This window comes from Micrococcus sp. PSi08, assembly GCF_054960655.1.
The window spans coordinates 1-55,372 of the sequence record NZ_JBHNYP010000008.1 but is presented as its reverse complement, the minus strand read 5'-3'; the positions used below and the strand labels follow the sequence as shown (position 1 = coordinate 55,372).

The following is a 55,372-nucleotide window of genomic DNA, read 5'->3' as shown; positions in this document are numbered from 1 at the left end:
TCTCCTCACCGTCCTCCGAGAGGATGCGCGACGGGACGGACACCGGCTCCGCGGGCAGCTCGTCCGGCAGCTCGTCCAGCATCTCCCGACCCGACGCGGCGGCGACACCGGCCAGGCCCGCGACGGGCAGCAGGAGGGCCGCCACGAGCAGGCCAGCCAGCGCCGACAGGCCCACGAAGGCGAGGAGGCGGCCGGGGGCGCTCGAGGGCGCGGGGAAGCGGGTCGTGCGGGAGGCCATGGGCGCGAGTGTAGCGCGGGCACCTGGGACCTCTTCCGGGGTCCGCGCCGGTGGCTAGGGTGGGTCCCATGACTCAGCAGACGCAGTGGGAGTACGCCACGATCCCCCTCCTCATCCACGCGACCAAGCAGATCCTCGACCAGTGGGGTGAGGACGGCTGGGAGCTCGTCACGGTGATCCCGGGCCCCGAGGGGAACAACCCCGTGGCCTACCTCAAGCGTCCGAAGGCGGCGTGAACGTGACGGCGCAGTCCTCGGCCCCCGCCTGGGGCGACGGCGCAGTCGCGGCCCGCCTCGCGGAGCTCGGCATCGACCGACCCGCCGTCGCGGCGCCGGTCGGCTCCTATGTCCCGGCCCTGCGGGACGGCGACCTCGTGCTGACCTCCGGCCAGCTCCCCTTCGTGGCCGGCGCCCTGCCCGCCACTGGCAAGGTGGGCGCGGAGGTCACCCCGGAACGCGCCCAGGAGCTCGCGCGGGTGTGCGCCGTGAACGCGGTGGCCGCGGTGCACGAGCTGTTGGGCGACCTGGACCGGGTCGCCCAGGTCGTCAAGGTCGTCGGTTTCGTGGCCTCCGACCCCGCGTTCACCGGTCAGCCCGGCGTGGTGAACGGCGCCTCGGACGTGCTGGCCGAGATCTTCGGCGAGGTCGGCCGCCACGCGCGCTCCGCCGTCGGCGTGGCCGTGCTGCCCATGGATGCTCCCGTCGAGGTGGAGATCACCGTCCGTGTCCGCTGATCCGGCCGGCCTGCTGCTGCCGGTCCCGGAGCAGGAGGAGGACCTCACCCGCCAGTGGCTGGACCGGCGCTTCCGCCAGGTGCGCCCGGCCCGGCCCGGGTCGGCCGTGGTGCTCGTACGCGACGGCGACGACGGCCCGGAGGTCTTCCTCCGTCACCGCGCGGGACGCACCCCGCTCGGCCGCGTGGGTCTGCCCGGCGGCGCGCTCATCGAGTCCGACGCCGACCTGTGCCCGTGGTACGGGCCCGAGCCCTCCCAGTGGGCCCACACGTTCGGGACCACGGATCGGCGGCGTGCGCGGCAGCACGTGGTGGCCGCCGTCCGTCAGCTCCACGACGAGGCCGGAGTGCTCCTCGCCGGTCGCTCCGACACGGACGTCGTGTCCACGGCGCGCGTCGAGACCTGGGGCGGGGGCCGCAGCTCCCTCGAGGAGGGCTCGGAGAGTCTGCCCCATCTGCTGGCCTCGCGCGGCCTCGGACTGCGCGCCGACCTGCTGCGCCCCGTCATGCGCTGGCATTCCGCGCCCCACGTCCACCGACGTTTCGACACGGCCGTGTTCGCCACGACGACCCCACCGGTGCAGTCCGCGCCGGCATCCGAGGAACCCGGTCCCGAACTCCAGGCGTGGGTGCCCGCGTGTCGCGCGCTGGCCGGCCCGCTGCGGCTGCCCGGACCCGCCGGGGCGGAGGGCACGGCACCCTTCGACCAGGTGGCGACCCCGCTGACGCAGGTGATCGTGCGTCGGGTCGCGGCGCACCGGACGGCCGCCGCCTTCCTGCTCTCCGTCACGCCCTGTGCCCGGCGTGGCCCCGTGCCGGAATACCACCTGGTCACCGAGGCCGGCGACGACGGCACCCCCCGGATGCGGGTGGAGCGGGCCACCCGGGACTGACCGGGGTGGCCCGCTCCAGGGCGGGGAGCGTCAGCGCGAACGCTGGCGCAGACGCTGCAGGTCCAGGATGACCACGGCGCGGTTCTCCAGGCGGATCCAGCCGCGCTGGACGAACTCGGCCAGGGCCTTGTTCACGGTCTCGCGGGACGCGCCCACCAGCTGGGCGAGTTCCTCCTGCGTGAGGTCGTGCGCCACCAGCAGGCCGTCCGCGGCCGGGCGGCCGAAGCGGTCCGCGAGGTCCAGGAGCGCCTTGGCCACGCGGCCCGGCACGTCCGAGAACACCAGGTCCGCCAGGGACTCGTTGGTCTTGGACAGACGCTGGGCCAGGGCCTGGAGCAGCTGGACCGACACGTCCGGCGACGAGGCGATGGCGCGGCGCAGGTTCTCGTGGCGCAGACCGGCCAGGCGCGTGGCGGACACCGCGGTGGCGGTGGCGTTGCGCGGGGCGGGGTTGAACAGGGCCATTTCGCCGAAGATCTCGCCGGGGCCGAGCACGGCCACGAGGTTCTCGCGGCCGTCCGAGGCGGTGCGGCCGAGCTTGATCTTGCCGGACATGATCACGTACAGCTGATCGCCCTGGTCGCCCTCGTGGAACGCGGACGCGCCGCGGGAGAGCTCGACCTCGGTCAGCTCCGAGGTGAGGATGGCGAACACCTCGTCGTCCAGGTTGGTGAACAGCGGAGCCTTCCGCAGAACCTCGAGATCCATGTGTGCGTGTCCTCTCTGTGGCCAGTTCCTCACACCGCGGCGGAGGAGCCGCCCGGTTCACTGGCGTCCATTGTGCCCCATACCCCAGTGCGGGCCGATACCCTGGATCCTCCACCGGGTGCGCGGGCCGTCCCCGTGCGTGGCCGGTGCCGTCACATCCGAAGGAGGTCGCCCATGCCGCTGGGTCTGACGTGGCTGGACGTCCTGCTCATCGTCGCGCTCGCGATGCTCCTGGTCCAGGGTCACCGTCGCGGCCTGTGGGTGGTGCTGGGCAACCTCGTCGGCCTGGTCGGCGGCGCCGCGATCGCGTTCTACGCCCTGCCTGAGGTGGCGAAGTTCGTCACCGCGCCGCAGTGGCGGTGGGCCGCGCTGATCGCCACCCTCGTCGTGCTCGTGGCGGCGGGCCAGTACGTGGGCGCCGCCATCGGCGAGGCGATCCGGTTGCGCGTGAACCTGCCGGCGCTGCGACTCGTCGACCGCCTGCTCGGCGCGCTCGCCACCGGTCTCGCGGGCGCCCTCGTCCTCTGGCTCGTGGCGTTCTCCATCGCGGCCTCCGGCTCCACCGCGGTCACCCGTGAGGTGACCCGCTCGCGGGTGATCGCAGCGCTGGACACCGTGATGCCCGACTCGCTCCTGGCCTGGGCCGCCCGCTCGCGTTCCGCCGTCGCCGACCTGGACGTGCTGCCGGAGCTCGAGCTGCCCGCCCCCGTCCCGGAGACCGACGACGGCGTCCGCGCCGCTCCGGCCCCGGCCGCGACGCCGGGTCTGCCCTCGGCCGCCTCCTCCCCGTCCGCCCCGCCCGCGACGTCCGCCGCGGCGACCCCCGAGGAGCCCGACGACGCCGCCGCGGCCTCGTCGTCCACGTCCGCCGCGCCGTCGGCCACGACGACCGCCCCCGCCTCGTCGACGTCGACGGCCGCCCCCTCGACTCCCGCCGCCTCCTCGGCGTCGGCCGCCGTCGTCCGGCTGACCGGGACGGCCGCGCAGTGCAACCAGGTGCAGAGCGGCTCGGGCGTGGCCGTGGCCCCGGACCGCGTGCTCACGAACGCGCACGTGGTCCTCGGCGTGGACGCCCCCACCGTGACGGACCGCGCCCGCGGCGTGCACGCGGCGCGGATCGTCCACCTGGACACGGCGCACGACCTCGCCGTCCTGGCGGTCGACGACGCGGACCTGCCCGTCATGCCGGTCGGGGCCGAGCTGACGGGCGGCGCGTCGGCCTCCGTCCTGGGGTACCCCGACGGCGGCCCGTTCGCCTCCACCCCCGCGACCGTGCAGGCTGTCGGCGAGGTGCCGCTCGGCGACGTCCTGACCGGGGCCGCGAGCATGGTGGACGTCTACACCCTCGCGGCGGACATCCGCCACGGCTACTCGGGCGGCCCGGTGGTGGACGCCGCCGGGAACCTGGCCGGTCTGGTGTTCGCCCGGGCCCCGGGCTCGGACGCCGTCGGCTACGCCCTGACGGCGGACACCATCGCCCCCGTCGTCGCCGCGGCCCCGGGGATGACAGCCACGGTCCCCTCGGGGGACTGCGTCCCGGGCGGCTGAGCCGGCGCCGCGCCACGCGCCTGACGCCCGCATTCCGGACCGGACTGTCCGGTAACGGCCCGCGTCGACTATTGTGGCATCCGTCACACTCGAGTTTCCCCGACCCTCGGAGGTCCTGCATGTCCAGCACCGTCTCCGCGCCCGCCACGGCGCCGAAGCGCACCCGGGAGGAGTTCACCGGCCGGTGGGCCTTCATCCTGGCGGCCATCGGCTCCGCCGTGGGCCTCGGCAACATCTGGCGCTTCCCCTACGTCGCCTATGAGAACGGCGGTGGCGCGTTCGTCATCCCCTACCTGATCGCGCTGCTCACGGCGGGCATCCCGCTGCTGTTCTTCGACTACGCGATCGGCCACCGCTTCCGCGGCTCCGCGCCTCTGGCGTTCCGGCGCCTGTCCCGGTGGACCGAGACCGTCGGCTGGTGGCAGGTGCTCATCTGCGTCGTCATCGGGATCTACTACGCCGCGATCATCGGCTGGGCGATCATGTACACCTGGTTCTCCGTGGACCAGCGGTGGGGCGAGGACCCGGAGACCTTCCTCATGGGCGACTACCTGCGGGTCGCCGACGACCCGTCCCCGTCCTTCGACTTCGTCTCGGGCGTCTTCTGGCCCATGCTCGCCGTCTGGGTGATCACGCTGCTCATCATGGGCTTCGGCGTGCGCCGGGGCGTGGCCCTGGCCTCGATGGTCGGCATCCCGCTGCTCATCGTGATGTTCCTGATCCTCGTCGGCATCGCCCTCACCCTGCCGGGCGCCGCCCAGGGCCTGGACGCCCTGTTCACGCCGAACTGGGCCGCGCTCGCTGACCCCGGCGTCTGGATCGCCGCCTACGGCCAGATCTTCTTCTCGCTGTCCGTCGGTTTCGGCATCATGATCACCTACGCCTCCTACCTCAACCGCCGGACGAACCTTACCGGCTCCGGCCTGGTCGTCGGCTTCTCCAACTCGGGCTTCGAGATCCTAGCCGGCATCGGCGTGTTCTCCGCCCTGGGCTTCATGGCGCAGGCCTCCGGCGTGTCCGTGTCCGAGGTGGCCGGCAGCGGCATCGGCCTGGCGTTCATCGCCTTCCCCACCCTGATCTCGCAGGCCCCGCTCGGCGCCCTGATCGGCGTGCTGTTCTTCGGCTCGCTCGTGGTCGCCGGCTTCACCTCGCTGATCTCGATCCTCGAGGTCGTCATCTCCGCCGTGAAGGACAAGCTCGGCTGGGGCCGCTGGACGGCCACGATCGTCGTGATCGGCCTGTCCGGGGTGGTCTCCCTCGCCCTGTTCTCCACCACCACGGGCCTGCAGATGCTCGACACCATGGACGCGTTCGCCAACAACTTCGGCATCGTGGGCGCGGCGCTCCTGTCGGTGCTCCTGGTCACCGGCGCACTGGGCTCGGCCCGCCGCATCACGGCGCACCTCAACGCCGTCTCCTCCTTCAAGGTCGGCCGCGGGTACGTGCTGCTGATCGGCGTGCTCATGCCGATCGTGCTCGCCTACATCTGGCTCTCCTGGATCATGAAGGTGATCGCGGAGGGCTATGAGGGCTACCCGGGCGACTTCCTCGGCGTCTTCGGCTGGGGCATCGCGCTCGGCTCCGTCGCCCTGGCCGTCCTGCTCTCCCTGATCCCGTGGTCCCGCAAGTCCAACCTCTACGCGGAGGACCTGGACAGCGAGATCCACGGCGACCTCATCCCGCACAACGCCGTGCCCGAGGGCACCGTCCCCACCGGCGCCCTGCCGGTGGTGCCCGCGGCCACCACCCGGAAGGAGCTCTGACCGATGAGCACCGCAGCGATCGTCATGATGTCCCTGGCCATCCTCCTGGTGTGGGGCGGCCTCGCGGTCTCCGCCATCCACCTGCTCCGCCACCCGGACGACTCCTCGGGCGACCTCGCCATCGAGGACGAGCTGGCCCCCGCCGTGCGGGAGCGCGAGGATGGCCGTCTCGACGCGCGGCACCGGTGAGTCGATGAGGCTCCCCGGTCCGTTCGCGGCGGCCCCGGTCGCCGACGGGGCCGCGGGCGTGGTCTCCGCCTCCCTGCCGGTCGTGGCGGTGGACGCGAGCCTGCCGGCCCCGCCCTACCGGCAGATCGTGGACGCGGTCCTGGCCGGCGTCGCCTCCGGATCCCTGGCCCGCGGGGACCGACTGCCGCCCGTGCGCGTGCTCGCCGCCGAGCTCGGCGTGGCACCGGGCACCGTGGCCCGGGCCTACAAGGAGCTCGAGGCGCACGGCACCATCCGCACCCGGGGTCGCGCGGGCACGTTCGTGGCCGCCTCGGCGGACGCCCGCGCCGACGCCGCGCACCAGGCCGTGCGGCGCTGTCTGGACACCCTGCTCGAGCGCCTCGGGTACACGCCCGACGAGGCCGTGGAGCTGGTCCGCCGGGACGCGGCCGCCCGCGCCTGAGGCGGGCCCGCCCACCGACGACGCCGCCCCGGACCGCACGCAGCGTGCGGTCCGGGGCGGCGTCGTCGTGCCGGCTCAGGCCTTCGGGGCGAGCGTCTCCACGATGCGCTGCATGACCGTGGGGTCGGCCAGCGTGGTGGAGTCGCCCGGGTCGCGGCCCTCGGCCACGTCCTTGAGCAGACGGCGCATGATCTTGCCGGAGCGCGTCTTGGGCAGCTCGGGGACCACGAGCACGCGCTTGGGCTTGGCGATGGGGCCGATGTCCTTGCCCACGTGCTGCCGCAGCTCCTCCTCGACCTCGGCGACGTCGCGGTCGGCCGCGACGGCGACCGCGGTGAGCAGGACGAACGCGACGACCGCCTCACCCGTGGTCTCGTCCTTCGCACCGACCACCGCGGACTCGGCCACGGACGGGTGCGCCACGAGGGAGGACTCGATCTCGGTGGTGGACAGGCGGTGGCCGGAGACGTTCATGACGTCGTCCACGCGGCCCAGCAGCCAGATGTCGCCGTCCTCGTCGTAGCGGGCGCCGTCGCCGGCGAAGTACATGCCGGGGAAGCGGGACCAGTAGGTCTCCTTGAAGCGCTCCCGGTCGCCCCAGATGCCCCGCAGCATGGACGGCCACGGCTCGCGCACCACGAGGAAGCCCGCGCTCGTGTCCGTCATGGGTTCGCCGAGCTCGTCCACGACCTCCAGCACGACGCCGGGCACCGGCCTCTGGGCGGAACCGGGCTTGAGGGTGGTCACGCCGGGCAGCGGGGTGAGCATGTGGGCGCCCGTCTCGGTCTGCCACCAGGTGTCCACGATGGGGCAGCGGCCGGCGCCGATGACCTCGTGGTACCAGCGCCAGGCCTCCGGGTTGATGGCCTCGCCCACGGAGCCGAGCACGCGCAGGCTGGAGAGGTCGTACTCGTCCGGGATGTGCCGGCCCCACTTCATGAACGTGCGGATCGCCGTCGGCGCCGTGTAGAGGATGCTCACGCCGTACTTCTGCACGATCTCCCACCAGCGGCCCTGGTGCGGGGAGTCCGGGGTGCCCTCGTAGATCACCTGGGTGGCGCCGTTGACCAGCGGTGCGTAGGCGACGTAGGAGTGCCCGGTGACCCAGCCGACGTCGGCGGTGCACCAGAAGACGTCCGACTCCGGGTGCAGGTCGAAGGTGTCGTGGTGGGTGACCGCGGCCTGCACGAGGTAGCCGCCGGTGGTGTGCAGGATGCCCTTCGGCTTCCCGGTGGTGCCGGAGGTGTACAGGATGTAGAGCGGGTGCTCGGCGTCGTGCCACACGAGCTCGTGCTCGTCGGACTGGCCGTCCACGACGTCGTGCCACCACAGGTCGCGGCCCTCGGTCATCTCGACCTCGGCCTCGTTGCGGCGGACCACGAGCACGTGCTCGGCGGTGTGGCCGGGCGCGGAGAGGGCCTGGTCCACGGCGGGCTTGAGCATGGAGGGCTTGCCGCGGCGGAAGGAGCCGTCCGCCGTGACGACGAGCTTGGCCTCGGCGTCGTCCACGCGGGAGCGCAGGGCGTCGGAGGAGAAGCCGCCGAACACCACGGAGTGGACCGCGCCGATGCGCGCGCACGCGAGCATCGTGATGACGGCCTCGGGGATCATCGGCAGGTAGACGGCCACGCGGTCGCCCTTGGTCACGCCGAGGGACTCGAACGCGTTGGCGGCGCGCCGGACCTCGGCGGCCAGGTCGGCGTAGGTGTAGGTCCGGGTGTCGCCGGGCTCGCCCTCGAAGTGGATGGCCACGCGGTCGCCGTGGCCGGCCTCGACGTGGCGGTCCAGGGCGTTGTACGCGGCGTTGGTGGTGCCGCCGACGAACCACTTCGCGAAGGGTGCGTCGGACCAGTCCAGGACGTCGGTGAAGTCCTGCTCCCAGTGCAGGACCTCGCGGGCGCGGCGGGCCCAGTAGGCCAGGCGGTCCTCGGCGGCCTCCTCGTACAGGTCGGCTCCGGCCACCGCCTGGGCGGCGAACTCGGCCGGGGGCGGGAACGTGGGGATCTGCTCGTCCATCGACGGGGTCCTTTCGGGGTGGTGCGGTCAGTGCGCAGCGCGGATGTGACGCGCCCCACACTAGTCTCCCGCCTCAGCATGCCGCGCGCGGCGTCGTCGCCACAAATCCTCGGGTCCTGTGTGTCGCATCGTGCCCGGAAGCGGGGGCCGGACGCGGTGCGGACGTCGGCACGCGCCCCGCTCCCTAGGATGGTCGGACCTGAGCGGATCGCACGAGGGCGGGAGGACGCGCGGATGGAGACGGAGTCGACGGGCACGCCGACCGGGGAGACCCAGCTGGCACTGGTGCGCCGGGCGCGGCGGATCAACCGGATCCTGGCCGAGACGTACCCGTACGCCGTCGCCGAGCTGGACTTCGAGACGCCGTTCGAGCTGCTCGTGGCCACGGTGCTGTCCGCCCAGACCACCGACGTGCGGGTCAACGCGGCCACGCCGGCGCTGTTCGCCCGCTTCCCGGACGCCCACGCGATGGCCGCGGCCACCGAGCCCGAGCTGCAGGAGCTCGTGCGCTCCACGGGGTTCTACCGGAACAAGGCCTCCGCGATCCTGCGGCTGTCCCAGGAGCTCGTGGCCCGGCACGACGGCGAGGTCCCCGCCCGTCTCGAGGACCTCGTGGCGCTGCCCGGGGTGGGCCGCAAGACCGCGTTCGTGGTGCTCGGCAACGCCTTCGGCCAGCCCGGGATCACCGTGGACACGCACTTCGGCCGGCTCGCCCGGCGCCTGGGGTTCACGGACGAGACCGACCCGGTGAAGGTCGAGCACGCCGTGGGCGCCCTGTTCCCGCGCCGGGACTGGACGATGCTCTCCCACCGGCTGATCTTCCACGGCCGCCGCGTGTGCCACGCGCGCCGCCCGGCGTGCGGGGCGTGCCCGATCGCCCGCTGGTGCCCGTCCTACGGCGAGGGGGAGACCGACCCCGAGCGGGCGCGCGCCCTGCTGGCCTACGAGCTCAAGCCCGGCCGGGAGGAGCTGCTCGAGCTCCTGCGCGCGGGGCGGACGCGCCGGGAGCTGCGCGCCCTCGGCCACGGGCTGGAGGCCTGAGCGCCCGGCCTGCCCGCTCAGCCTTCGGTGAGACCCGCGAGGATCGCGGCGACCGCCCGGCGCGCGTGAGCCCCCACGCCCGCGAGCGTGGCCGAGGCGGCCCCGCACCAGTCGTCGTAGCCGAGCAGGTGCAGCCCCGGCACGTCCACCGAGGCGGTCGGCAGTGCACGCTCCGTCGCCGGCGCCCCGGAGGGGTGGCGGGTCAGCTCGAGGCCCCGCAGATGGCGCAGGTCCGCCCGGAAGCCCGTGCACCAGACGATGTCGTCCACCGGGTGCTCGGCGCCGCGCACCCGGGCCGCGGCGCGGTTGGCGGCGGGCCAGCCGTGGCTCGCGCCGGCGTCGTGGTCCCAGCGGACGCCGTCCGGCGTGAGCGCGGTGGGCGCGGGGACCGCGTGGAGCCCGGCCCCGTCGCGGGCGCGGATCACCGAGGGCACCATGACGATGTCCCCGAGGTCGCCCACGCGCGCCTCGGAGCGGCCCAGCACGCGCGCCGAGGCCCGATCGAAGAGCACCCGCCCGTCCACGTCGTCCGGCATGAACCGGGGCGGACGCCGGGTGGCCCACGTGGTGGCGACACCCGCCAGCAGCAGGTCCGCCGCGATCTGGGCGCCCGAGTTGCCGCCGCCCACCACGAGGACGTGCCGCCCGGTGAACGCGTCGGGGGAGCGGTACGCGGCGGAGTGCCGCTGCGTGCCGCCGAAGTGGTCGACGCCCGGGAGGGCCGGCAAGAACGGGCGGGTGAACGAGCCGGTGGCGGAGACCACCGCGCGGGCGCTCAGGGCCGTGCCGTCCTCGAGCCGCAGGGTGAACGGAGGGGACGCGGCGGCGTCGTGCGTCACCTCCGCGACACGCACGCCCCGGCGCACCGGCAGCCCGTAGCGGTCCTCGTAGTCGGCCAGGTAGGCGACGACGTGCCCGGCGTCCGGGGTGCCGGGGCCGGGCGACGGCGGCATGGGTCGGCCCGGCAGGGAGGAGTGCTCGGCGGGGGAGAACAGGCGCAGGGAGTCCCAGTGGTGCGGCCACGCGCCGCCGGGCTGGGCGGAGGCGTCGAGCAGGACGAACGACGGCGGCGGGCCCGGCCGGCGCCCGCGGCCGACGTCCCGCGCGGCCCGCGCCAGGAAGTAGCCGGCCGCCAGTCCGGCCTGGCCGACGCCGATCACCGCGACGTCCACCGGATCCGAGGACGCGGTGGCCGCTGGGGGCGAGGTCAGGGGAGCCGTCATGCCCCGAGGCTACGACCGGCGGCTAGCGTGGGGGCCATGCCTGAGACCCCCGCGAGCCCCCGCCCGACCTCCCGCGACGCCGCCGGGACGTCCGAGGCGTCGCTGACGGGTGCGCGGGACCAGCTGGCGGACCTCGTGGCCCGGTGGGGCACGGCCCCTGCGGACGCGTCCGGTCACCACGACCCGGCCTCGCTCACCACAATCCCGCCCGAGGCCGTGCCGATGTGGGGCTTCGACTGGCCCCGGTCCGGCGATCCGCGCCCCTCCGCCGTGCTGATCCTGTTCGGCGCCCTCGACGACGTCCCCGCCCGTCACGACGCCGAGCGCGTGCACCCGCACGTGGACGTGCTGCTGACCCAGCGCGCCGCCACCCTGCGCCAGCACGCCGGGCAGATCGCGTTCCCCGGCGGTCGCGTCGACCCCGAGGACGCCGACGTCGTGGCCACGGCCCTGCGCGAGGCGCAGGAGGAGACCGGCTTGGACCCGGCCGGCGTGGAGGTCCTGGGCGTGCTGCCGGCGGTGCCGGTGGTGGTCTCGGGGCACGTGGTGCACCCGGTGCTCGGGTGGTGGCGGGACCCCAGTCGCGTGGCGGTGGTCGACCAGGCCGAGGCCGCGGCCGTGTTCCGGATGCCGGTCGCGGACCTGGTGGACCCCGCGAACCGGTGCCGCGTGGCCCGGCCCGGCGGCCGCCGCGGCGAGACGCCGGGCTTCCTCGTGGGCGAGCGCCTGGTGTGGGGGTTCACGGCGGCGCTGCTGGACCGTGTGCTGGCACTGCTGGGCTGGGACGTGCCGTGGGACGACTCCCGCGTGCGTGACGCGCGGACCCACCGGATCCTGCGCGGCTGACGGCTGCGCGCCGCCGCCCGCTCCTGCACAGGCGCCGGTGGGCGGGCCCGTGTCCCCAGCGGCGGGGCCGGGGGCGCAGGCGCCCGGGCGGGACGGTGGACTGGACGGGCCGGCGGCCGCGGACCGCGGCCGCCGCCCCGACCCGCAGGAGGCCCGCCATGCGCCCGTTCGTCCCCGCCGCCCCGGCCCGCCCGCCCCGGGGCCGCCGCCGCCGCCCCGCCCCGCCCGAGGGCAGCCGACGGTTCCCGTGGCCCCGCACTGACCCGGCCGAGCCGGAACGCACGCAGGTCGCCGCGCCGCCGCTGGCCGCACCCGCAGCGGGCCCCGGCGGGCTGGACGCCGCCGTCGTGCGCCTGCGCGTGGCCGAGGCCCGTGCGTCGGCCGCAGACGGGGCGGAGCCGCCGCTGGCCCCGCTGATCGCCGAGGCCCTCGACGCGCCGATCGACGACCCGCGCGTGGCGGCGCTGGTCGATGAGCTCGACGGCTTCGGCCCGCTCGCACCCTGGGTGCGCACCCCGGGCGTGACCGACGTGCTCGTGGACGGCGCGGGCGCGGTGTGGACCGACGGGGACGAGGGCCTCGTCCGCCGCCCCGGTCGGCTCGACCCCGAGACCGCCCGGGCGCTCGCGGTGCGGCTGCTGCACCGGGCCGGCCGCCGCCTCGACGCGGCGGTGCCGCTGGCCGACGCCCGCGTGGGCGGCGTGCGCGTCCACGCGGTCCTGCCCCCGGTCAGTGGCGATGGCACCCTGCTGAGCCTGCGGATCCCGGCCGCGACGACGCCGTCGCTGACCGCGCTGGCCGACGGCTGGCCGGACGGCGCCCTCTGGGCCGACGCCCTCGAGGCGCTCGTGCGCGACCGTGCCACCGTCCTGGTCAGCGGCGCGACCGGGGCGGGCAAGACCACGCTGCTCTCCGCGGCCCTCGGCCGGGTGCCGGGGGACGAACGGATCGTCGTCGTGGAGGACACGGCCGAGGCCGCGCCCGATCACCCGCACGTGGTCGCACTGCAGTGCCGCGCCGCCAACGCGGAGGGCGCCGGCGAGGTCGGACTGGCCGAGCTCGTCCGCCACGCGCTGCGGATGCGGCCGGACCGGCTCGTGGTCGGCGAGTGCCGCGGCGCCGAGGTGGCCGACGTCCTCACCGCCCTGAACACGGGACATCAGGGTGCGTGGGGCACCCTGCACGCCAACGCCGCCGCCGAGGTGCCCGCCCGGCTGACGGCCATGGCCTCCCTGGCCGGCTGGCGGCCCGAGACGGTGGCCGCGCAGGCCCGCGCCGGCGTGGACGCCGTGCTGCACATCGCCCGCGACGGCCACGGGCGGCATCCAGTCGAACTCGCCGTCTCGGACCCGCGCGCCGACGGGTTCGCCCTGCTGCCCGCCCTCACGTGGCGGCCCGGAACGGAGGCGGCGGGTGGGCGGACCGTCGAGGGACCCGGCGTGCCCGCGCTCGCGGCCCGGCTGGCGGGGCGGTGCGGCCGGTGAGCACGACGACGGCGGCCGGGCAGGCACGACGGTCGCGCGCTGGGCGTGCCGTGGCGCTGCTGCCCTGGCGGGCGGGGCGGGCGAGGCCGGAGGAGGAGACGGAGGTGCTTGTCGGCGTGCTGCGCCGCTGGGCCGCCCTCGTCGCGGCCGGCCTGACCGAGGAGCAGGCCTGGCGGGAGACCGCGTGCACCCTGCCCGCCTGCGGGTCGGAGCCGGGTGAGGCGGGGGCCGCGTGCTGCGCCCATCACCACGCCCGACGCCGGGCCGAGGCGCTGGCCTGGGATGTGCCGGCGTCGCATGCGGCGACCGGGGAGGCGGCGCGCCGCGGTGGGACCCTGCCCTGGCGGACCCCCGCACGGGACCCGGGCTGGGCGCTGGTCGATGCGGCGCTCGCGGCCGGGGCCCGGGCGGGTGCCGCTCCCGCAGCCGTGGCCCGGCAGCTGGCCCATAGCCTCGAGGCGGACGTGGACGCGGCCCGAGCCCGCCGCTCGGCCGCGGCGGGGCCGGGCGCGACGTCCCGGCTGCTGCAGTGGCTGCCCCTGGGCGGCCTCGGCCTCGCGTGGCTGCTCGGCACCTCCCCGGGGGACCTGGTCCGCTCGCCCTTCGGTGCCGTGGTCGCCGCGGTGGGTCTGCTGTTCTGGCTGGCCGGGCGGTCCTGGACGCGCCTGCTGCTGCGTGCGGCCGCGCGCGAGCCGGCGGCGGTGGGGGCCGCCGTCGTGCTGGACGTGCTGGCGGCGCTGCTCAGCGCCGGCCGATCCCTGCCCGCCGCGCTGGACGACCTCGGCCGGACCCTGCCGGGCGCCCGCGGCCTGCGGGCCACGGCGGCGCTGCTGCTCTGGGGTCGGGACTGGGACGAGGCATGGGTGGGCCTCGATACGGACCCGGTGTGGGCCGAGACCGCCGCCCGACTGCGTCCGCTGCACCGGTCCGGAATGGCCGGCGCCCGCACGCTGGCCGAGACCGCCGCCGCCGTCCGTCAGCAGACCCGGCGGGCGGACGAACGGGCGGCCGAGGAGCTCGCAGTGCGCCTGGTGATGCCGCTGGGGCTGTGCCTGCTGCCCGCCTTCGTGTGCTGGGGCGTGGTGCCCGTCGTCATGGCCCTGCTCGGGGCGGGACCGGGCTGAGGCCGTGGCGACGCCAGGGCGTCCGGTCCTGCACAGGGCCCCGATCGCCCCGGCCCATCCCCGGATCCGCATCGCCCCCGGCGCGCGGGCCCCGGAGCGGGCCAGCCTGGGACCAGCGGCCCGGCCGGGCCGTCACCACCGCCCCGCACCGCGGGGCCCACTCCAGGAGGACCACCATGACCCACCGCTCCCACTCCGCCCAGCCCGCCGTCACCCGCCCGAGCGAGCGCGACCGCCTCGCCCGCGTCGTCGACGCCGCGGGCGAGGAGACCGGCGCGATCACGGCCGAGTACGGCATCCTCACGCTCGCCGCCGTGGGCTTCGCGGGCGTGCTGGCCGTCGTGCTCACCAGCCCGGACGTGCAGTCGCTGCTCGTGGACCTCGTCACCGGGGCGCTCCAGCGTGACTGAGCACCCGACCTCCGCCCCGCCGTCCGCGCGCCGTACGGGCGCCCGGACGGCGGGGCGGCCCCGGGGGCTCCGGGGCGGCGAGACCGGGGCCGTCACGGCCGAGTACGCGGTGCTGCTGCCCGTGATCGCGTTCGTGCTCGTGTCCGTCCTGCTGGCCGGCGCCGCCGCGGTGCAGCAGGTGCGGGGTCAGGACGCGGCGGCGTCGGCCGCCCGCATCCTCGCCCGGGGCGACGACGAGGCGGCGGCCCGCGACGCGGTGGCGCGCATGGCCGGCGACGACGCCTCGCTCTCGCACACCGTCGAGGGCGGCTGGGTGACCGTCGAGGTCGTCCAGCCCGGCCCCGGGCCGCTCGCCTGGGCCGAGGCCCTCACCCTCACCGCGCACGCCGCCGCCCCCGAGCAGCGGCCCGGAACGCCCGCCGCTTCGCCGGAGGACCGGTCATGACCCGCGGGAGGGCGCCCGTGCGGGGCGAACGCGGTTCGGGCACCGTGTCCGTCCTGGGCACGGCCGCCCTGGGGGCGGGGCTGCTGCTGGCCGTCGCGGCGCTGGGGCAGGCCTCGGTCACCGGCGCCCGGGCGGCCGGGGCCGCCGACCTGGCGGCGCTCGCCGCCTCCGACGCCCGGCGCGGGCTCTCCGACCACGAGCCGTGCGTCCTGGCCGGGCGGACCGCCGAACGCAACGGGGCCGCCGTCGTGGCGTGCGAGGTGCGCGAGGACGGGACGGTGCGCGTCGCGGTCGAACTCGCTCGCGCCCCGCTGCCGGCGGCCACGGCCGATGCCGTCGCGGGTCCGCCGCGGTCTCAGGCCCCGGGCGCCGCGTCCGCGGACCCGCCGGAGGCGCCGCCGCCCGAGCCGTCGGTCGAGGCGTCCGCCGGGACGAGGTGATCGGCGTGGTCCATCAGGAACCGCAGGACGGTCAGCGCGCCGGCCTTGTCCAGGGGGCTGTTGCGGTTGCCGCACTTGGGGGACTGCACGCAGGACGGGCAGCCCTCCGCGCACTCGCAGGCCGCGATGGCCCCCGCCGTCGCCTCGACCCAGCGTCGCGCCTGCTCGAAGCCGCGTTCGGCGAAGCCCGCCCCGCCGGGCCGGCCGTCGTAGACGAACACGGCGGGGGAGCCGGTGTCCGGGTGCAGGACCATCGAGACGCCGCCGATGTCCCAGCGGTCGTTCGAGGCGACGAGCGGCATCATGCCGATCATCGCGTGCTCGGCCGCGTGCAGGGCGCCGGGCAGGCGATCCGTGGTCAGTCCCGCGGCGATGAGCTCGTCCGAGGCCGCCTGGAACCACACCGCGGAGGTGAACAGGTCCCGCGCCGGCAGGTCGAGGGGCTCCTCGCCGAGCACCTCCCCGGAGACCAGGGCCTTGCGCTGGAAGGACACCACCTGGGTGCGGACCTGCACGTCCCCGAGGCACCAGCGCAGGGTGCCCTCCCGCGCGTCCAGGCGGCGGTGCACCGCCACGATCTCGATCTCCGTGACGTCCCGGGCCTGCGTGGTGAAGTCCGGCCAGGCGCGCGTGACGACCACCGCGTGCGCGTCCTCGTCCAGCTCCTCCACGAGGTACGTGCGGTCCTGGTGCACGTACACCGCGCCGGGATGCGCCTGGTAGTGGGTCTGGGGCGAGTCCATCGTGCCCAGCAGGGCGCCGGACTCGGCGTCGATGATGTCCATGGGCCCGCCGCCGTCGTCCCGCAGGGAGACCATGCCGGCGGCGTGCTCGGGGTGCGTCCAGAACCAGCCGGCCGGCCGACGGCGCAGCAGCCCCTGCTCGACCAGCACGTCCAGCAGGGCGCGCACCCGCTCCGGCTCCCCGAACCAGCCGAACGCCTCGGGCGTGATCGGCAGCTCGGCGGCGGCCGCGCACAGCTGCGGGCCGAGCAGGTGCGGGTTCTCCGGGTCCACCACGGTGTCCTCCACGCCCAGGTCGAACACGGCCTCCGGGTGGTCCACCACGAACGTGTCCAGGGGGTCGTCCGATGCCACGAAGAACGCGAGCGCGTCCTGGCCGCCGCGCCCGGCGCGGCCGATCTGCTGGAAGAACGACGCGCGGGTGCCCGGCCAGCCGGCCACCACCACGGCGTCCAGCCCCGCGACGTCGATGCCCATCTCCAGCGCCGGCGTCGAGGCCATGCCCAGCAGCCGACCCGAGCGCAGGTCCGCCTCCAGCTCCCGCCGCTCCTCGGGCAGGTAGCCCGAGCGGTAGGCCGCGACCCGGGCGCCGAGCCCCGGCTCGACCTCCTCGAGCTGCCGCTTGGCCGCGCTCGCGATGGCCTCGGCACCGCGCCGAGAGCGGATGAACGCCAGCGTGCGCACCTGCTGCAGGGCCAGGTCCGTGACCAGGTCGGCGGCGGCGGCCATCGCCGAGCGGCGGACGGGCGCGCCGTTCTCGCCCCGGCGGTCCGTCAGCTCCGGCTCCCAGAACGCCACCGTGACCGCCCCGTGCGGGGACGCGTCCTCGGTGACGGCTGTGGCCGGCGCCCCGATCAGTCGGGCGAAGTGCCCGGCCGGATCCGCCGACGTCGCCGACGCCCCGATGAACACGGTCTCCGGACGGTCCCCGCGGTAGTGGGTGGCGATGCGCCGCAGTCGACGCAGCAGGATCCCCACCTGCGAGCCGAAGACGCCCCGGTACGTGTGCGACTCGTCCACCACCACGAACGTCAGATTCCGGAAGAACGCGGCCCACCGCTCGTGGTGCGGCAGGATCCCCACGTGGAGCATGTCCGGGTTGGTCATGAGCACGGTGGCGTGCTCGCGGGCCCAGATCCGATCCTGCGGTGCGGTGTCGCCGTCGTAGGGGGCCGCGCGCAGCCCCGGGGCACCGTCCCGCTCGAGGGCGCGCCAGGAGGTCAGCTGGTCCGCCGCGAGGGCCTTGGTGGGGGCGAGGTAGAGCGCGGTGGCCCGGGGGTCGGCGGCCAGCCGGGTGCCGACCGCCAGCTGGTAGCCCAGCGACTTGCCCGACGCCGTGCCCGTGGCGAGCACGGTGTGCGTCCCCGCGCCGGCCAGGGCCGCCGCCCGTACCTGGTGCAGCCACGGCCGCTCGACGCCGCGCGCCGCGAAGGCCCTGACTAGGCCCTCCGGAGCGTCCGCGGGCCAGTCCGTGTGCCGGGCCTGCCGTGCGGGCAGCTCGGTGACGTGGCGGATCTGCTCGGGCAGCCCGGTCCGGCCCAGCGCCGCACGGAGTCCGGCCCCCGCCGGCGTGTCCGGGCGCAGGTCGCCGGGCGCCGTGACGGACAGCCCGGCCACGACGTCGGCCACCACCGCACCGACGGGCTGCGGCTCCGGTCCGGAGAAGTCCGGGGCGGCGTCGTCGACGGGCGGCGCGGAATCCGCCGTGCCGGGCGGCCCCCAGCCGCCCGCGGGATCCGCCCAGGGATCGTGCTCCGGGAGGTGGCCGGTCACGCCCCCATGGTGCCGGTGTGCTCGGCGGCGGGGTTGTCCTCGGCCAGGCCGCGACCCCAGATGGACACGGGGCCGAGGTCGGTCCAGGCCAGGTGGCGGTACAGCTTCTGGCCGTCCGGGGACGCGACGAGCAGGCCGCGGCTGATCTCACCCTCGCTCATGACCTCGGAGGTGAGGTAGCGCATCACGAGGGAGCCGAGGCCGCGGCGACGGTGGTTCGGGGACGTCCAGATCCGGTCGTAGACGGCGGTGCCGCCCTCCTCGGTGACCCAGCCGAGGGCGGCGAGCTCCTCCTCGCCCTCGGGCACGGTCGAGGCGCCGACGGCCAGGATGCGCAGGCGACGGCTGCCCTCCATCGGTTGGTCCACGCGGGCCTCATAGCCCTCGGGCAGCAGCGGGGGCTCCACGTCCTGCAGCTCGGGGTCCATGTCCATGGTCATGAAGCGCTCCGGCTCGGCCTGGGCCTTCAGACCCATGGCCTTCGGGTCCTCGCCGGCGTCGCCGAACACTGTGAGCAGGATCTGCTCCTGGTCCCGCACCGCCTCGCGCAGGTCCTCCAGCTCCCCGCGGGAGGGGTTCACCACCACGTGCTCCCACGTGGCCGGCACGTCCACCGTGGCGCGACCGGAGCCGCCGGGGATCATGCGGGCGGGGCGAGGGGTGCGCAGGGCCGCGCGTCGCCCCGCCTCCTGGCTCGTACGGTAGCCGCGCGATCGCGACCAGGCCGCGAACCAGATGTCGACCAGTGCCGGATCCAGATGCTCAGTCATGTCTGAAGGGTAAGGCGTGTGGCCGGTGCGGGCCAGGCCCCGCCCGCCCTCACGGCCGTGGCGTCCGGGGTCGCGCACTAGCCTGGACCTTGATGAGCACCGCCCCCCTCTCGCGCATCGCGCTGTACTACCGGTTCACCCCGCTCGCCGACCCCGAGGCGGTGCGGCTGTGGCAGCGCACGCTCGCCGCGTCCCTCGGCCTGACCGGCCGGATCATCGTGTCGCCGCAGGGGATCAACGGGACCGTCGGCGGACCGGTCGACGCCGTCAAGCGCTACATGCGCGGCACGCGGGAGCATCCGGCGTTCCGGGACCTCGAAGTGAAGTGGTCGGACGGCTCGGCGGCGGACTTCCCCCGCCTCTCGGTCAAGGTCAAGCCCGAGCTCGTCGCGTTCGGGGCCCCCGAGCGCGTCACCGTGGACGCGGACGGGATCGTCGGCACGGGGGAGCGGCTCACGCCCGTCCAGGTGGACGCGCTGGTCGCCGAGCGCGCCGGCACCGCGAACCCCGTGCGCTTCCTCGACGGCCGCAACACGGTGGAGGCGGCCATCGGCCGCTTCGACGGGGCCGTGGTCCCGGACGCGCACACCACCCGCGACCTGCTCGCCGCCGTCGACTCCGGGGCCCTGGACCACCTCAAGGACGCGCCGCTGATCACCTACTGCACGGGCGGCGTGCGCTGCGAGGTCCTCTCCGCCCTGCTCAAGGACCGCGGCTTCGCCGAGGTCTACCAGCTCGACGGCGGCATCGTCCGCTACGGCGAGGCCCGCGGCGACGCCGGACTGTGGCGGGGCGAGCTGGCCGTGTTCGACCGACGCCTGTCCACCCGCTTCACCGCCGATGCCGAGACCATCGGCCGGTGCGTCACGTGCGAGGCCCCGACCTCGGCGCTGCGCAACTGCGCCGACCCGGCCTGCACCACGCTCGAGGTCCGCTGCGCGGCCTGCGCCGCCGACGACCCCGAGCACCGCTGCCCCTTCTGCGCCCACCGCCCCCACCCCGCCGAGAGGACCGAGGCATGAGTCCCGTCCCGACACCCCCGTCGCCCCCCGCCCCGCGGCTGACCCCGGCCACGGCCGCGGCCCTCGCCGCGGACCTGGCGGCCCTGCCGTTCACCACCGCCGCCGTCGAGGGGCTGCTCGGAGCCGTGGCCACGCTCGCCCTGGACCGCGAGCACGCCGAGGCCGCCCGCCGCGTCGTCGCCGGTCACCTGGCGGGCCCCGGCCGGCACGACGACGCAGCCGGCCCCGGCGACCGGCACGGCACGCGGGGCCTCGCCGCCGCCGTCGGGGCCTGGCTGCTCGGCGACCCCGTCCCCGCCGCCGACCTCGACGCCGCGCTGCCCAGCCTCGGTCTGGCCGGGGCCGTGGCGGCCGGGCTCGTCGTCGAGGGGCCGGACGGGCGCGTGCGCGGCGCGGTGGACCTCTCGCCGTACGACGCGGACGAGCCGGGCCGGATGTGGATCGCCTCGGACCTGACGGCCCTGCAGCGGCGCGGCCCGCTGCCTCCCGAGCACGTGCTCGGCATCGGTCGGGCCTCCCTCACGCTCGCCGGCGCCACGCAGCGCCGTCCCGTGGCCCGCGCCCTGGACGTGGGGGTGGGCTGCGGGATCCAGACCCTGCACCTGCTCGCCCACGCCGACCACGTGACCGCCACGGACCTCTCCGAGCGCGCCCTCGCCTTCACCCGGTTCAACCTGCTGCTCAACGCGGACGTGCTCGGCCTCGACCGGGAGCGGCTCGAGGACCGGGTCCGGCTGGCGGCCGGCGATCTGCTGGCGCCGGTGGCGGGGGAGCGGTTCGACCTCGTGGTCTCGAACCCGCCGTTCGTGATCACCCCGCGCACGGACCCGGACGCGCCCGTGCTGACCTACCGCGACGGCGGCCGTGAGGGCGACCGGATCGTCGCGGAGCTGATCGCGGCCCTGCCGGACGTGCTCGCCGAGGGCGGCACCGCGCAGCTGCTCGCCAACTGGGAGATCCCGGCGGGGGACACCACCGACGCCGACACCGCACCGTGGAACGCGCGCCCGCGTTCGTGGGTGGCGCCGGGGATGCAGGCCTGGTTGCTCCAGCGCGACCGGCAGGACCCCGCGGGCTACGCGGAGACGTGGCTGCAGGACTCCTCGCTCGAGCTCGACCCGCCCGCCTATGAGGCCGCCTACCGCGGGTACCTGGAGGACTTCGACGCCCGCGGCGTGGCCGGGGTCGGCTTCGGACACGTGTGGCTGCGTCGGCCCGCCGCGGACGGCTCCCAGGGCCGGGGGTGGGTGGTCGTTGAGGAGCTGACCCAGCCCGTGGATGAGGCCCTCGGCGCCGCGTGGGCCGCCGCCGTCGCCCGCCGGGACCGGCTCGCCGCGGGCGCCGGGGCCGGGGACGCCGTCGGGGACCCGGCCCTGGCCGCGCTGCGGGGCCTGCACCTGCGCGTGGCCGCGGACGTCACGGAAGAGCGGCACCAGCGGTTCGGGGCGGAGCACCCCGAGGTGATCCTGGCCCGGCAGGGCTCCGGGTTCCGGCGCGTGGCGCGCCTGGACACCGCGACGGCGGGCGTGCTGTCCGCCAGCGACGGCGAGCTGTCCGTGGGGCAGCTGGTGGGCGCGGTCGCCGCGCTGCTGGAGCTGGACGACGTCGGGCGGGCCGGCCTGCTGGCCGCGCTGCGGGAGCTGTACGAGGACGGGTTCCTGGTGGAGGGCTGACGATCGGGCGGTGGCGGGCGCGGGGACGCCGGGCGTTATCGTGGTCAGCGCGCCCTACGATGTGGGGACGTCCGTCCGCGGCGGACGCGGGTCGGCTCGCGTCGGCCCCGGATCCGCAACAATCCCGTCCCAGGAGGACCCGTTGTCCACTCCCCCCGCTTCCGTGACCGCTCCCGTGCCCTCGGGCAAGAAGCTGGTCATCGTGGAGTCCCCGGCCAAGAGCAAGTCCATCGCGAAGTACCTCAACGCGGTGGGCGAGGGCTGGGTGGTGGACTCCTCCGTGGGGCACATCCGCGACCTGCCCAAGCCCTCGGACCTGCCGGCGGAGATGAAGAAGGGCCCGTTCGGCAAGTTCGCCGTGGACACGGAGCACGGCTTCACCCCGTACTACGTGGTGCACCCGGACAAGAAGAAGAAGGTCACCGAGCTCAAGCGCGAGCTCAAGGACGCCGAGGCCCTCTACCTCGCCACGGATGCGGACCGCGAGGGCGAGGCCATCGCCTGGCACCTGCTGGACACCCTCAAGCCCACGGTGCCGGTGTACCGCATGACCTTCGGCGAGATCACCAAGGAGGGCGTGCGCCGCGGTCTGGAGAACATCCGTGAGCTGGACACGGCCCTCGTGGACGCCCAGGAGACGCGCCGCATCCTCGACCGCCTGTTCGGCTACGAGCTCTCGCCGGTGCTCTGGCGCAAGGTCTCCCGCGGGCTCTCGGCGGGCCGCGTGCAGTCGGTGGCCACCCGCCTCGTCGTCGAGCGCGAGCGGGAGCGCATGGCCTTCGTCTCCGCCCACTACTGGGGCGTGGAGGGCACCTTCACGGTGGCCGAGGGCGCGCAGGCCGCGGACGCCGTGGGCAGCTCGTTCACGGCCCGCCTCAGCACGGTGGACGGCCAGCGCGTGGCCACGGGCCGCGACTTCGACGACGCCGGGCGGCTCAAGGCCTCCGCCGGCAAGAAGGTGACCCACCTGGACGAGGCCGGCGCCCGCTCGCTGGCCGAGGGTCTGCGCGGGGCGGACTTCACGGTCGACTCGGTGGAGGACAAGCCGTACACCCGCCGCCCGGCCGCCCCCTTCACCACCTCCACGCTGCAGCAGGAGGCCGCCCGCAAGCTCCGCATGAGCTCCCGCGTCTCCATGCAGGTGGCCCAGCGCCTGTACGAGAACGGCTACATCACGTACATGCGCACGGACTCGGTGAACCTCTCGCAGGAGGCCGTGCAGGCCGCCCGGCGCCAGGCTACCGAGCTCTACGGGGCGGACGCCGTGCCGGCCCAGCCGCGCGTCTACGCCAAGCGCAACGAGACCGCGCAGGAGGCCCACGAGGCCATCCGGCCCGCGGGGGACTCCTTCCGGACCCCGGCCCAGGTCAAGGCCGAGCTGCGCCCGGACGAGTTCCGCCTGTACGAGCTGATCTGGAAGCGCACCGTGGCCTCGCAGATGGCCGACGCCAAGGGCTACACCGCCACGCTGCGGCTCTCGGCCACCGCGCAGGACGGCCGCCTCGCGCAGTTCAGCGCCTCGGGCACGGTCATCACGTTCAAGGGCTTCCTCGACGCGTACGAGGAGGGCCGGGACGCCGAGGTCGACGGCGAGAACGCGGAGGCCAAGGACCGCCGCCTGCCGCAGGTGGCCCAGGGCGAGCGCCTCACCGGTGACCCGATCGAGGCCACCGGGCACGAGACCTCCCCGCCGGCCCGCTACACCGAGGCGTCGATCGTCGCCGAGCTGGAGCGCCGCGAGATCGGGCGTCCCTCCACGTACGCCCCGACGATCTCCACGATCATGGACCGCGGCTACGTGTCCAAGCGCGGCACCGCGCTCGTCCCGTCGTGGACCGCGTTCGCGGTGATCGGGCTGCTCGAGGACTACTTCGCGAAGTACGTGGACTACGACTTCACGGCCCGCATGGAGGACGACCTCGACCGGATCGCGGCGGGCGAGCTCGGCCGCGAGGCCTGGCTGCAGACCTTCTACTTCGGGGCCCCCGCCGCGGAGACGGAGAAGGGCGTCGAGGGCCTCAAGCACGTGGTGGACAACCTCGGCGAGATCGACGCGCGGGCCGTGAACTCGCTGCCGATCACCGAGGACATCACCCTGCGGGTGGGCCAGTACGGCCCGTACCTGGAGCGGTCGCTGCCGGCCGACGCGGAGGCGGGCGCCACCCCGCCGCGCGCCAACGTCCCCGAGGACCTGGCCCCGGACGAGCTCACCCCGGCCAAGGCCGAGGAGCTGTTCGCCACCGCCCAGCCCTCCGAGCGCGAGCTCGGCACGGACCCGGAGACGGGCCGGACCGTCGTCGCCAGGGACGGGCGCTACGGGCCCTACGTCACCGAGGTCATCCCGGAGATGACCGAGGAGGAGCTGCAGGCCTGGCTCGACGCCCAGCCCACCGAGTACTACAAGAACGGCAAGCCCAAGCCGAAGAAGAAGCCGGCCAAGGAGAAGCCCCGCACCGGCTCCCTCTTCAAGAGCATGTCCGTGGACACCGTGACCCTCGAGCAGGCGCTGCAGCTGATGTCCCTGCCGCGCGTCGTGGGCGCGGACGCCGAGGGCGAGGTCATCACCGCCCAGAACGGCCGCTTCGGGCCCTACCTGAAGAAGGGCTCGGACTCGCGCTCGCTCGAGTCCGAGGACCAGATCTTCAGCATCACGCAGGAGCAGGCCCTCGAGATCTACGCCCAGCCGAAGCAGCGTGGCCGCGGGGCCGCCAAGCCGCCGCTGGCCGAGTTCGGCGAGGACCCGGTCTCCGGCAAGAAGGTCACCGTGAAGGAGGGCCGCTTCGGCCCGTACGTCACGGACGGGGTCACCAACATCACCGTCCCGCGCGGCCGTCAGCCCGAGGAGCTCACGGCGGAGGAGGCCTACCAGCTGCTCGCGGACAAGCGTGCCAAGGGCCCGGCCACCCGCGGCGGTGCCAAGAAGCCGGCGGCCCGCAAGGCCCCGGCCAAGAAGACCACCGCGCGGAAGAAGGCCTGAGCGCCATGCGCCTCGGCGTCCTGGACATCGGGTCCAACACCGTCCACCTGCTGCTCGTGGACGCCCACCCGGGGGCCCGCCCCGTCGCCTACGCGGAGCACAAGCGCTCCCTTCCGCTGATCCGCTACCAGGACGCCGACGGGGCGATCACGGAGGAGGGACAGCGGGAGCTCGTGGACTTCGTCCGGGAGGCCGCCGCGTTCGCGGAGGAGCATCGGGCGGAGGACATGATCTCGTTCTGCACCTCGGCGATCCGCGAGTCCGCGAACGGCGCCGCCGTGCTGGCCCGCGTGCAGGCCGAGACCGGTGTGCACCTCTCCGAGCTCACGGGGGACCAGGAGTCGGCCATGACGTACTTCGCCGTGCGCCGCTGGCAGGGCTGGGGCGCCGGCTCCATCCTGAACTTCGACATCGGCGGCGGCTCCTTCGAGATCGCCTACGGCCAGGACGAGCTGCCCTCGCACGCCCTGTCCCTGCCGCTGGGCGCCGGCCGCCTCACCCGCGACTGGGTGCTCGAGGACCCGCCCAGCCCCAAGGCGGTGAAGAAGCTCCGCAAGCACGTGGAGAAGCGACTCGAGGAGGCGTATACGGCCTTCCCGCGCATCGAGTCGCCCGTGGTGGTCACCGCCACCTCGAAGACGTTCCGCTCCCTCGCCCGGATCACCGGGGCGGCGCCGTCGGCGGCGGGCCCCTTCGTGAAGCGGCACCTGCGCGCGGACGACCTGCACCTGTGGGTGAACCGCCTCGCGGCGATGACCGTCGCGGAGCGGGCGGAGCTGCCCGGCGTCTCGGACGTGCGCGCGCACCAGGTGTTCGCGGGGGCGATCGTCGCGCTGACGGCCATGCGCACGTTCGGCATCGCCCAGCTCGAGATCTGCCCGTGGGCGCTGCGCGAGGGCCTGATCCTCAACCGCCTCGACGCGCTCATGCTCGAGGGCCACCTCACCCGGGACGGCCGGCCCGGCGTCGGCCACGTGAACCTCAACCCGGACACCCTCCTGCCGGGACTGAGCCTGGGGGTGCGCTGACCATGCCGGACTCCACCGCGCACCTGGCCCCCGCGGCGCGCTTCGGAGCGGACATCCCCGTGACCCTGTCCTCCTCGTCCGTGTTCCCCCTGGGCACCCAGGACGTGTTCGCCACCGCCGAGGACCTCGGCTACGACGGCGTGGAGGTCATGGTCACGCACAACGCGTGGAGCCAGGACGCGCGGCGGCTGACGCGGCTGTCCGAGCGGCACGGGATGCCCATCGACTCCATCCACGCGCCCACCCTGCTGTTCACGCAGCAGGTCTGGGGCTCCGCGTGGTCCAAGATCCGCCGCTCCGTGGAGCTGGCGCAGGCCGTGGGCGCGGCCACCGTGGTCGCCCACCCGCCGTTCCGCTGGCAGGGCACGTACGCGGTGCGCTTCGCCGAGGGCATCCACGAGCTCATGGCGGAGACCGGCGTCGTGATCGCCGTGGAGAACATGTACCCGTGGCGGGCCTACGGCCGCAAGGCCAAGATGTACCTGCCGCACTGGAACCCGCTGCCCGAGCCGTACGAGCACATCTGCTGGGACTTCTCCCACGCGGCCATCGCGCGGGCGGACTCCCTGGCGGCCGTCCGCGAGCTCGGCCCGCGGCTGCGGCACGTCCACCTCACCGACGGCAACGACTCCGGCAAGGACGACCACCTGGTCCCCGGCGAGGGCACCCAGCCCGTGGCCGAGACCCTGCGCCACCTGGCGACCGCGGGCCTGGCCGGCACGGTGTGCGTGGAGGTGGGCACGCGCGGCGTGGAGTACGCGGGCCAGCGGGAGGAGATGCTCGCCGCCTCGCTCGCGTTCGCCCGCGAGCACCTGGCCGCCGGCGGGACCGACCACCACCACGACGGCGGCGTTCTGCGCCCGACCACGAAGGAGATGGACCGACCATGAAGCTGACCATCCTGGGCCTGGGCACCATGACCGGCGCGATCCTCGCCGGAGCCCTCGAGGCCGGCGCCGTGCGCGCCGAGGACGTCACCGCGACCACCCGCTCCGCCGCCTCCGCCGAGAAGGCCGCCGCGCAGCACGGCGTCACCGTGACCTCCCAGGAGCGGGACGAACGCGCCAACCATGCCGCGGTCGCTGAGGCGGACATCGTCCTGGTGGGCGTGAAGCCGAAGGACATGGTCGCCACCCTCACGGACCTGGCGCCGTCGCTGCGCCCCGAGACCGTGGTGGTGTCCGTGGCAGCCGGCGTCACCGCCGCGACCATGGCCGCCGTGCTGCCGGCGGGGCAGCCGATCGTGCGGACCATGCCGAACACGCCCCTGACGGTGGGCTCCGGCGTCGTGGGCGTGGCCCCCGGGCCGGGCGTCACCGAGGAGCAGACCACCGCCGTGCGCGCTCTCTTCGAGGGCTCCGGCCTGGTGGTGCCGGTGGCCGAGGAGCAGCTCTCCGCCGTGGTGGCGACCGCCGGCTCCGCCCCGGCCTACGTGTTTCTGCTGGCCGAGCTGATCGCCGCCCACGGTGCGGAGATGGGACTGGACGCCGCCTCCGCCGAGGCCATGGCCGCGGCCACCGTCAAGGGAGCCGGCATCATGCTCCAGCAGGAGGGGGCCAGGGCCGAGGCTCTGCGCAAGGCCGTGATGAGCCCGAACGGGACCACCGAGAAGGCCGTGGAGGCGTTCCTGGACGGCGGCATGGGCGACCTCGTGAACCGTGCCATGGACGCGGCCGCGCAGCGCGACAAGGAGATGGCCGAGGAGTTCGGGGCCTGACGGCGCGGGCATGCCTCAGGGCCGGGCCGCGAACCGGTCGATGAGGTCGGTGTGGCCAGAGACGATGAGGGTGTCGCGCGGGCCCACCCGGGTGTCCGGCTGGGCGTAGGTGAAGTCCTCGCCCGGGGTCTTCACGCCCACCACGGTCACGCCGTACTTGGAGCGCACCTTGGACTCGGCGAGCGTGAAGCCCACGCACTCGGCCGGCGGGTACATCTTCACGATCGCGAAGTCGTCGTCGAACTCGATGAAGTCGAGCATGCGCCCGTTCACGAGGTGGGCGGCGCGCACGCCGGCGTCGTGCTCCGGGAAGATCACGTGGTTCGCCCCGATCCGCTTGAGGATCGTGCCGTGCGCCTCGCTGATCGCCTTCACCCAGATGTGGGGGATCTCCAGGTCCACGAGGTTCACGGTGATCAGCACCGATGCCTCGATGGAGGTGCCCACGCCGACCACCGCCGTCGAGAAGTCCTGCGCACCGAGCTGGCGCAGGGCCTCGGAGTCGGTGGCGTCCGCCTCCACCACGTGGGTCAACGAGGGGGCGTAGCGCTGCACGAGGACGGGGTCCCGCTCGACGGCGAGCACCTCGCGGCCCTGTGCGACGAGCTCCTCGGCCGTGGCGGCGCCGAAGCGGCCCAGCCCCACGAGGAGCACGGGGGCGTTGGGATCGGTGCGCTGCGGGGTGTCAGCCAATGACCGGCCTCTCGACGGGGTAGCGGTAGAGCACGCGCCGCTGGCGCAGGGCCAGGGCGGCGGCGAACGTGATCGTACCAACGCGGCCCGCGAACATCATGGCCGTCAGGACGTACTTGCCGGCCGGTGGGCTCTCCGCGGAGACGCCCACGGAGAGCCCGCACGTGCCGAACGCGGAGATCACCTCGAACAGGGGCCGCTGGAGGGACTCGTCGGTGATGTGCACCAGCGCCAGAGTGGCCACGAGCACGAGGGTGGCACCGAGGGCGAGCACCGCGATGGCCACGCGCAGGGACTCGGGGGCGATCGTGCGGCCGTGCGCCGTCACCTCGCGGTCGCCGCGCGCCTCCGCCACGATCGCGAGGAACATGATCGCCAGCGTGGTCACCTTGATGCCGCCCGCGGTGGAGGCGGACCCGCCGCCCACGAACATCAGCGCGTCCATGAGCAGCAGGGACTCGGGCCGGTGCGCGTTCGTGTCGTCGATCGCGAAGCCGCCGGAGCGGGTCATCACGGAACCGAAGAGCGAGTGCCCGACCCGCTGCCAGAAGCCCATCCCGGCCTGGGTCGCCGGGTTGCCCGCCTCGAAGAAGAAGAGGGCGACGGCGCCGAGCACCAGCAGCGCCAGCGTCACCTCGACCGTGAGCTTGGTGTGCAGGTTCCACTGCCGGAACCGCCACCCCTTCTCCAGCAGCACCATGACCACGGGGAAGCCGAGCGCACCGAAGAACACGCCGACGCCGAGCACCGTGATGATCACCGGGTCGTGCATGATCTCCGGCAGGCCGTCCACGTGCAGGCTGAACCCCGCGTTGTTGAAGGCGCTGACCGAGTAGAAGACCCCGTGCCACAGGCCGGTGAGCCACGAACCCGAGATGGCCGCGAACCGCGGCACGAGGAAGAGCGCCAGCGCGGCCTCGGCGGTCAGCACCGTCAGGACGACGACGCGCAGCAGCTGGCCGACCTCGCCGAGACTGCCGGAGGTCATGCCCGCCTGCTGCGTCGCCAGCTTCGATCTCAGGCCCAGGTGCCGGGAGACGGCCAGCGTGAGCAGCGAGGCCATCGAGAGGATGCCCAGGCCGCCGATCTGGATGGCCACGAGGATGATCACCTGGCCCGCGGGGGACCAGTGCACGGCCGTGTTGACGGTGGTCAGACCGGTCACGGAGAAGGCGGAGACCGCGGTGAACATGGCGTCGTGCAGGGGGGTGGCGTGACCGTCCGCCGCGGCCCACGGCAGGGCGAGGAGCCCGGTGAACACCAGGGCCATGAGGGCGAAGGCGGAGAGGGCGGCGCGGGCCGGGGAGCCACCCACCACGGAGCTGACGGCGCGGCCCGAGCGCCGCAGCACCGTGCGCAGGTCGGTCGAGGACTCCAGCGTGGAGGCCTGGCCGGGCCGGGGGAGGCCGCCGGGCCGGCGCACCCCGCCGTGGCGGCGGGCGTGCGGAGTCGGACGGGGACCTGCCACGGGGCACCTCCTGCACGGGGGACGGGAAACGGACCGGCTCCCAGTATCGCGCGCGCCGTGGCCCGCGCGTCACGCGGGCGAGACATCCGAGGCGATCGTCGCCACCGTGCCGCCCGGAGCCCTAGGCTGGACCGTGATGAGCACCACGTCCACCCCTCCCGCTCCCACCCCCGCTGCTGTGGTGTGGGACTCCAGCCTGCTCCGCTACCGGTTCAGCGCGGAGCACCCGATGGCGCCCCTGCGGCTGGATCTCACGCACCGGCTCGTGGAGGCGTTCGGCCTGCTGGACGCGCCCCACGTGCGGATCGTGGAGCCGCCCGTGGCCACGGACGAGCAGCTCGCCCTCGTCCACGACCCCGAGTACGTCGCCGCCGTCCGCCGGGCCGCGGCGACGTCGTCGGCCGAGGACGGCCGCTTCGGCCTGGGCACCGAGGACTGTCCCGTGTTCCCGGACCTGCACGAGTCCGCCGCCCGGATCGCGGGCGGCTCCCTCGTCGCCGCGGAGGCGATCTGGTCCGGCGAGGTGGACCGCGCCGTGAACTTCGCGGGCGGCATGCACCACGCCGCCCGGTCCTCGGCGTCCGGGTTCTGCATCTACAACGACTGCGCCGTGGCCATCCAGCGCCTGCTGGACCTCGGCGCGGAGCGCGTGGCCTACGTCGACGTGGACGCGCACCACGGCGACGGCACGCAGTCGATCTTCTACGACGACCCCCGCGTGCTCACCATCTCCCTGCACGAGACGGGCATCAGCCTGTTCCCGGGCACGGGCTTCGCCAACGAGATCGGCGGCTCGGCCGCCCAGGGCACGGCGGTGAACGTCGCGCTGCCCCCGCGCACCGGCGACGCCGGCTTCCTGCGCGCCGCCCACGCCGTGGTCCCCCCGCTGCTGCAGGCGTTCGCCCCGGACGTGCTGGTCAGCCAGCACGGCTGCGACGGTCACCGCACGGACCCGCTCGCCGACCTGCGGCTGAGCGTGGACGGCCAGCGCCAGCTCGCATTCGACGTCGGCGACTGGGCCGACCGGTTCGCGCACGGCCGGTGGCTGGCCACCGGGGGCGGCGGCTACAACCCGCTGCGGGTGGTGCCGCGCGCGTGGGCCCACCTGACCGCCGCCGTCCTGCAGACCCCGATCCCGGTGAAGAGCGAGATCCCCGCCGCCTGGATCGAGCACGTCCGGACCCTCACCGCGGACGAGCTGACCGGGGACATGTCCGTGCACGAGGGGGACGACGCCGAGCGGATCCCCACCGTGATGGGCGAGGACGCGGACGTGTGGTGGCGCTCGTGGGAGGTGGGCTACGACCCGGCCGACCCGGTGGACCAGTCGATCATGGCCACGCGCCGCGAGGTGTTCCCGCTGCACGGGCTGGACCCCTGGTTCGACTGAGCCGGCCCGCGTCCCGGTTCGACCGCGGCCCGTGCGGCCGGTATTGTGGCCGAGAACGTTTCCAGGCGTTCCACATCCGGTGGAATGCGGGTCGGCGTGTCCGGCGCCCCGGATGCCTGCGGTCCCACGACCGCCGACCCTCGCCCCGATTCAAGGAGTCCCCATGGGATCTGTGATCAAGAAGCGCCGCAAGCGCATGTCGAAGAAGAAGCACCGCAAGCTGCTTCGCAAGACCCGTCACCAGCGTCGCAACAAGAAGTGACGCCCGCGCCCTCCGGGCGCTGACGAGACGAAGCCGCCGTCCCCTTCCGGGGGGACGGCGGCTTCGTCGTGGACGGCGATCCGTAGAGTGGGGCCATGACCGCCGACCTGCCCGCCGCCACCGCCCGTGTCCAGCTGCTCGTGAAGCCCGGCTGTCACCTGTGCGCCGAGGCCGAGGCCGCGGTGGCGCAGGTGTGCGATGCGCGGGGCGAGGCCTGGGAGGCCGTCGACGGCGCCGCGCACCCGGCCCTGCTCGAGCGGTTCGCGGACGAGGTGCCCGTGCTGTTCGTCGACGGCGTCCAGCGCGACTTCTGGCGCGTGGACCCGGCCCGCCTGGGCCGGCACCTGGACGCCCCGCGGGCCTGAGCGGGCTCAGCGGCGCGCGAAGCGCTGCCAGGCCTTCAGCCGCATGTACTCCGTGGCGTCCGGGCGGTAGGCGAGCACGATGCCGGCGACGCCGAGGCCCACCCACACCAGGTCCAGCGGGCTGAACGCCCCCATCACCGCGTTGGAGACCAGCACCAGCACGGACAGGGACGCCAGCACCGTTCCGACGATGCGCGCGGCGCGCGAGCCGCCGCGGATCGCGAACGCCACCCACAGGTAGACGAGGAACGCGACCACGCCGAACACGGCCGCCGTCGTGGCGAGGGCCGGAAGCATCCCGTCCATCATGGCGCGCATCTGCTCCGCCTGGTCGGCGGGCAGATTCATCTGCTCGACGGACCGGTCCAGCTCCTGCTGGATCGCTGCCTGACCTTCCGGCTGGGTGAGGGCGAAGGCCGCGAGCAGGGTCGTCGCCAGCAGCAGGAGGCCGCCCGAGACGATCAGCCAGAACGCGGCTGTCAGGGAGCGCGGTCGCGGGGGCAGCTCGACCGGGCCGGGAGACTGCCAGCCGGCCGGGCCGCGGGGGGAGGGGGCCGGGGGCATCCCCGCCTGGCCCGGGGCGCCGTACGGAGTCGCCGGCGGTGCGCCGTAGGGGTTCTGGCCGTACGGGCTCGCGCCCGCCGGGTCGGGGGAGCCTGGGGTCGGCCTCTGCGGGGCGGCGCCGTACGGGTCGGCGCCGTACGGGTTCTGGCTGCCGTGGGGATCGGTGGGCGAGGTGCCGGACATGGGGCCTCCTAGCGACGCCGACGCTCGCGGCGCCTCGGTGCGGACGGGGGTTGGCGGCGCGGTCGCGCCGAGCTGTGCCCCACGCTACCGCCGGGGCCGCCGGTCCGCCTCTGCCAGACTGGCCCCATGCAGACGCTCGCCACCGTCCACCTGGTCCGCCACGGAGAAGTCCACAACCCCGATCGTGTCCTCTACGGCCGCCTGCCGGAGTTCAGGCTCTCGGAGCTCGGCCACGAGATGGCCCGGGGCGTGGCCGCGTGGTTCGAGGAGCGTGCCGCGCAGACCGGCCGGGCGCCCGCCGTCGTCGCCGCCTCCCCGCTGACCCGCGCGCAGCAGACCGCCGCGCCCATCGCGGCCGCGTTCGACCTGCCGCTGGTCACCGAGCCGGACCTGATCGAGGCGGAGAACGCCTTCGAGGGCATGTCCCAGGTGGCGGCGTCGCTGAAGCGGAACCCGCGGCTGTGGCCCCGGCTGCGCAATCCCCTGCGCCCGTCCTGGGGCGAGCCGTACCGCGCGCAGGCCGCCCGGATGCTGGCCGTCGTCGACCGGCTCCGCGGCGAGGCCGTGGCCGCCGAGGGGCCCGGCGCCGAGTCCGTGCTCGTCTCGCACCAGCTGCCGATCTGGGTGACGCGCCTGGCCGTCGAGGGCCGTCCGCTGTGGCACGACCCGCGCCGGCGTGAGTGCTCGCTGACCTCCGTGACCTCGCTCGTGTACGAGGAAGGGCGCAGGGTGCCGCGCGTCGAGTACCACGAACCGAACCAGGCCCTGCTCAAGGACGCCTCCTCCCTGCCGGGCGCCTGAGGCCCCGACGGCGGCCGGCGTCGACGACGCCGGCCGCGGCCTCCCACGGGGTGGGGGTGTGACGTCCAGGGTTCAGTCAGAATGCGGGGCGGACAGTAGACTCCCCAGGTCCCCGGAATCCAGCGCCGCGCATCCCCTGGAGGGCAGTCACGCCATGCACACCCCGCCCCGTCCGTCCCGCCGCACCCTGCTGACCGGCCTCGCCCTCGCCAGCCTGGCGCCGGCGCTCGCGGCCTGCTCGGGCGGTGACGACTCGCTCGCGCGGCAGGCGGGCAACGCGGACGGCAAGAACTACATCGCCGGCGACGGCTCCGTCCTGGAGATCGCCCCCGCCGAGCGCGGCGCCCCCGTGGAGTTCGCCGCCGAGCTCTTCGACGGCACCCCCGTGACCGGCGCGAGCCTGCGCGGCACCCCCGCCCTGCTGAACTTCTGGTACGCCGCCTGCGCGCCGTGCCGCGTCGAGGCCCCCCACCTCGTCTCCCTGCACGAGCAGTTCGCCCCGCAGGGGGTGCGGTTCCTCGGCGTGAACGTCCGGGACACCGTCACCACCGCGCAGGCCTTCGAGCGCACCTTCGAGATCCCCTACCCGTCCATCGAGGACGCCCGCGGGGACGTGCTCCTGAACATGACCGACTACGTGCCCCCGCAGGCCGTGCCCTCCACCCTCGTCCTGGACGTCGAGGGCCGCGTGGCCGCCCGCGTGCTCGGCGCCGTGGAGGAGTCCACCCTGCGCGCCCTGCTCACCACCGTGGTGGACGAGGCCGCGGCCTGACCCGGCCGCCGTGTCCATGCAGAGCAACCCCTTCGCCGAGATCGCCCTCGACGGCTCCCTGCTGCTGGCCGCGCCGATCGCCGTGCTGGCCGGCCTGATCTCCTTCCTCTCCCCGTGCGTGCTGCCGCTCGTGCCCGGCTACCTCGGGTACGTCACCGGCCTCGGCGGGGACGTGCTCACCAGCCGCCGCCGCGGGCGCCTCGTGCTCGGCTCCGTGCTGTTCGTGCTCGGGTTCGCCGTGGTGTTCGTGGGCATCACCGTGGTGTTCACCCAGGCCATGGTCTGGCTGCGGCGCGACGGCGCCTGGGTCACCCCCGTGCTCGGCGTGCTCGTGATGCTCATGGGCCTCGTGTTCCTCGGCGGCGGCGGCCGGCTTCAGCAGGAGCGCCGCGTCCACTTCAAGCCCGCCGCCGGCCTGGTCGGCGCGCCCCTGCTGGGCATGACCTTCGGCCTGGGCTGGGCGCCGTGCATCGGCCCCACCATGGCCGCCGTCCTGGCCATGTCCACGGCCAGCTCCGGCTCCGTGGGCCGCGGCGCCCTGCTCGCCTTCCTCTACTGCCTCGGCCTGGGCCTGCCGTTCGTGCTCATGGCCCTCGGCATGGAGCGCGGCATGCGGGCCCTCGGGTTCTTCCGCCGGCACCGCGTGCTGATCATGCGCCTCGGCGGCGCCCTGCTGATCGCGCTGGGCCTGCTCATGGTCACCGGCGTCTGGACCGCCTGGACCACGCAGCTGCAGCTGTGGTTCGCCAACGAATGGGAGATGCCCCTGTGAGCTCCAAGGCCGCCCGGACGCGCTCCGAGCCCGTCACCCTGCCGCGCCTCGGCCTGGCGGGCACCCTGCGCTGGATCTGGACCCAGCTGACCAGCATGAGCACCGCGCTCATGCTGCTGCTCCTGCTCGCCGTCGCCGCCGTGCCCGGCTCCCTCGTGCCCCAGCGCCGTGCCGGCCCCGAGATCGTGGACCAGTGGATCGAGGACAACCCCGTGTGGGGCCCCGTCCTGGACGCCCTGCAGTTCTTCGACGTCTACAACTCCGTCTGGTTCTCGGCCATCTACCTGCTGCTGTTCGTCTCCCTCGTGGGCTGCGTGTGGCCGCGCGCCATCCAGCACGCCAAGGCCCTGCGCCAGCCCCCGGCCCGCACCCCCCGCAACCTGACGCGCCTGCCGGCCTCCGGCGTCGTCGTCCTCGAGGAGGGCGGCCCGAGCCCCGAGGAGGCCGTGGCCAGAGCCCAGGCGTGGCTGCGCAAGCGCCGCTACCGCGTGGAGCACCGCCCCGAGGCCGGCGGCGCGTCCGTGGGCGCCGAGCGCGGATACCTGCGCGAGATCGGCAACATCCTGTTCCACGTCTCGCTGATCGGCGTGCTCGTGTTCATGGCCTACGGCGGCATGACCAAGTACGGCGGGCAGAAGATCATCGTGGAGGGCGAGGGCTTCGCCAACAACCTCGTGGCCTACGACTCCTTCACCCCCGGCACCTACTTCAGCGCGGACGACCTCCAGCCGTTCTCCCTCACCCTCGACTCCTTCGACGCCGTGTTCGACCGCGAGTCCGAGACCCACTACGGCCAGCCGCTGGACTACACCGCCGTCATGGACGTCCGCGAGGGCTCCGGCGGCGAGCTCCAGCGCCAGATCCTCAAGGTCAACCAGCCGCTGGACATCGACGGCGTGCGCGTCTACCTCGTGGGCAACGGCTACGCGCCCGTGGTGACCATCCGCGACGGCGCCGGGGACGTGGCCTTCCAGGGCCCCGTGGTCACCCGCGTGTTCGACCAGAACTACGGCTCGCAGGCCACCATCAAGGTCCCCGACGCGCGGCCGGACCAGCTGGGCTTCGTCGGCTTCTTCCTGCCCTCGGCGGTGGAGGACGAGGAAGGCGCCGCGTTCTCCGCGGACCCCGAGCTGCTCAACCCGGAGCTGCAGCTGAACTCGTACTACGGGGACCTCGGCCTGGACACCGGCCGCCCGCAGAACGTGTACGTGCTGGACACCGCATCCCTCACCGAGCTCAACAGCCGCACCAACGAGAACGGCGGCATCGTGCTCAGCCCGGGCCAGACGTACGAGCTGCCCGAGGGCAAGGGCTCCATCAGCTTCGACGGCGTCCGCCGCTACGTCGGCCTGGACATCCACTACGACCCGGGCAAGTGGGGCGTCGGCGTGTTCGCCGGCACCGCCCTGCTCGGCCTGGCGATCAGTCTGTTCGTCCGCCGCCGCCGCGTGTGGGTGCGCGCCCGCACCGACGACGACGGCCGCACCCGCGTGGAGTACGCGCTGCTCGCCCGCGGCGAGGAGTTCGGCCTCCACGAGGAGCACGTGGCCCTGCGCGCCGCCATGGAGAAGTGGTGGCCCATCGTCGCCGCCACCGAGACGGCCGACGACGCCGCGGCCGGTGCCGCCCCCCAGTCCACCTCCACCACCCCCGAGACCCCCGCCGGCCCCGCCGACGCCCGATCAGGAGACTGACAGTGTTCAACCCCACGGCCCCCGTGAACGAGCAGCTGGCGCTGTACAGCGACCTCTTCATGCTCATCGCCGCGCTCGTGTACGCGGCGGCGTTCATCCTGTTCACCATCGACATGGCCACCGCCTCGGCCACCATCCGCCGCCTCGAGGCCGACCTCGCGGCCCAGCGCGGGCAGGTGCGCACCGCTCCGGCCCACGAGACCGTGGGGGTCGCCGTCGGCGGGTCCACGGCGGTCGGCGCGAGCGACTCCGACACGGCCCGGCCGGCCGCCGCCGCCGAGCCCGGCGTCGACGCGGACGGTGACCTCGTGGACGAGGACATGGACTACACGGGCGGCGGCCGCCGCCCGGTCGCCAACGTGGCCGTGGCCGTGCTGGCCGTCGGCTGGGCGCTGCACGCGTTCGCCGTCGTCGCCCGCGGCCTCGCCGCCTCCCGCGTGCCGTGGGGCAACCTGTACGAGTTCATGACCACGGGCGCGCTCGTGATCACGACCGTCTACCTGCTGTTCCTCTTCCGCAAGGACCTGCGCTTCGTGGGCACGTTCGTCACCGGTCTCGTGGTGGCCATGATGTGCGCGGCCACCATGGGCTTCCCGACGCCGGTGGGCCACCTCCAGCCGCCGCTGCAGTCGCCGTGGCTCGTCATCCACGTGTCCATCGCCGTGCTCGCCAGCTCGCTGTTCGCGCTGACCGCGGCGATGTCCGTGCTGCAGCTGCTGCAGGACCGTGCGGAGAAGCGCGCCGCGGCGGGCGAGCGCTCGTGGGCGTTCCTGCGCCTCGTGCCGGCCGCGCAGGGGCTGGAGAACTGGTCCTACCGCCTCAACGCGATCGCCTTCGTGATGTGGACGTTCACCGTGATCGCCGGCGCCATCTGGGCCGAAGCCGCGTGGGGCCGGTACTGGAACTGGGACACCAAGGAGGTCTGGTCCTTCGTCATCTGGGTGGTCTACGCGGCGTACCTGCACGCCCGCGCCACCCGCGGCTGGACCGGCGCCCGCGCGGCCTGGCTGAGCATCGTGGGCTTCCTGTGCATCGTGTTCAACTACACGATCGTGAACACGTACTTCCCGGGCCTGCACTCGTACGCGGGTCTGCCCGGCTGAGTCCGGCGGGGCCCCTCAGGCGCGCGGGCCGTCGCCGTCCGGGTCGGCGTCGTCGTCGCCCTGCTCCCGACGACGGCGCAGCTCCTCCTCGCGGGCGCGCAGCTCGGCCTCGCGGCGGTCCAGGTCCTGCTCGCGGGCGTCCTGGCGGCGCTGCGCGCGCAGGCTGCGCAGGAACGCCTCGTCATCGTCCGGGGCCCCGGTGGGCCGGGGCGCGGCACGGCCGGCCGGGCGGGCGCGGCCGAGCAGCAGCCACAGCAGCGGCCCCACGAGCGGCACGAGCACGATGACCGCCACCCACGCCGCCTTCGGCAGGCTGCGCACCTCGCGGGCGGGGGTCAACAGCGCCTCGAACAGCGCGTAGAGGGTCAGGCCCGCGAGGATGATCGCGGCGGGGATGATGAAGCGGCCCATCCCGCCAGTCTAGGCGCGGGCTGTGGGGTCGGCGGGCGGGGCGTCCGTCCTCGTAGGATGGACCGGTGCGCATCTTCTTCTACGGTCTGGTCCGCGTGGTCGTCTTCGTCGCCCTGTGGGCGCTGTTCTACTACGTGATGGACCTCGGGATGATCTTCGGGGTGATCGCGGCCACGATCCTGACGTTCGCGGTCAGCTACCTCTTCCTCGGCCGCCTGCGCACGGGGGCCACCGAGGACCTGTCCGCCGCGTGGGAGGGCCGCCCGGGCCGCCGGGGCCGCACCGAGACCGCCGACGCGGACGCCGAGGACGCCTACACCGAGGGCCGGTTCCGCGAGTGAACCCCGCGGGGCGACGGGGCGCATGACGCCGCCGACGCCGCCGTCATCCCGTGCTGCTCAGAGCAGCGCGCCGAGGGTGAACGTGATCGCGTAGACGATCCCGATCACGCCGGTCGCGCGCAGCACCGGGATCAGTGTCCGGCGGTCGTCGGCGCGCAGTACCGTGCGGATCGGCCGGATCGCGAGCAGGCTGCCGATCGGCACGAGCAGCAGTCCCGGGTGCTCCGCCACCCAGAACAGCGGCAGCAGCAGGGCGACGGCCAGCATGACGCCGTAGGACGCCCGCGCGGGTCCGTCGCCCAGACGGGCGGCCAGCGTCATCTTCCCGACCTCGCGGTCCGTGGGGATGTCCCGGATGTTGTTGACCATGAGCAGGGCCGTGGAGATCAGCCCGCAGCCGATCGCGCCGGCCCAGGCCAGGCCGCTGACGGCGCCGGCTTGGGTGTACGTGGTGCCGAGGACGGCCACCAGCCCGAAGAACACGAACACGAACACCTCGCCGAGGCCGAGGTACCCGTACGGCCGCTTCCCGCCGGTGTAGAACCACGCGGCCAGCACGCAGGCGACGCCGATCAGCAGGAACCACCAGTGCCCCGAGAGCAGGATGAGCCCCAGGCCGGCCAGCCCGGCGAGGCCGAAGAACGCGAAGGCCGCCTGCTTCACCTGGGCCGCGGGCACGAGCCCGGAGACGGTGAGCCGGAAGGGGCCCACGCGCTCGTCGTCGGTGCCGCGGATGCCGTCCGAGTAGTCGTTGGCGTAGTTCACGCCGATCTGCAGCGCGAGCGACACCACGAGGGCCAGCAGCGCCGCGCCGAGGTGGAAGGAGCCGAGCTCCGCGGCGGCGGCCGAACCGACGATCACGGGGGCGATCGCCATGGGCAGCGTGCGCAGGCGCGCGGCGGCGACCCACTGGGAGAGCGTGGCGGCCATGGGCGGGGGTTCCTCCTGGGGAGCGGGGTGGGCAGCGGCGCGCGGCGGGCCGGGTCGACGGCGGCGCGCGGCCGGGGCCCGACGTCGGCCGGGCCCGGGTCATTCTCCCACGCGGGCGGGGCGGCGCTCAGCCGGCGGTGAACCGGGCGGCCAGGGCCTGCCGGTCGATCTTGCCGGTGGAGAGCAGGGGCAGGGCGTCGAGGACGAGCCACGTCTTGGGCACCGCGGCCGCACCCAGCGCCTCGCGCACGTGGGCGCGCAGGACGGCCTCGTCGGGGGCCGCGGCCGGGTGGGCGGGCACGACGGCGGCGCACAGCCGGGCGCCCCACTCGGGATCCGGCACGCCGGCCACGTGGGCCGCCGCGACGCCCGGGTGCGCCTCGAGCACCGCGGTCACGGCCGCCGCGGACACCTTCACCCCGCCCGTGATGACCACGTCGTCCAGGCGGCCGGTCACGGCCAGCCGCACGCCGCCGTCGTCGGTGGGGGAGAGCACGCCCGTGTCCTCGGTCAGGAAGGCGCGGGCGCCGTCCGCGGCGGTGACGAAGTGGGCGGCGGTGCGGGCGGGGTCGTCGAGGTAGCCGGCCGCCACCATGGGCCCGGCCAGGCGCACGCGCGGCGGGGCGTCGGGATCGTCCGGGGCCACCGCGGCGGTGACGCCGGGCAACGGGACGCCGTCGTAGACGCAGCCGCCGCACGTCTCGGCCATGCCGTAGGTGGCGGTGAGGCGCACCCCCGCCGCCTCGGCCGCGGCCCGCAGCGCGGGATCGAGCCGGGCGCCGCCCACGAGCACGCGGTCGAAGGAACGCAGGGCCGCCCGCCCGGCCGGGTCGGCGTCGGCCGCGAGGAGGCGGGCGAGCTGGGTGGGGACGAGCGAGACGAGCCGGGGGCCGGCATCGTCGGGCAGGGCGGCCGCCCCGGTGGCGAACGCCGCGGGCGTGAACGGGCCCGGGGGCAGGGCCACGGGTGCGGTCCCGGCCGCGATCGAGCGGGAGAGCACGGCGAGCCCGGCCACGTAGTGCACGCCGAGGGCCAGCAGCCACGCCCCCTCGCCGCCGAGCCGCCGGGCCGTGGCCGCGGCCGAGGCGCGCAGGGCCGCGCCGGTCAGGACGATCTGCTTCGGCGTGCCCGTGGACCCGGAGGTGCGCACCACGGCGACGGCGTCCGGGTCGCCGCAGCGGCGCGGGTCGCGGGCCTCGGGTCGGGGGAGCGCGGCGCCGTCGGCGGTCAGCTCGACGGGGGCGCCGCCGTCGAAGGCCGCCGCGAGGGCGTCCGTGGCGCGGGCGAGGGCATCGGCGGTGGCGGGCATGGCCCCGAGTGTAGGAGGCCCGACGGTCGGACGGATCCGCCCGGCGGACCGGACCCGCCCGGCCGGTCAGAGCATGAACGGCACGGTGGCGATCTTGACCACCATGATCAGCGCGAACAGCTGGGCGTACCCCTCGGTCACGCGGGCGTCGGTGGACCGGGAGAGCGCGTAGTCCAGGATCGCCGGCTGGCCCGTGATGCCCGCCAGCGCCCCGTAGGTGCGATCCACGGACTGCCCCAGCAGCCGCGCCGCGGCGATGAGCAGGGCCGCGGTCAGCGCGGTGAGCACGGCGGACATCAGGATGGCCAGCCCGCCGACCCGGGTGAACACCGTCTCGATGAACGCCGGGCCGGCGGCCAGGCCCACCACGCCCAGGAAGAGCATGAGGCCGAACTGCCGCAGCGTCAGCGCGATCTCCGTGGACGGCTCCCACACCGTGGGTCCCGTTCGGCCGATCGCACCGAGGGTGAGGCCGACGAGGATGCACCCGGCCGCCGGGCCGAGGGAGAAGGAGGCCCCGCCCGGAAGCGGGATCGTCACCATGCCCAGCAGGTAGCCCAGCGCCATGCCCGTGCCCAGGGAGATCCAGTCCAGGTTCGAGAGCCCGCGCGTCGAGTTGCCGAAGAAGTCGCGCACCGCCTCCATCCGCGGCGCGGTGGTCACGATGAGCACCCGGTCGCCGACCTTGAGCTCGGTCTGCGGGGTGGCCAGCGACTCGACGTCGTCGCGCCGCAGCCGGGCGACGTCGGTGCCGAAGCGCTCGCGCAGGGACAGCGTGCCCAGGCGGCGATCGGCCAGGGCGCGGGCCGTGACGATGACCATGGAGGTCTGCAGCGGGGTCATCACCCGCGCCGGGTCGGCGTCGGTGCGGCGGCCGAAGGCCTGCACGGCCGCGTCGATGTTCTTCTCCGTGCCGTCCAGGACGACCTCGTCCCCGGGTTCGATCCGGTCGGCGGAGCCGGCGATCCGGGCCACGCCGCCGTGGCGCAGCGCCACCACGCGCACCAGCCCCTCGGAGATCCCGGGGATCTCCCGCACGGCGAGGGCGGAGGTGGCGACCACGGCGGTGAAGCGCAGCTTGCCGTCGGTCACCGGCGCCGGATCGCGCGGGGAACTGCTCCACGGGCGGGCGGCGAGCAGTGTGATCGCGATGATGGTGCCGACCACGCCCACCAGGTAGGACAGCCCGTAGCCCACGGCCGGGGCCTGCCCGCCGGTGAGCTGGTTCGCCAGCGCCATCGCCGGCGTCGCGGTGAGCGAACCCGTCCACACGCCGATCGCCGTCGGCAGGTCCAGGTTGAGCAGCGCGGCCAGCGGGTGCACCGTGAAGGCGGTGAGGATCACCACGACGACGGCGGCCAGCATCAGGGGCAGGTTGCGGCGCAGGTCCCGGAAGAACACCTTGCCGGCGCCGAGCCCGATCAGGTAGGCGAACAGGGCCAGGCCGAAGCTCTGGAACAGGGCCAGCCGGTCGCCGACGTCGGGCAGCACCGCCCCGACGAGCAGGCCCACGAACAGTGCTCCCGAGGCGCCGAGGCGGATCTTGCCCAGGGGGATGGTGCCGACGGCGGCGCCCAGGGCGACGGTGGCCATGAGGACGAGGATGGGCTGGTCGTTGAGCAGTGCGAGCATGGGCGGGTCCCCGTCCTGCCGTGGTGGTCGGTCAGAAGTGGTACGGGAAGGCGGACCAGTCCGGGTCGCGCTTCTGCAGGAACGCGTCCCGGCCCTCCACGGCCTCGTCCGTCATGTAGGCCATGCGCGTGGCCTCGCCGGCGAAGACCTGCTGGCCGGCCATGCCGTCGTCGGGAAGGTTGAACGCGAACTTGAGCATGCGCAGGGCCTGCGGGGACTGACGGTTGATGTCCGCGGCGTACTCGAGGGCGACCTCCTCGAGGCGCTCGTGGTCCACGGCCTCGTTCACCGCGCCCATGGCCACCATCTCCTCGGCCGAGTACTCGCGCGCCGTGAAGAAGATCTCGCGGGCGCGCTTCTGGCCCACCTGCCGGGCGAGCAGGGCCGAGCCGTAGCCGGCGTCGAAGGAGCCCACGGTGGCGTCCGTCTGCTTGAACTTCCCGTGCTCGCGCGAGGCGAGCGTGAGGTCCGCGACCACGTGCAGCGAGTGGCCGCCGCCGGCGGCCCAGCCGTTCACGACGGCGATGATCGCCTTGGGCGAGGTGCGCATCAGCCGCTGGACCTCGAGGATGTGCAGGCGGCCGGCCCGGGCGGGGTCGATGGTCTCCGCCGTGTCCCCCTCGGCGTAGCGGTAGCCGTCGCGGCCGCGGATGCGCTGGTCGCCGCCCGAGCAGAACGCGTGGCCCCCGTCCTTGGGGGAGGGACCGTTGCCGGTGAGCAGCACCGTGCCGACGTCCGGGGTCATCCGGGCGTGGTCCAGCGCGCGGTAGAGCTCGTCCACGGTGCCGGGACGGAACGCGTTGCGCACCTCGGGGCGGTCGAAGGCGATGCGGACCGTGGGCAGGTCGCGCACCCAGCGGCCCTGCGCGTCGCGCTCCACCTGCCGGTGGTAGGTCATGTCCTCGAAGTCGAAGCCCTCCACCACGCGCCAGCGCACGGGGTCGAAGAGGTCGGAGACCTGCTCGGGGAGGCGGTCACGGTCCAGGCGGTGCTGCTCGCTCATGCCCAGAACAGTACCGGCGGCCCGCCACCCCGCGCCTTCGTTCGGGAAACGGGAGCCCCCAGCGGCGCTCTCGTTCGAGGAACGGGAGCTCAGCCGCGCAGCATCCTCGGCACCGGAACGGCCCTTCTCAGGGACTGAAGAGCGCTGAGAAGGGTCATATCGGTGCCACGGCGCCTCTCGGCCCCGCCCCTCACCCCCAGCCCGCCGGCCCCGCCGACCCGGCCGGGTACTCGTCCAGCGGCACCTCCTCGGCCTCCCACGCGGCGAGCACCGGCGCCAGGATCCGCCAGCACTCCTCGGCGGCGTCGCCGCGCACGCTCAGCAGCGTCTGCCCGGTGAGGATGCCGCGCAGCACCTCCCCGTAGGCGTCCACCTGCTCCTCGCCCAGGTCGGCGGCGAGGGTGCGCCGCTCGGCGTCGAACGGGGTGTCGGCCCCGTCCACGGCGAGCTCGATCCGCACCTCGCGCGGGTCCAGGCCCACCACGATCCGGTCCCGGCCCTCCGCGGGCGAGAGGCCCTCCGGCACGTCCTCGGGCGCCCGCAGGGTCAGCGCCACCTCCCACCGCTTCCGGCCCAGCGCCTTGCCGGAGCGCAGCCGGAACGGCACGCCGCGCCACCGCTCGGTGTCCACGGCGAGGGTGACCTCGGCCAGCGTCTCGGTCCGCAGCCCGGGGTCCACGCCCTCCTCCTCCGCGTAGGCGGGGATCCGCTCGCCGTCCACCTCGCCGGCGGTGTAGCGGGCGCGGCGGGAGGCGGCCACGGGGTCGTCCTGCCACACCCGGGTGGCGCGCAGGACCTCGACGACGGCGTCGTGCAGTTCCTGCGGACGCAGCCGCTCCGGCGGCTCGAGCGCCGCCATGGCCAGCACCTGCAGCAGGTGCGACTGGACCATGTCCTTTAGCGCGCCGGTGCCGTCGTAGAACTCGGCGCGCCCCTCGAGCGCGATCGTCTCGTCCACCACCACGTCGACCCGCTCCACGTCACGCCCGCCCCACACGCGCCCCAGCAGCCGGTTCGCGGTGCGCAGCCCGAGCAGCGCGGTGACCATGGACTCGCCCAGGAAGTGGTCCACGCGGAACACGCGGTCCTCCTCGACGACGTCGGCCAGCACCGCGTTGAGCTCGCGGGCGCTCTCCTCGTCCTCGCCGAACGGCTTCTCCAGGGCCAGGCGCAGCCCGTCCGGCAGGTCTTCCAAGCCGGCGAGCGCGCCCACGGCCTCCCGCGTGATGCCGGGGCCGAGGGCGAAGTACAGCACGGGCGCGGCGTCCGGGCCGGCGGCCTCGCGGGCCGTCTCGAACAGGGCGCGCAGGTCGTCGGCGTCCGTGGCGTCGGCGGTGTGCCACGCGGCGCGCGCGACGAGGTCCTCGACCTCGTCCTCGTCCAGGGCGGCGCCCGCGAGGCCCTCGCGCACGATCGAGCGCCACTCGTCCGTGCTGTGCTCGCTGTGGGAGGAGCCCACGAGCGTCACCCGCGGCAGGTCGTGGGCGGCCAGCGCACCGGCCAGGCCGGGCAGCAGCAGGCGCGAGGTGAGGTCACCGGTGGCGCCCAGGATGATCAGGGCGACATCGTCGCGGTCGGCGGGGGAGGTCATGGGTGTCCTTCGGCGTCGGCGGCGGGCGGTCCCGGCCAGTCTCCCGTCGGCCCGCCGATCCAGTCCATGCGTGCCCGTCCATGCGTGCCCGTCCATGCCCGCCGGGCCGGGCGCGGCCTCAGCCCTGGCCCGCCGCGCGTCGCGGATGATGGACTGGAGGGCATGACCACGACGACCCCCCGCCGCCCGCCGCTCATCGAGGACCACGCGTACCTGTCCAACCAGCACTCGGGGGCGCTCGTCACCCGCGAGGGGGACGTGACGTGGCTGTGCCTGCCCCGGTTCGACGCCCCGTCCGTATTCACCTCCCTGCTGGGCGAGCCGGAGCACGGGCAGTGGAGCCTGCGGATCGCCGACGGCGAGGTCGTGGAGCGCGCCTACCTGCCCGGCACGCTCGTGCTGCGCACGCGCTGGCGCGGCCCCGAGGGGGAGGCGGAGGTCCTCGAGTTCATGCCGCTGACCAGCCATCGCGGCTCCGGCGTGGCGGTGGACGACGACGGCGGCGCGCTCGCCTCGACGGGCGAGGGCGAACAGGCCCGGGCGGACCTGGTGCGGCTCGTGCGCTGCACCGCCGGCCGCGTGAGCGTGGAGCAGCGGCTCCACGTCCGGCTGGACTACGGCGAGGTGACCCCGTGGGTGTCCCGGCAGACCGACCCGGCGGGGGAGTCCTTCCTCGCGGTGGTCGCCGGCGGCGACGCCCTGGCCGTGCACGGGCCGGACCTGAGCCCGGACGGGCTGAGCCACCGCGGCAGCACCCCGCTGGAGGAGGGCGGGTCCGCCGCATGGACGCTCGCCTGGTACCCCTCGTGGTTCATGGCGCCGGCCGCCCCGAACGCGGAGCGGGCCCTCGAGGCCACCGTGGCCGGCTGGGTGGAGTGGCTGGGCGAGCTGGAGGCCACCGGCCCGCGCGCCGACCGGGTGGCCCGCTCCGTGCTGGTGCTCAAGGGCCTGACCCACCGGGACACGGGCGGCATCGTGGCCGCCCCCACCGCGAGCCTGCCGGAGGACATCGGGGGCGTGCGCAACTGGGACTACCGCTACGTGTGGCTGCGGGACACCGCCCTCACCCTCGAGGCGCTCATGGCCCACAACCACACGGAGGACGCCAAGGCCTGGCGGGACTGGCTGCTGCGCGCGATCGCCGGCGACCCGCAGGACGTGCAGATCATGTATACGCTCTCCGGCGGGCGCCGCATGCCCGAGCGGGACCTCGAGCACCTGCCCGGCTACGAGGGCTCGCGCCCCGTGCACGTGGGCAACGGGGCCGCGGACCAGTGGCAGGCGGACGTGATCGGCACGGTGATGCTCGCCCTCGGGAAGCTGCGGGACGCGGGCGTGGGGGAGGACCCGTGGTCCTGGACGCTGCAGAAGCGGCTCGTGGAGCGCCTGCTGGCGCACCGGGACACGAAGGAGCACGGCCTGTGGGAGATGCGGGGCGAGCCCGCGTTCTTCACGCACGGCCGCGTGATGATGTGGGCCGCCCTGGACCAGGCCCTGCACGCCGCCCGGGACCACGGGCTGCCGGCCCGCGACGACGAGCTCGAGGCCTGGGAGCGGGCGCGGGAGGAGCTGCGGGAGGAGATCCTCACCGAGGGCGTGGACGAGGACGGCGCCTTCCGGCAGACCTACGGCTCCACGGAGACGGACGCCTCCCTGCTGCAGATCCCCCACACCGGCTTCGTGCCCCACGACGATCCGCACATGCTCGCCACGGTGGCCCGCGTGGAGGAGGACCTCGTCACCCAGACCGGCCTGGTGATGCGGTACCGCGCCACCGGCATGGACGGGCTGCCGGGCGAGGAGGCGCCGTTCATCATGTGCGCCTTCTGGCTCGTGGAGCAGTACGCCCGATCCGGCCGCGTCGAGGACGCGGAGCGCCTCATGGCCCGCCTGGACGACTGTGCCAACGACCTGCTGCTCATGGCCGAGGAGTACGACGACGAGCTGGACCGGATGGCGGGCAACTTCCCGCAGGCGTTCTCCCACCTGGGCCTGATCCGCGCCGTGGACGCCCTGGAGGACGCCCGCGGCGCGGCCGAGGCCTGACCGTCCGCCCCGTCAGTCCAGCCGCTCGACGGCCCCCAGCGCCGTGAGCAGGAACGCGTACTCCCACGCGGTGTCCTCCCAGCCCTGGTACCGGCCGGAGGCGCCCCCGTGCCCACCGTCCATCTCGGTGCGCAGCAGCACGGGCGCGCCGCCGTCGGCCAGCGGCCTCGCCTGGTCCGAGGTGACGGTGCAGCGCAGCTGCGCCACCCACTTGGCGGGCTCCACGTAGAGCACGCGGGTGTCGTGCAGGCTGGTGACCGCGGCGATCGCCGGGTAGTCCACCGCCCGCACGTTCTCGTAGGGGGTGTACGCGCGCATGGCCGCGTACACCTCGGGGTCCTCGATCGGGTTGCCCCACTCCTCCCACTCGAGCGCGGACAGCGGCAGCTCCGGGTCGAGGATGGTGGTGAGCGCGTCCACGAACGGCACCACGGCCAGGCACGCCCGGTACAGCTCCGGCGCGAGGTTCAGCACCGCGCCCATGAGCAGGCCGCCGGCCGAGCCGCCCATGCAGGCCACGCGCGCCGGGTCCGCCCAGCCGAGGTCCACGAGGTGCCGGGTGGCGTCCACGAAGTCCGTGAAGGAGTGCCGCTTGGCCAGCTTCTTGCCGTCCTCGTACCAGCGCCGGCCCAGTTCGCCGCCGCCGCGCACGTGCGCGACCGCGAACACCACGCCCCGGTCCAGCAGGGACAGCCGGGCCACACCCAGCACGGGGTCCATGGACATCTCGTAGGAGCCGTAGCCGTACACCACGCACGGGGCCGTCCCGTCCGGCTTCACGTCGCGGTGCCGGATCACGGTGACGGGGATCCGCACGTCCTCCCCGGTCACCGACGACGGCTCGGAGGCCGGCGCCCACACGCGCTCGGCCACGTAGTCGGCCGGGTCGTAGCCGGGCACCTCCGTCTCGCGGCGCAGGTGCACCTCGCCGGTCGCCGCCGAGACGTCCAGCACGCGCGCGGGCGTGATCCAGGACGTGTAGGCCAGCCGCAGGAACGGGGACTCGGCCGCCGTCGCGGACAGATGGCACGCGTAGAGCTCCTCGTCGGACGCGGGCTCGCGCCAGTGCGCGGCCTGCCCGGCCAGCACGGCGTCCAGCTCGGTGACGACGACGCGCGGGGTCGTCTCCCGGCGCACGGCCAGGGCGGCGTGGGTCAGGGTGACCATGACACCGTCGACCTTCACGTCCTCGCGGTGCGGCACGACGGTGCGCCAGGCGCCGCGGTCGGCGACGTCCGCCTCGGCGACCACCGAGAGCATCCCGTTGGGCGCGGCGACGGGGGCGCCGTCGTCGTCCAGGGCGCGGTCGTGGACCACGAGCAGCCGGCGGACGCCGTCGGCGTCGGTGACGGGCTCGACGTCGGCGAGCATCCGCCACGCGCGGGGGATCAGCACGCGCGGGGCCGGCAGGGGCGCGGCGGGGTCCTCCGGCAGGTCGACCACGAGGGTCTCGGAGACCTCCGAGTTGCCGACGCCGATCAGCAGCTGGGTGCGGTCGGCCACGCCCTCGAAGCCGGTCCACATGCCCGGGTCGGCCTCCTCGTGCAGGATCACGTCCTCGGCCGGGTCGGTGCCGAGCACGTGGGCCTTGACCTGGTACGGCCGCCACGAGTCGTCCCACACGGTGTAGAACACGCGGGTGCCCGAGCGGTCGAAGCGGACGCCGTGGGCCACGTTCTCGACCACGTCCGGCAGGTCCTCGCCCGTGGCGATCTCGCGCACGCGCAGGGTGAAGCGCTCGTCGCCGGTGTGGTCCACGGCGTAGGCCACCCGGGTGGCGTCCGGGCTGATGTGCAGGCCGCCGAGCGCGAAGAACGGGTGGCCCTCGGCCTCGGCGTTGCCGTCCAGGATCACCTGCTCGCCCGGCAGGGCGGCGTCCGGGGTGATGACGGGCGGGGTCCAGTCGGCCTCCAGGTCGCCGGTGTCGCGTGCGGGCACGCGGCAGTGGATCGGGTACTCGGCGCCCTCGCGGGTGCGCACGAAGTACCACCACCCGTCCCGGCGGGCGGGCACGGAGCGGTCCGTCTCCACCGTGCGGGCCTTGATCTCGCCGACGATCGCCTCGCGCAGCGGCGCCTGGTCCGCGGTCACGGCCTCGGTGTACGCGTTCTCGGCGGCCAGGTGCTCGAGCACGCGGGGCTCCGCCTTGCCGCGCAGCCACTCGAAGTCGTCCTGGAACGTGTGGCCGTGGTGGCGTCGGGTCACGGGCTCGGCGGAGACGGACGGCGGAACGGGGGCGTGCGAAGTGGTCTGGGGCATGCGGCCCATCCCATCACGCCGCGCGGGGCGGGGCCGACACCCCGCGCCGCACACGACGACGGCGGCGCACCGGTCCGGTGCGCCGCCGTCGGGGGTGGCGGGTCAGTTCAGGCCGAGGGCCGCCCGGACCACGCCGAGCCCGAAGTACGCGACGAACGCGAGCGCCACGAACCACAGCAGCGGGTGCACCTCGCGGCCGCGGCCCTGGCCCGTGCGGATCACCGCGTAGGCCACCACGCCGGCGCCGATGCCGTTGACGATCGAGTAGGTGAACGGCATGAGGATGAACGTGAGGAACGCGGGGAAGGCCGCGCCCGGGTCGGACCAGTCGATCTGCACCACGTGCTGGCACATCATGAACCCGACCACCACGAGCGCGGGGGCCACGGCCTCGAACGGCACGAGGTGGATGAGCGGGGAGAGGAACACGGCCGCGAGGAAGAACAGGCCGGTGAACACGGAGGCCAGGCCGGTCCGGGCGCCCTCGCCGATGCCGGTGCCGGACTCCACGAAGATCTGGTGCGCCGAGCCGGAGGCGCCACCGCCCACCGTGACCGCGAGCGCGTCCGCGGCGAGCACCCGGTTCAGGTCGGGGATGGAGCCGTCCGGGTTCACGGTGCCGGCCTCGCGGGCCAGGCCCACGGAGACGCCCATCGCGTCGAAGAACACGGAGAGCAGGATCGCGAACACGAGCAGGGAGGCCATCAGCCCGCCCACGGAGGTGAAGGCGCCGAACAGGTCCACGCTGCCGAGCAGGTGCAGGTCCGGGGCGGTCCACTCGGGCAGGGAGGGGGCGATCAGGGACCAGCCGGTGGGCACGGCGTTCCCGTCGGCGTCCACGGAGGGGCCGATGTGGAACACGGCCTCCAGCACGTTGGCGAGGATCGTCGCCGCGACGATGCCGATCAGGATGGCGCCGCGCACCTTGCGGATCACGAGGACCGCGGTCAGCAGCAGCCCGACGACGAAGACCAGCACGGGCCAGCCCTCGAGCTCGCCGCCCGTGCCCAGGCCCACCGGGACCGTGGTGTCGGCGGCGTCCGGCAGCCGCCGCACGAACCCGGCGTTGACGAGGCCGATCAGCGCGATGAACAGGCCGATGCCCACCACGATGCCGGACTTCAGCGCCTCCGGGACCGCGTCGAACACGGCGCGGCGGAAGCCGGTGACCACGAGCAGGAGCATCACGAGACCGGCGAGGGTGACGAGGCCCATCAGCTGGGGCCAGGTGAGCCCCGGCGTCGTGGCGATGGTGATGGAGACGAACGCGGAGACGCCCAGGCCCGCGGCCACCGCGAACGGGTGCCGCGCCCACACGCCCATGACGATGGTCATGACGCCCGCCACGAGCGCGGTGACGGCGGCCACGGCGGGGATGCCCAGGGTGTTCCCGGCCGAGTCGGGCCCGGACAGGATCAGCGGGTTCAGCACCACGATGTAGCTCATCGCCAGGAACGTGGCGAGGCCGCCGCGGAACTCCTGGCCCACCGACGAGCCGCGCTCGGTGATGCGGAAGTACCGGTCCAGGGCGCCGCGGGGAGCGGCGGTGGACGGGGCGGGCGAGGGCGGTGGAGAGGCGGTGCGGGAGGCCATGGCACCAGCGTAGTGACCCGGTCCCACGACGATGGCGCGCGTGCCGTCCCGCTACGCTCGCGGGCATGCGTCCCCGCTCCGCCTCCGCCGCCCGCACCCGGGAGGCGCTGCGCGACGCCGTGCAGATCTACGCCCCCTCCACCGTCTACGCCGTCGGCCTGGGCGCCATGACGCCCGCGCTCGCGGTGGCGGCGCTGGCCCTCGGCCTGGACGCGGCGCGGGCGGCCGCCGTCGTGCTGCTGGTGGGGCTCGGCTCGCTCGTGGCCAACGGGCCGGCCTCGGCGCTCGCGGCCCGGGCGGGGGAGCGGGTCACCATGGTCGTCTCCGCCGGGCTCGGCACGGTCGGCGCGGGTCTGGCCTGGGCGACGACGGCCGGGGTGTCCTCCGGGCCCTCGGCGGCGGGGGTGGCCGAGCCGGGGCGGTTGGCGCTGTTCCTGGCCGCGGTGCTCGCCGTGGGCATGGCCGGGGCCGGGTTCAACCTGGCCCGCCAGGCGTACCTGGCGGTGGCGGTGCCGGCCACGCACCGGGCCCGCGCGATGTCCACGCTCGGCGGGACCGTGCGGATCGGGACGTTCCTGGGCCCGTTCCTGGGTGCCGCCGCGCAGGCCCCGCTCGGGCTGGACGGCGCGTTCGCCGCGGCCGCCGCGGCCATGGCCGTCGGCGCCCTGCTGTGCCTGCGGATCCGGGATCTGCCGGTGCCGGCGTCCGATCCGGCGGCGGGGGAGGAGCCCGGCCCGGCCGGTCGACCCCGGCTGCTGGACGTGGCGCGCGCCCGGCGCGGGGCGTTGCTCACGGCCGGCTTCGGTGTCGTGGCCGTCTCCGCCGCCCGCGCGGCGCGCAACGCCGTCATCCCGCTGTGGGCCACGCACCTGGGCCTGGACGCGGCGACGGCGTCGCTCGTCTTCGGCCTGGCCGGCGCGGCGGACCTGCTGCTCTTCTACCCCTCGGGTCGGCTCATGGACCGCTTCGGCCGGCGCGCTGTGGCGGTGCCGTGCCTGACCCTGCTGGGGGCGGGGTTCCTGGCGATCAGCCTCACCCGGGAGCCGACGGCGTTCGCGGCGGCGGCGGTGCTGCTGGGCATCGGCAACGGCTTCGGCGCGGGGATCGTGATGACCCTCGGGGCGGACCACTCGCCGCCGAACGCGCGCGCCCCGTTCCTCGGTCTGTGGCGCTCGATGTCCGACGCGGGGATGCTCGCCGGGCCGCTGCTGCTCTCCGGGGCGACCGCCGCGGCCGGGCTGGCCGTCGGCGTCGGCTCCCTCGCGGTCGTCTGCGGTGTCGGAGCGGTCGTGTTCGCCGCGGTGCTGCCGCGCGGGCCTGGGGCTGTGGCGGACCCGCCGCCCGTCGTCGTGCGCCCCCGCTGACCGGGGCGCCGGACCATCGGCTCAGTCGGCGGTCTCGTCCGGGGGGATGGTCTGCCCGGAGGCCTGGTCGTCGAAGACCATGTACGTCTGCGTGTCGACGACGCTCGGCAGGGTCTGCAGTTCGTCGAAGATCACACGGCGCAGGTCGGCGGTGTCCCGCGCGCGGACCAGCAGGATCACGTCCATGTTCCCGCCCACGAGGGAGACGTGGGAGACCTCGGGGATGGCCAGAAGCGTGGCGCGCAGCTCGCGCCAGTCGTGCTGACGCAGCTTCATGGTCACGTGGGCGGAGGCCCCGAAGCCGACCTTGACGGGGTCGACCCGCACGGTGAAGCCTGTGATCACGCCCGCGTCCTGCAGGCGGTTCAGACGCGAGTAGCAGTGCGCGCGGGAGATGTGCACGCGCTCGGCCAGGGCCGCGACGGACATCCGCCCGTCCTGCGTCAGTTCGCGGACGATCGCGCGGTCCACGCGGTCCAGCGGCTCGGCGGCCATGGCTCCTCCTGGGGCGGGGCGGACGGGGTCGGCCACGCGGCGGCGGACCGTCTACGTGGCACGAGTCACCATAGCAGTTCGTCCGATGGAGTGCCTGGTTTGCACCCGATTGTCTCGTGATCCCGGGCGGGCGAGCGACACATTGACCCTCTTGGGCACACTGAAGGCCACAGATCGAGAGGACCCGCCATGAGTGACCCCACCCCCGCCGTGCCCGGGGCCGCCCGGACCGACGAGGCCGAGACCCGCCCGAACGCCGGCGCCGCCTTCGGCATCTCCCTCGAGGAGTACCTGCTCCCCGCCGCCCGCCGCATCCAGCTGATCGGCGAGGACGGCACTCTGCTGGCCCCGGAGGAGCAGGGCACCGAGCCCGGCCACGAGTATCCCCTGCCCTCCGACGAGGAGCTGCTGGCCGCCTACCGCCACCTCGTCATCGGCCGCCGCGTCAACGACCAGGCCTACGCCCTGGTGCGCCAGGGTCGCATGGCCGTCTATCCGTCCTCGCATGGCCAGGAGGCCTCCGAGGTCGCCGCCGCCGTCTGCCTGGGCGAGCACGACTGGCTGTTCCCGACCTACCGCGACACCGTGGCCGTGATCGCCCGCGGCGTCCCGCCGCTCGAGGTGATGGTGGCCTACCAGGGCACCTGGCATCAGGGCTACGACCCCCAGAAGCACCACGTCTCCATCCAGTCCACGCCCCTGACCACCCAGATGCTGCACGCCGTCGGGATGGCCAAGGCCGCCCGCCTGCGCGGCGAGGAGGTCGTGTGCCTGGCCATGGTCGGCGACGGCGGCACCTCCGAGGGCGACTTCCACGAGGCGCTGAACTTCGCGGCCGTGTTCAAGCTGCCGGTGATCTTCTTCGTGCAGAACAACAAGTTCGCCATCTCCGTGCCGTTCGCCAAGCAGTCGGCCGCCCCGTCCCTGGCCCACAAGGCCGTGGGCTACGGCCTGGCCGGCGAGCGCGTGGACGGCAACGACCTCGGCGCCCTGCTGGCCGTGCTGGGCCGCGCCGTGGAGCTGTGCCGGCAGGGCCAGGGCCCCTTCCTCGTGGAGGCGGACACCTACCGCATGCAGGCGCACACCAACACGGACGACCCCTCGCGCTACCGCGACGACGCCGAGGTGAAGGAGTGGGAGGCGCGCGACCCGCTGCGCCGCATGACCGCCTACCTCGAGTCCACCGGCGCCCTCACCGAGGAGGTCTCGGCCCAGATCGCCCGCGACGCCGAGGACGTCGCGCAGCAGCTGCGTGACGCCATGAACGCCGAGACGGAGCTCGATCCGCTCGAGCTGTTCGACCACGTCTACTCCGTGCAGACCCCGCAGCTCGCCGCCCAGCGTGCGCAGCTGGCCGAGGAGCTGTCCCGTTCCGAGAACCAGGAGGCCTGAGCATGGCGACCCTGACCTTCGCCGCCGCGCTCAACGCGGCGCTGGCCGACGAGATGGCCGCCGACGACATGGTGGTGGTGTTCGGCGAGGACGTCGGCACCCTCGGCGGTGTCTTCCGCATCACGGACGGGCTGACCGCGCGCTTCGGCGAGGAGCGCTGCTTCGACACCCCGCTGGCCGAGTCCGGCATCGCGGGCATGGCCGTGGGCATGGCCCTCGGCGGCGCCCGCCCCGTGATCGAGATGCAGTTCGACGCGTTCGCATACCCGGCCTTCGAGCAGATCGCCTCGCACGTGGCCAAGATGCGCAACCGCACCAAGGGCGCCACGCCCATGCCGATCACCATCCGCATCCCCTACGGCGGCGGCATCGGCGGCGTGGAGCACCACTGCGACTCCTCCGAGTCCTACTACGCGCACACCCCGGGCCTGAAGGTGTACACCCCGGCCTCGGTGAAGGACGCGTACATGATGCTGCGCTCGGCCATCCGTCTGGACGATCCGGTGGTCTTCATGGAGCCCAAGAAGATGTACTGGACCAAGGCCGAGCTCGACCTCGACCAGCTGCGCGAAGAGTTCGAGGAGGGCTGGGCCCGCGTCGAGGACAAGAAGGAGCACGGCGAGGCCTGGGCGCGCGCCGCCGTCGTCCGCGAGGGCACGGACGTCACCCTCGTCTCCTACGGCCCCTCCGTCCCCACCTGCCTCGCCGCCGCCCACGCGGCCGCGGAGGAGGGGCTCGCGGTGGAGGTCGTGGACCTGCGCACCGTGAACCCGCTGGACGAGGACACGATGACCGCCTCGGTCGCCAAGACCGGCCGCGCCGTCGTCGTCGCCGAGCCGCAGGGCTTCGCGTCCGTGGCCTCCGAGCTGGTGGCCCGGATCCAGCAGCGCTGCTTCCACTCGCTGGCGGCGCCCGTGGGCCGCGTGACCGGCTTCGACATCCCGTTCCCCGCGCCGAAGCTCGAGGAGCACCACCTGCCGAACATCGACCGCATCCTGGACGCGATCGACGACCTGAACTGGGACCTGGACGCCGAGGAGGCCCGCGCATGAGCAACACCTTCCTGCTGCCCGACCTGGGCGAGGGCCTGACCGAGGCCGACATCGTCCGCTGGCTCGTCGCCGAGGGCGACACCGTGGCCGTCGACCAGCCCATGGTCGAGGTCGAGACCGCCAAGGCCCTCGTCGAGGTGCCGAGCCCGTACGCCGGCACCGTGCTGATCCTGCACGGCGCCGAGGGCGAGACGATGGACGTCGGCAGCCCGCTGATCACCATCGGCGAGGCCGGCGAGTCCGGTGAGGGCTCCGCGCCCGTCGCCGGCACCGAGACCCTCGCCGTCCCACCGTCCACCGGTGCGGCCGCGGCCGAGGCCGCCCGCCCCGGCGCGCTGAGCTACCGCGAGGAGGAGATGGCCGGCGTCCAGCCGAAGCCGGACAAGGCCCGCGGCGGCGACGGCGACGTCGCCGGCTCCGACGACGAGGCCTCCGGCGCCGTGCTCATCGGCTACGGCACCTCCGGCCACAAGGCCACCTCCCGCAGTCGTCCGTCCAAGCGCGGCCACGGCGCCACCCGCCCGACGCCGGCCCCCACGGCCGAGGCCGGCGCCCCGCGCGTGACCTCCCCGATCGTCCGCAAGCTCGCCCGCGAGAAGGGCGTGGACGTGGCCGCGCTGACCGGCACGGGCCCGGACGGCC

Annotated in this window: 52 protein-coding genes (1 of these 52 cut by a window edge); 34 read left to right on the top strand and 18 right to left on the bottom strand. The window is 74.6% G+C overall.

What is annotated here, in order from left to right; genetic code table 11:
- Positions 1–238, bottom strand: the start of a protein-coding gene (locus ACFI33_RS04065) for a transglycosylase domain-containing protein (protein ID WP_036338242.1). 1,946 nt of this gene lie to the left of the window's left edge; 238 of the gene's 2,184 nt are visible here — the first part of the coding sequence; its start codon is at positions 236–238; the stop codon falls past the left edge of the window.
- Between the two features lie 68 nt (positions 239–306).
- Here ACFI33_RS04065 and ACFI33_RS04060 point away from each other — a divergent pair, with 68 nt between their 5' ends.
- The 3 genes from ACFI33_RS04060 to ACFI33_RS04050 are packed head-to-tail and all read left to right on the top strand — an operon-like array spanning position 307 to position 1,863.
- On the top strand, positions 307–474 hold the full coding sequence (locus ACFI33_RS04060; protein ID WP_010080276.1) for a DUF4177 domain-containing protein: 168 nt from the start codon (positions 307–309) through the stop codon (positions 472–474).
- Positions 471–971, top strand: coding sequence for a RidA family protein (locus ACFI33_RS04055; protein ID WP_069941149.1), 501 nt, complete (start codon positions 471–473; stop codon positions 969–971). The genes ACFI33_RS04060 and ACFI33_RS04055 overlap by 4 nt, the downstream gene beginning before the upstream one ends.
- The gene (locus ACFI33_RS04050) at positions 961–1,863 is read left to right on the top strand and encodes an NUDIX hydrolase (RefSeq protein ID WP_069941150.1); all 903 of its coding nucleotides are present in this window, start codon (positions 961–963) and stop codon (positions 1,861–1,863) included. The genes ACFI33_RS04055 and ACFI33_RS04050 overlap by 11 nt, the downstream gene beginning before the upstream one ends.
- A gap of 30 nt (positions 1,864–1,893) precedes the next feature.
- On the opposite strand, the gene ACFI33_RS04045 is transcribed toward ACFI33_RS04050, so the two are convergent.
- Positions 1,894–2,571: a Crp/Fnr family transcriptional regulator gene (locus ACFI33_RS04045; RefSeq protein ID WP_002854021.1), complete on the bottom strand. Its 678-nt coding sequence runs from the start codon at positions 2,569–2,571 to the stop codon at positions 1,894–1,896.
- A gap of 174 nt (positions 2,572–2,745) precedes the next feature.
- On the opposite strand from ACFI33_RS04045, the gene ACFI33_RS04040 reads away from it, so the two are divergent.
- The 4 genes from ACFI33_RS04040 to ACFI33_RS04025 all read left to right on the top strand — a co-directional run bounded on the left by ACFI33_RS04040 (position 2,746) and on the right by ACFI33_RS04025 (position 6,513).
- On the top strand, positions 2,746–4,119 hold the full coding sequence (locus tag ACFI33_RS04040; RefSeq protein WP_063189861.1) for a CvpA family protein: 1,374 nt from the start codon (positions 2,746–2,748) through the stop codon (positions 4,117–4,119).
- Positions 4,120–4,238: 119 nt separating this feature from the next.
- Positions 4,239–5,882 (top strand): sodium-dependent transporter, encoded by a 1,644-nt coding sequence (locus ACFI33_RS04035; protein WP_063189859.1) that lies wholly within the window; start codon positions 4,239–4,241, stop codon positions 5,880–5,882.
- A gap of 3 nt (positions 5,883–5,885) precedes the next feature.
- Entirely contained in the window at positions 5,886–6,071 is a 186-nt protein-coding gene (locus ACFI33_RS04030; RefSeq protein WP_063189857.1) for a methionine/alanine import family NSS transporter small subunit, read from the top strand.
- Positions 6,043–6,513 (top strand): GntR family transcriptional regulator, encoded by a 471-nt coding sequence (locus ACFI33_RS04025; RefSeq protein ID WP_063189855.1) that lies wholly within the window; start codon positions 6,043–6,045, stop codon positions 6,511–6,513. The genes ACFI33_RS04030 and ACFI33_RS04025 overlap by 29 nt, the downstream gene beginning before the upstream one ends.
- Positions 6,514–6,588: 75 nt before the next feature.
- Here the strand turns inward: ACFI33_RS04025 and acs are convergent, their stop codons facing one another.
- Positions 6,589–8,529, bottom strand: coding sequence for an acetate--CoA ligase (gene acs / locus ACFI33_RS04020; RefSeq protein WP_036314287.1), 1,941 nt, complete (start codon positions 8,527–8,529; stop codon positions 6,589–6,591).
- 234 nt (positions 8,530–8,763) lie between these two features.
- On the opposite strand from acs, the gene nth reads away from it, so the two are divergent.
- The gene (gene nth / locus ACFI33_RS04015) at positions 8,764–9,570 is read left to right on the top strand and encodes an endonuclease III (RefSeq protein ID WP_036382284.1); all 807 of its coding nucleotides are present in this window, start codon (positions 8,764–8,766) and stop codon (positions 9,568–9,570) included.
- 17 nt (positions 9,571–9,587) lie between these two features.
- Here the strand turns inward: nth and ACFI33_RS04010 are convergent, their stop codons facing one another.
- Positions 9,588–10,793, bottom strand: a complete 1,206-nt coding sequence (locus ACFI33_RS04010) for an NAD(P)-binding domain-containing protein (RefSeq protein ID WP_095347352.1) — start codon at positions 10,791–10,793, stop codon at positions 9,588–9,590.
- A gap of 36 nt (positions 10,794–10,829) precedes the next feature.
- Between ACFI33_RS04010 and ACFI33_RS04005 the strand changes: the two genes are divergently transcribed.
- The 6 genes from ACFI33_RS04005 (at position 10,830) to ACFI33_RS03980 (ending at position 15,542) form a co-directional block, all read left to right on the top strand.
- The gene (locus ACFI33_RS04005; protein WP_036382288.1) at positions 10,830–11,639 is read left to right on the top strand and encodes an NUDIX hydrolase; all 810 of its coding nucleotides are present in this window, start codon (positions 10,830–10,832) and stop codon (positions 11,637–11,639) included.
- Positions 11,640–11,797: 158 nt separating this feature from the next.
- Positions 11,798–13,123 carry a CpaF family protein gene (locus ACFI33_RS04000; protein ID WP_144879409.1) on the top strand — a complete coding sequence of 442 codons (1,326 nt, stop codon included), beginning with the start codon at positions 11,798–11,800 and terminating at the stop codon, positions 13,121–13,123.
- A gap of 104 nt (positions 13,124–13,227) precedes the next feature.
- The gene (locus tag ACFI33_RS03995; protein ID WP_144879411.1) at positions 13,228–14,247 is read left to right on the top strand and encodes a type II secretion system F family protein; all 1,020 of its coding nucleotides are present in this window, start codon (positions 13,228–13,230) and stop codon (positions 14,245–14,247) included.
- Between the two features lie 176 nt (positions 14,248–14,423).
- Positions 14,424–14,657, top strand: a complete 234-nt coding sequence (locus tag ACFI33_RS03990; protein ID WP_036336908.1) for a DUF4244 domain-containing protein — start codon at positions 14,424–14,426, stop codon at positions 14,655–14,657.
- On the top strand, positions 14,650–15,102 hold the full coding sequence (locus ACFI33_RS03985) for a TadE family type IV pilus minor pilin (protein WP_036384896.1): 453 nt from the start codon (positions 14,650–14,652) through the stop codon (positions 15,100–15,102). Before ACFI33_RS03990 ends, ACFI33_RS03985 begins: the two co-directional genes overlap by 8 nt.
- Positions 15,099–15,542, top strand: a complete 444-nt coding sequence (locus ACFI33_RS03980; RefSeq protein ID WP_036336906.1) for an Rv3654c family TadE-like protein — start codon at positions 15,099–15,101, stop codon at positions 15,540–15,542. Before ACFI33_RS03985 ends, ACFI33_RS03980 begins: the two co-directional genes overlap by 4 nt.
- Here the strand turns inward: ACFI33_RS03980 and ACFI33_RS03975 are convergent.
- On the bottom strand, positions 15,458–18,058 hold the full coding sequence (locus tag ACFI33_RS03975; RefSeq protein ID WP_036384897.1) for a DEAD/DEAH box helicase: 2,601 nt from the start codon (positions 18,056–18,058) through the stop codon (positions 15,458–15,460). The two genes, ACFI33_RS03980 and ACFI33_RS03975, sit on opposite strands and share 85 nt — an antisense overlap.
- Positions 18,055–18,828: a GNAT family N-acetyltransferase gene (locus ACFI33_RS03970; protein ID WP_036336902.1), complete on the bottom strand. Its 774-nt coding sequence runs from the start codon at positions 18,826–18,828 to the stop codon at positions 18,055–18,057. The genes ACFI33_RS03975 and ACFI33_RS03970 overlap by 4 nt, the downstream gene beginning before the upstream one ends.
- Before the next feature lie 92 nt (positions 18,829–18,920).
- Here ACFI33_RS03970 and trhO point away from each other — a divergent pair, with 92 nt between their 5' ends.
- From trhO to proC, 6 genes are all read left to right on the top strand, one after another.
- Positions 18,921–19,850: an oxygen-dependent tRNA uridine(34) hydroxylase TrhO gene (trhO, locus tag ACFI33_RS03965; RefSeq protein ID WP_127445994.1), complete on the top strand. Its 930-nt coding sequence runs from the start codon at positions 18,921–18,923 to the stop codon at positions 19,848–19,850.
- Positions 19,847–21,523: a DUF7059 domain-containing protein gene (locus ACFI33_RS03960; protein WP_144818502.1), complete on the top strand. Its 1,677-nt coding sequence runs from the start codon at positions 19,847–19,849 to the stop codon at positions 21,521–21,523. The genes trhO and ACFI33_RS03960 overlap by 4 nt, the downstream gene beginning before the upstream one ends.
- Positions 21,524–21,665: 142 nt before the next feature.
- Complete coding sequence (gene topA, locus ACFI33_RS03955) at positions 21,666–24,500, top strand: type I DNA topoisomerase (RefSeq protein WP_036341214.1); 2,835 nt, start codon at positions 21,666–21,668, stop codon at positions 24,498–24,500.
- A gap of 5 nt (positions 24,501–24,505) precedes the next feature.
- The gene (locus tag ACFI33_RS03950; RefSeq protein ID WP_036341216.1) at positions 24,506–25,528 is read left to right on the top strand and encodes a Ppx/GppA family phosphatase; all 1,023 of its coding nucleotides are present in this window, start codon (positions 24,506–24,508) and stop codon (positions 25,526–25,528) included.
- Positions 25,529–25,530: 2 nt separating this feature from the next.
- Positions 25,531–26,418 carry a sugar phosphate isomerase/epimerase family protein gene (locus tag ACFI33_RS03945; RefSeq protein WP_036341218.1) on the top strand — a complete coding sequence of 296 codons (888 nt, stop codon included), beginning with the start codon at positions 25,531–25,533 and terminating at the stop codon, positions 26,416–26,418.
- Positions 26,415–27,245 carry a pyrroline-5-carboxylate reductase gene (gene proC, locus ACFI33_RS03940; protein ID WP_036317279.1) on the top strand — a complete coding sequence of 277 codons (831 nt, stop codon included), beginning with the start codon at positions 26,415–26,417 and terminating at the stop codon, positions 27,243–27,245. Before ACFI33_RS03945 ends, proC begins: the two co-directional genes overlap by 4 nt.
- Positions 27,246–27,260: 15 nt before the next feature.
- Here proC and ACFI33_RS03935 read toward each other — a convergent pair whose 3' ends face one another.
- Both ACFI33_RS03935 and ACFI33_RS03930 read right to left on the bottom strand, forming a co-directional pair.
- Positions 27,261–27,938, bottom strand: coding sequence for a potassium channel family protein (locus ACFI33_RS03935; RefSeq protein ID WP_152743364.1), 678 nt, complete (start codon positions 27,936–27,938; stop codon positions 27,261–27,263).
- The gene (locus tag ACFI33_RS03930; RefSeq protein ID WP_036317276.1) at positions 27,931–29,406 is read right to left on the bottom strand and encodes a TrkH family potassium uptake protein; all 1,476 of its coding nucleotides are present in this window, start codon (positions 29,404–29,406) and stop codon (positions 27,931–27,933) included. Before ACFI33_RS03930 ends, ACFI33_RS03935 begins: the two co-directional genes overlap by 8 nt.
- A 136-nt stretch (positions 29,407–29,542) precedes the next feature.
- On the opposite strand from ACFI33_RS03930, the gene ACFI33_RS03925 reads away from it, so the two are divergent.
- The 3 genes from ACFI33_RS03925 to ACFI33_RS03915 all read left to right on the top strand — a co-directional run bounded on the left by ACFI33_RS03925 (position 29,543) and on the right by ACFI33_RS03915 (position 31,423).
- Entirely contained in the window at positions 29,543–30,796 is a 1,254-nt protein-coding gene (locus tag ACFI33_RS03925; protein ID WP_036317274.1) for an acetoin utilization protein AcuC, read from the top strand.
- A gap of 163 nt (positions 30,797–30,959) precedes the next feature.
- On the top strand, positions 30,960–31,058 hold the full coding sequence (locus tag ACFI33_RS03920; RefSeq protein ID WP_005504750.1) for a 30S ribosomal protein bS22: 99 nt from the start codon (positions 30,960–30,962) through the stop codon (positions 31,056–31,058).
- 95 nt (positions 31,059–31,153) lie between these two features.
- Positions 31,154–31,423 (top strand): glutaredoxin family protein, encoded by a 270-nt coding sequence (locus ACFI33_RS03915; RefSeq protein ID WP_036384316.1) that lies wholly within the window; start codon positions 31,154–31,156, stop codon positions 31,421–31,423.
- A gap of 6 nt (positions 31,424–31,429) precedes the next feature.
- On the opposite strand, the gene ACFI33_RS03910 is transcribed toward ACFI33_RS03915, so the two are convergent.
- Positions 31,430–32,170: a Bax inhibitor 1 family protein gene (locus tag ACFI33_RS03910; RefSeq protein ID WP_036384318.1), complete on the bottom strand. Its 741-nt coding sequence runs from the start codon at positions 32,168–32,170 to the stop codon at positions 31,430–31,432.
- 126 nt (positions 32,171–32,296) lie between these two features.
- Here ACFI33_RS03910 and ACFI33_RS03905 point away from each other — a divergent pair, with 126 nt between their 5' ends.
- The 5 genes from ACFI33_RS03905 (at position 32,297) to ccsB (ending at position 37,312) form a co-directional block, all read left to right on the top strand.
- Positions 32,297–32,971 carry a histidine phosphatase family protein gene (locus ACFI33_RS03905; protein WP_036384321.1) on the top strand — a complete coding sequence of 225 codons (675 nt, stop codon included), beginning with the start codon at positions 32,297–32,299 and terminating at the stop codon, positions 32,969–32,971.
- Between the two features lie 154 nt (positions 32,972–33,125).
- Positions 33,126–33,743, top strand: a complete 618-nt coding sequence (locus tag ACFI33_RS03900; protein ID WP_036317264.1) for a TlpA family protein disulfide reductase — start codon at positions 33,126–33,128, stop codon at positions 33,741–33,743.
- Between the two features lie 16 nt (positions 33,744–33,759).
- Positions 33,760–34,515 (top strand): cytochrome c biogenesis CcdA family protein, encoded by a 756-nt coding sequence (locus ACFI33_RS03895; protein ID WP_036336893.1) that lies wholly within the window; start codon positions 33,760–33,762, stop codon positions 34,513–34,515.
- Positions 34,512–36,209 (top strand): cytochrome c biogenesis protein ResB, encoded by a 1,698-nt coding sequence (gene resB, locus ACFI33_RS03890; protein ID WP_049147931.1) that lies wholly within the window; start codon positions 34,512–34,514, stop codon positions 36,207–36,209. Before ACFI33_RS03895 ends, resB begins: the two co-directional genes overlap by 4 nt.
- Before the next feature lie 2 nt (positions 36,210–36,211).
- Positions 36,212–37,312 carry a c-type cytochrome biogenesis protein CcsB gene (gene ccsB, locus ACFI33_RS03885; RefSeq protein ID WP_010080313.1) on the top strand — a complete coding sequence of 367 codons (1,101 nt, stop codon included), beginning with the start codon at positions 36,212–36,214 and terminating at the stop codon, positions 37,310–37,312.
- 15 nt (positions 37,313–37,327) lie between these two features.
- Here the strand turns inward: ccsB and ACFI33_RS03880 are convergent, their stop codons facing one another.
- Entirely contained in the window at positions 37,328–37,723 is a 396-nt protein-coding gene (locus ACFI33_RS03880; protein WP_036336899.1) for a PLDc N-terminal domain-containing protein, read from the bottom strand.
- 65 nt (positions 37,724–37,788) lie between these two features.
- Between ACFI33_RS03880 and ACFI33_RS03875 the strand changes: the two genes are divergently transcribed.
- Positions 37,789–38,064 carry a DUF4229 domain-containing protein gene (locus ACFI33_RS03875; RefSeq protein WP_010080315.1) on the top strand — a complete coding sequence of 92 codons (276 nt, stop codon included), beginning with the start codon at positions 37,789–37,791 and terminating at the stop codon, positions 38,062–38,064.
- Positions 38,065–38,121: 57 nt separating this feature from the next.
- Here the strand turns inward: ACFI33_RS03875 and ACFI33_RS03870 are convergent, their stop codons facing one another.
- The 5 genes from ACFI33_RS03870 to ACFI33_RS03850 form a co-directional block, all read right to left on the bottom strand.
- Positions 38,122–38,994 (bottom strand): 1,4-dihydroxy-2-naphthoate polyprenyltransferase, encoded by an 873-nt coding sequence (locus ACFI33_RS03870; RefSeq protein WP_127435633.1) that lies wholly within the window; start codon positions 38,992–38,994, stop codon positions 38,122–38,124.
- 127 nt (positions 38,995–39,121) lie between these two features.
- A complete protein-coding gene (locus tag ACFI33_RS03865; protein ID WP_036337146.1) occupies positions 39,122–40,303 on the bottom strand; it encodes an AMP-binding protein in 1,182 nt (393 codons plus the stop codon).
- Between the two features lie 66 nt (positions 40,304–40,369).
- Entirely contained in the window at positions 40,370–41,935 is a 1,566-nt protein-coding gene (locus ACFI33_RS03860) for an aspartate:alanine exchanger family transporter (RefSeq protein WP_041104044.1), read from the bottom strand.
- A 31-nt stretch (positions 41,936–41,966) separates the two neighbouring features.
- Positions 41,967–42,938, bottom strand: a complete 972-nt coding sequence (locus tag ACFI33_RS03855; protein WP_036337144.1) for a 1,4-dihydroxy-2-naphthoyl-CoA synthase — start codon at positions 42,936–42,938, stop codon at positions 41,967–41,969.
- A gap of 190 nt (positions 42,939–43,128) precedes the next feature.
- Positions 43,129–44,529: a glucose-6-phosphate dehydrogenase gene (locus tag ACFI33_RS03850; RefSeq protein WP_010080320.1), complete on the bottom strand. Its 1,401-nt coding sequence runs from the start codon at positions 44,527–44,529 to the stop codon at positions 43,129–43,131.
- 162 nt (positions 44,530–44,691) lie between these two features.
- Between ACFI33_RS03850 and ACFI33_RS03845 the strand changes: the two genes are divergently transcribed.
- Positions 44,692–46,575, top strand: coding sequence for a glycoside hydrolase family 15 protein (locus ACFI33_RS03845; protein WP_095353663.1), 1,884 nt, complete (start codon positions 44,692–44,694; stop codon positions 46,573–46,575).
- A gap of 12 nt (positions 46,576–46,587) precedes the next feature.
- Here ACFI33_RS03845 and ACFI33_RS03840 read toward each other — a convergent pair whose 3' ends face one another.
- Entirely contained in the window at positions 46,588–48,834 is a 2,247-nt protein-coding gene (locus ACFI33_RS03840) for a S9 family peptidase (protein WP_095353680.1), read from the bottom strand.
- Between the two features lie 102 nt (positions 48,835–48,936).
- Positions 48,937–50,427, bottom strand: a complete 1,491-nt coding sequence (locus tag ACFI33_RS03835; protein WP_036382947.1) for an NCS2 family permease — start codon at positions 50,425–50,427, stop codon at positions 48,937–48,939.
- Between the two features lie 65 nt (positions 50,428–50,492).
- Between ACFI33_RS03835 and ACFI33_RS03830 the strand changes: the two genes are divergently transcribed.
- Positions 50,493–51,791: an MFS transporter gene (locus tag ACFI33_RS03830; RefSeq protein WP_052007026.1), complete on the top strand. Its 1,299-nt coding sequence runs from the start codon at positions 50,493–50,495 to the stop codon at positions 51,789–51,791.
- Between the two features lie 21 nt (positions 51,792–51,812).
- On the opposite strand, the gene ACFI33_RS03825 is transcribed toward ACFI33_RS03830, so the two are convergent.
- Positions 51,813–52,286, bottom strand: coding sequence for an Lrp/AsnC family transcriptional regulator (locus tag ACFI33_RS03825; protein WP_036316705.1), 474 nt, complete (start codon positions 52,284–52,286; stop codon positions 51,813–51,815).
- A gap of 189 nt (positions 52,287–52,475) precedes the next feature.
- On the opposite strand from ACFI33_RS03825, the gene ACFI33_RS03820 reads away from it, so the two are divergent.
- The 3 genes from ACFI33_RS03820 to ACFI33_RS03810 form a co-directional block, all read left to right on the top strand.
- Positions 52,476–53,678 (top strand): thiamine pyrophosphate-dependent enzyme, encoded by a 1,203-nt coding sequence (locus ACFI33_RS03820; RefSeq protein WP_036382945.1) that lies wholly within the window; start codon positions 52,476–52,478, stop codon positions 53,676–53,678.
- Positions 53,679–53,680: 2 nt separating this feature from the next.
- Positions 53,681–54,730, top strand: coding sequence for an alpha-ketoacid dehydrogenase subunit beta (locus ACFI33_RS03815; protein ID WP_010080328.1), 1,050 nt, complete (start codon positions 53,681–53,683; stop codon positions 54,728–54,730).
- On the top strand, positions 54,727–55,372 hold a 646-nt coding region (locus ACFI33_RS03810), incomplete at its 3' end, for a biotin/lipoyl-containing protein (RefSeq protein ID WP_462623770.1). The genes ACFI33_RS03815 and ACFI33_RS03810, both read left to right, overlap by 4 nt.

What these genes read in the sequence shown, in the direction of transcription:
- ACFI33_RS03825 (WP_036316705.1), bottom strand. Translation starts at nt 52,286, where the DNA reads ATGGCCGCCGAGCCGCTGGACCGCGTGGACCGCGCGATCGTCCGCGAA.
- ACFI33_RS04025 (WP_063189855.1), top strand. Translation starts at nt 6,043, where the DNA reads ATGGCCGTCTCGACGCGCGGCACCGGTGAGTCGATGAGGCTCCCCGGT.
- ACFI33_RS04060 (WP_010080276.1), top strand. Translation starts at nt 307, where the DNA reads ATGACTCAGCAGACGCAGTGGGAGTACGCCACGATCCCCCTCCTCATC.
- ACFI33_RS03880 (WP_036336899.1), bottom strand. Translation starts at nt 37,723, where the DNA reads ATGGGCCGCTTCATCATCCCCGCCGCGATCATCCTCGCGGGCCTGACC.
- ACFI33_RS03970 (WP_036336902.1), bottom strand. Translation starts at nt 18,828, where the DNA reads ATGACTGAGCATCTGGATCCGGCACTGGTCGACATCTGGTTCGCGGCC.
- ACFI33_RS03910 (WP_036384318.1), bottom strand. Translation starts at nt 32,170, where the DNA reads ATGTCCGGCACCTCGCCCACCGATCCCCACGGCAGCCAGAACCCGTAC.
- ACFI33_RS03840 (WP_095353680.1), bottom strand. Translation starts at nt 48,834, where the DNA reads ATGCCCCAGACCACTTCGCACGCCCCCGTTCCGCCGTCCGTCTCCGCC.
- ACFI33_RS03945 (WP_036341218.1), top strand. Translation starts at nt 25,531, where the DNA reads ATGCCGGACTCCACCGCGCACCTGGCCCCCGCGGCGCGCTTCGGAGCG.
- ACFI33_RS03855 (WP_036337144.1), bottom strand. Translation starts at nt 42,938, where the DNA reads ATGAGCGAGCAGCACCGCCTGGACCGTGACCGCCTCCCCGAGCAGGTC.
- ACFI33_RS03900 (WP_036317264.1), top strand. Translation starts at nt 33,126, where the DNA reads ATGCACACCCCGCCCCGTCCGTCCCGCCGCACCCTGCTGACCGGCCTC.
- ACFI33_RS03960 (WP_144818502.1), top strand. Translation starts at nt 19,847, where the DNA reads ATGAGTCCCGTCCCGACACCCCCGTCGCCCCCCGCCCCGCGGCTGACC.
- ACFI33_RS03845 (WP_095353663.1), top strand. Translation starts at nt 44,692, where the DNA reads ATGACCACGACGACCCCCCGCCGCCCGCCGCTCATCGAGGACCACGCG.
- ACFI33_RS04005 (WP_036382288.1), top strand. Translation starts at nt 10,830, where the DNA reads ATGCCTGAGACCCCCGCGAGCCCCCGCCCGACCTCCCGCGACGCCGCC.
- ACFI33_RS03815 (WP_010080328.1), top strand. Translation starts at nt 53,681, where the DNA reads ATGGCGACCCTGACCTTCGCCGCCGCGCTCAACGCGGCGCTGGCCGAC.
- ACFI33_RS04010 (WP_095347352.1), bottom strand. Translation starts at nt 10,793, where the DNA reads ATGACGGCTCCCCTGACCTCGCCCCCAGCGGCCACCGCGTCCTCGGAT.
- ACFI33_RS03990 (WP_036336908.1), top strand. Translation starts at nt 14,424, where the DNA reads ATGACCCACCGCTCCCACTCCGCCCAGCCCGCCGTCACCCGCCCGAGC.
- ACFI33_RS04000 (WP_144879409.1), top strand. Translation starts at nt 11,798, where the DNA reads ATGCGCCCGTTCGTCCCCGCCGCCCCGGCCCGCCCGCCCCGGGGCCGC.
- ACFI33_RS03920 (WP_005504750.1), top strand. Translation starts at nt 30,960, where the DNA reads ATGGGATCTGTGATCAAGAAGCGCCGCAAGCGCATGTCGAAGAAGAAG.
- ACFI33_RS03980 (WP_036336906.1), top strand. Translation starts at nt 15,099, where the DNA reads ATGACCCGCGGGAGGGCGCCCGTGCGGGGCGAACGCGGTTCGGGCACC.
- ACFI33_RS04045 (WP_002854021.1), bottom strand. Translation starts at nt 2,571, where the DNA reads ATGGATCTCGAGGTTCTGCGGAAGGCTCCGCTGTTCACCAACCTGGAC.
- ACFI33_RS04030 (WP_063189857.1), top strand. Translation starts at nt 5,886, where the DNA reads ATGAGCACCGCAGCGATCGTCATGATGTCCCTGGCCATCCTCCTGGTG.
- ACFI33_RS04040 (WP_063189861.1), top strand. Translation starts at nt 2,746, where the DNA reads ATGCCGCTGGGTCTGACGTGGCTGGACGTCCTGCTCATCGTCGCGCTC.
- ACFI33_RS03915 (WP_036384316.1), top strand. Translation starts at nt 31,154, where the DNA reads ATGACCGCCGACCTGCCCGCCGCCACCGCCCGTGTCCAGCTGCTCGTG.
- ACFI33_RS03860 (WP_041104044.1), bottom strand. Translation starts at nt 41,935, where the DNA reads ATGCTCGCACTGCTCAACGACCAGCCCATCCTCGTCCTCATGGCCACC.
- ACFI33_RS04035 (WP_063189859.1), top strand. Translation starts at nt 4,239, where the DNA reads ATGTCCAGCACCGTCTCCGCGCCCGCCACGGCGCCGAAGCGCACCCGG.
- ACFI33_RS03850 (WP_010080320.1), bottom strand. Translation starts at nt 44,529, where the DNA reads ATGACCTCCCCCGCCGACCGCGACGATGTCGCCCTGATCATCCTGGGC.
- ACFI33_RS03950 (WP_036341216.1), top strand. Translation starts at nt 24,506, where the DNA reads ATGCGCCTCGGCGTCCTGGACATCGGGTCCAACACCGTCCACCTGCTG.
- proC (WP_036317279.1), top strand. Translation starts at nt 26,415, where the DNA reads ATGAAGCTGACCATCCTGGGCCTGGGCACCATGACCGGCGCGATCCTC.
- ACFI33_RS03925 (WP_036317274.1), top strand. Translation starts at nt 29,543, where the DNA reads ATGAGCACCACGTCCACCCCTCCCGCTCCCACCCCCGCTGCTGTGGTG.
- ACFI33_RS03830 (WP_052007026.1), top strand. Translation starts at nt 50,493, where the DNA reads ATGCGTCCCCGCTCCGCCTCCGCCGCCCGCACCCGGGAGGCGCTGCGC.
- ACFI33_RS03895 (WP_036336893.1), top strand. Translation starts at nt 33,760, where the DNA reads ATGCAGAGCAACCCCTTCGCCGAGATCGCCCTCGACGGCTCCCTGCTG.
- trhO (WP_127445994.1), top strand. Translation starts at nt 18,921, where the DNA reads ATGAGCACCGCCCCCCTCTCGCGCATCGCGCTGTACTACCGGTTCACC.
- ACFI33_RS03865 (WP_036337146.1), bottom strand. Translation starts at nt 40,303, where the DNA reads ATGCCCGCCACCGCCGATGCCCTCGCCCGCGCCACGGACGCCCTCGCG.
- acs (WP_036314287.1), bottom strand. Translation starts at nt 8,529, where the DNA reads ATGGACGAGCAGATCCCCACGTTCCCGCCCCCGGCCGAGTTCGCCGCC.
- ACFI33_RS03835 (WP_036382947.1), bottom strand. Translation starts at nt 50,427, where the DNA reads ATGGCCTCCCGCACCGCCTCTCCACCGCCCTCGCCCGCCCCGTCCACC.
- nth (WP_036382284.1), top strand. Translation starts at nt 8,764, where the DNA reads ATGGAGACGGAGTCGACGGGCACGCCGACCGGGGAGACCCAGCTGGCA.
- ACFI33_RS03820 (WP_036382945.1), top strand. Translation starts at nt 52,476, where the DNA reads ATGAGTGACCCCACCCCCGCCGTGCCCGGGGCCGCCCGGACCGACGAG.
- ACFI33_RS03905 (WP_036384321.1), top strand. Translation starts at nt 32,297, where the DNA reads ATGCAGACGCTCGCCACCGTCCACCTGGTCCGCCACGGAGAAGTCCAC.
- ACFI33_RS03870 (WP_127435633.1), bottom strand. Translation starts at nt 38,994, where the DNA reads ATGGCCGCCACGCTCTCCCAGTGGGTCGCCGCCGCGCGCCTGCGCACG.